This window comes from Pseudomonas sp. NPDC088444 (assembly GCF_044900175.1).
GTDB lineage: Bacteria > Pseudomonadota > Gammaproteobacteria > Pseudomonadales > Pseudomonadaceae > Aquipseudomonas.
Window position 1 is genome coordinate 102,312 of the sequence record NZ_JBJDNK010000001.1, and the last position, 55,087, is coordinate 157,398.

The window sequence follows — 55,087 nt, forward strand, 5'->3', positions numbered from 1 at the left end:
CGAGGACTGCGCGTTTCTCAAGGACTGGCCAGGCGTGCCGGTGGGCAACGAGGAAGGTGAAATCATCTCCGGCGCCCTGGGCGACAAGCGCGCCATCCTGCTCTCTCACCACGGCCAACTTTCCACCGGCAGCACGGTGGAAGAAGCCTGCGTGATCTCGGTGCTGATCGAGCGGGCAGCGAAACTGCAATTGCTGGCGATGTCCGCCGGGCAGATCAAGCCCATACCTGCCCACCTGGGCAACGAGGCCCATGACTGGGTGTCCCGCCCCAAACGCCACAGCGCCGCCTTCAACTATTACGTGCGCCGCACCCTCAACCAGCACGTCGACTGCCTCGTCTGATCCATCACCCCTTCAGGAGCATTGCCATGTCCACCGCCATTCACGGCATCATCGGTTACACCGTCACCCCCTTCGACGCAGACGGCAAAGGCCTGAATCTCGCCGCACTGGGGACTTCCATCGACCGCTTGATCGATGGCGGCGTCCACGCCATCGCCCCACTGGGCAGTACCGGTGAAGGCGCTTATCTGAGCGATGCCGAATGGCAGGAAGTCGCCGAATTCAGCACCGCATACGTCAACAAACGGGTGCCGGTAATCGTCAGCGTGTCCGACCTGACCACCGCCAAGGCCGTGCAGCGGGCGCGCTTTGCCGAAGCCCGTGGCGCCGACGCAGTGATGGTGCTGCCCGCCTCGTACTGGAAACTGAGCGAGAAGGAAATCCTGCAACACTACACAGCGATCGGCGATGCCATCGCCACCCCCATCATGCTCTACAACAACCCGGCCACCAGCGGCACTGACATGTCGGTGGATCTGATCCTGAAAATTTTCCACGCTGTCGAGAACGTCACGATGGTCAAGGAAAGCACCGGCGACATTCAACGCATGCACAAGCTGCATCTGTTGGGAGAAGGTCAGGTGCCGTTCTACAACGGCTGCAACCCGTTGGCCCTCGAAGCGTTCGTGGCCGGGGCAAAAGGCTGGTGCACGGCTGCGCCGAACCTGATTCCGGCGCTGAACCTGGACTTGTACCACGCCATTCTGGAGGGCGATCTGCCCGGCGCTCGCGAGTCGTTCTATCGGCAGTTGCCAGTGCTGGACTTCATCCTCAAGGGTGGCTTGCCCGCGACCATCAAGGCCGGGCTGGAACTGACCGGACTCAACGTCGGCGAACCGCGCCTGCCGGTGTCCGCCCTTGACAATCAGACGCGAGAGCATCTGGTCAAACTGCTCGCTGCGGTGCTCTGATCGTTTGACGCCAATGCGTGTGCGCTTCATCCACGCCAGCCCGGACACCGCCGAACGCCGCCGCGTACGGCGGTGTCCGGGCTAATTGAGTCTGGAACGCAGAAGCGAGCGCGCTGCAAGCTCACCCCTCAATTGGCCTCCTCGTCAATCACATGATTGGATACTGGCAATTGCTCAAGTCCCCACTACTATGGCAACGGTTGAAAAGACGATCTCGTTGCGACGGAGACATCCGCATGACCCAGGAAGTAGCCTCTAACACCGTTAAAATCTACGCCGCCCACGGCCGCTCGAAAGAGCTTGGCGAGTACCTCGCTACCGTCGTGGAGCGCCTGCCCGACCTGCCGGGCTGCCTGAGTAGCGGGCTGACCCACGATGCGCAAGATGCCGACCTGTGGATCATCGACGTGCACTGGTCATCCTGCCAGGCGATGTCCGAACACTTTGCCAAGCCCAGTAACGAAGGCCTCAATGGCTTGCTGAACAACTGCTTCGTTCGCAGGGTCGCGTTCGACAGCGATACCGAACGCTGCGATTTGCCAGGGGCCATTTGATCGTTCGAGCTGGTCATGTTTGAACCTTCACTTTAACCACGCGCTTTAATTGCCTGTTAACTAAACCAATCGTCTGAAAAACGACCGTTGGGAAGGCAATTGTGCGCGTAAAGTGGCGAACTCACTTTCAGGTATTACGCTTGGCGACGTGCAGGCAAGTGGGCGTTATTACCCTCATCGGTAATAGCACCTTGCCTCAATCTCCCAGAGGTCATGCCATTATGAGAGTGATAAGTCTGAGTCTGATCGCGTTGGCGGTGTCAGCGGGATACGTCCGATCAGTTGAAGCAGAAGCCTTCGTCAGTGATCAAGCCGATGCCAAGGGCTTTGTCGAAGACGCGAAACTGGATGTGTTGTTACGCAACTATTACTTCAATCGCGACGGTAAAAGCGGTGCCAGCGATCGAAGGGACTGGTCTCAGGCCGCGATGGCCAACTTCAGCTCCGGCTTCACGCCGGGCACTGTCGGTTTCGGCGTCGATGCCTTCGGTTGGTACGGCCTGAAACTCGACGGCGGCGCCGGTCACTCCGGCACAGGCAATATTCCGGTGGACAGCAGCGGCAACCCGGAAGATGAATTTGCCACCGCAGGCGGCGCGATCAAGGCGCGCATATCCAAAACCGAACTCAAGTGGGGCACGATGCAACCCACCGCTCCCGTGTTCGCAGCGGGTGGCACGCGGCTGTTTCCGCAAACGGCCACCGGTTTCAGCCTGCAAAGCAGCGAAATCACCGGACTGGACCTTGAAGGGGGCCACTTCACTGCCGGTAATGGTCCGCAACACACCAGCGCCAGTGGCGAACTGTTTGCCAGTTATGCCGGGGTCACGACCAACAGTGTCGATTTCGTCGGCGGCAAATATGCGATCAACGACAGTTTGTCAGTGCAGTTGTACGGTTCGGAGTTCGAAGACGTCTGGCGGCAATATTACGCCAATGCCAACTATGTTCTGGCCATGCCCAGCGATCAGTCGATGACGTTCGATTTCAATATCTATCGCACCAACGACGAAGGTCAGGCCAAAGCGGGCGAAATCAATAACACGACCTGGTCGCTCGCTGCCGCCTATAACTTCATGGCCGGTCATACCTTTACCCTCGCCTATCAGAAAGTGCACGGCGACGAGCCTTTCGACTATGTGTCGTTTGGCGATAACGGGCCTGGAACGACAGGCGATTCGATCTTCCTCGCCAACTCGATTCAATATTCGGACTTCAACGGCCCCGGCGAAAAATCCTGGCAGGCACGCTATGACCTGGCGATGAGCGCTTACGGCATTCCGGGGCTGAGCTTCATGGCGCGCTATGTCAACGGCCGCGACATCGACGGCACCAAGATGGCCGCCGACAGCCCCTATCGGGCCTATGGTTATGGCGAAGACGGCAAACACCATGAAACCAACCTGGAAGCCAAGTACGTGATTCAGGACGGGCCGGCCAAGAATCTGTCGTTTCGTATCCGTCAGGCCTGGCATCGCGGCAACGCTGATCAGGCAGAAGGGGATCAGGACGAATTCCGTCTGATCGTGGACTACCCGATTTCCATTCTCTAGGGAGGCAGACGGCGCAATTGGACTCTTGATCTTTCCGCGGATTGGCGGTGTGACGGACGGCACGTCAGGCATAGCGTGTCGTCTGTCACTTCCGAGGTTTCATCATGAAAGCCATCTCATTGCTCGCTGTCGCCCTCCCCTGTCTGACGCTGGCGCTGCCGTTCACCTCCAACGTCCAGGCCCATGACGAGGCCCATGAAAAAGTCACCGTGCTGGAAAATCACCCGATGCTCAACGCGCCAGGCAAGAAAGCCATGGTGCTGACCGTCGATTACCTGCCTGGCCAGGTCTCGGTCCCTCACAGCCACAGCGGCAGCGCCATCGCCTACGTGCTGGAAGGCCAAGTCATTTCGCGGGTCAACGACGGCAAAGCCATCACCTACAAAGCCGGGGAAACCTGGTACGAACCGGCAGGCTCCAGGCACTACGAATCGCGCAACGCCAGCGCCACGAAACCCGCGAAACTGCTGGTGTTCATCCTGCTCGACGACAACGGCGAAATCCTCACGCCACTGCCCAAATAGCCTGACAATGGCGCTGCATCGCCGCTTGGGACAGCCCGCCGCCGGTCCGACGCGAACACCCGAGACCTCAACATTTATCGAAAACTGTCGATAAGCCATCAGTAGTGCCCGAATAACGGGCCGAATCGATGAATCAAAGGCACAGGTATGTACGACATTTATCTGCTGGTGGAACATGGCCGCGAACAGGGCGAGGTGTCCGTTCTGGGCTGGTTCGACGACGAACGCGCGGCGAAGGACACCGCCGAAGCCATGGAATGGAAAGCCTGGCGCGAGGCCTCGAAACGCCAGCAGCAATGGTCCAGCCAACCGTTATTGCCGCCGGACCAGACGCCCCATCGCCGGTTCTGGGTCAAGGGCATTTCAAAGTTCAGCCATCCCCCTGCACCGCGGTCTTGGGCGTTGCATTGAGCTGAATGATGACGCCGCAGCCAGACCGGCAGTCCGAGGATATCCGGAGTAGCACGCTCGCCATCACAGTGAGCGGACTCGTCAACCCTGCAACGCCTTCGCCGCCGCCAGCAGCCCGTTGAACTTCGCATACCGTGCTCGCAACGCAGGTTGCACCGACACCATAGGCCGGTAACGGGCTTTGATCGGCAAGCCTTGCGCCAACGGGTCAGTGCCCTGCCCGATGGCCAGAAACCCGAGTTTCGCTGCGCCGATACACGCGCTCAACTCACTGCCCTGCAACGTGAACACCTCGCGATCCAGGACATTGGCCAACAACTGCGCCCAGTATTCGCTGCGTGCGCCGCCGCCCACCAGGGCACAGGCATTGACCGAGGCGCCCGCAGACAGCACAGCCGTCATGGCGTCTCGCAGCCCGAACCCCACCCCTTCGAGCACGGCATAGCCGAGCATCGCAGGCGTGCAATCGTGCCCCAGGTTCATGAAGCCGCCTCGCAACAGCGGATCGTTATGCGGCGTTCGCTCGCCCGCGAGGTAAGGCAAAAACAGCGGCTGCGTCAGCGCAACGGGCTGATCGAGCGGCACATTGGCGCGCACCTGATCGAGCAATGCCTGCTCGTCGGGCTGCCCCAGCAGGCGCGTCACCCAGCGCAGGCAACTGGCGCCCGCGAGCATCGCGCCCATGGTGTACCAGCGCGCAGGTAGCGCGTGGCAGAAACTGTGCACCGCGCTGGCCGGGTTGCCCGCCGCGTGATCGGTGATCGCCACGAAGGCCGCACTGGTGCCCAGCGTGACGAAGGCATCCCCGACATTGACCGCGCCGATACCCACCGCCGACACCGGATTATCACCGCCGCCCGCTGCCACCGGCAGCGCTTCGCGCAATCCGAGTACCTGCGCGGCCTCCGCCGTCAGCCGCCCCGCGAGCTGATTGGCCTCCAGCAACCCCGGCATCTGCGCCCGCGTCAGGCCGCACGCCTGCAGCATGGGCTCGTACCAATCGCGCTTTGTTACGTCCAGCCACAACGTGCCAGCCGCATCGGACACATCACTGAGACGCTCGCCGGTCAGCAACAGACGCAGGTAATCCTTGGGTGACAGCACACAGGCGATACGGGTGAAAACAGCAGGCTCGTGCTGCTTGAGCCACAGCAGTTTGGGCGCCGTGAGGCCTGCCATCGCCAGGCTGCCGGTGACCTGCGCGTAGGCCGGGAACTCCCGGTTCAGGTGTTCTGCCTCAGCCAGCGCCCGGGAGTCATCCCAGAGGATCGCGGGATACAACACCTGTCCTTCATCATCGAGCAGCACTGCTCCATGCATCTGTCCTGACAACCCGATGCACTCAATACGCCCCCACGCCTCGTACGCGTGACTGCGCAGTTGCGCCAACGCGCTCACGCAGGCCTGCCACCAATGCGCCGGATCCTGCTCGGACCAGCCGCTTTGCCTGCGGGAAACCGTCACTCGCACCCCGGCCTGTGCCAGCACCTTCCCCTGAGAGTCGAGCACAATGGCCTTGAGTTCCGAGGTGCCCAGATCAATGCCCAGTGAAAGCGCTTGCGCCATATTGATTCCTTTGAGCGGGACGCCTCACGGGCATCCACATGAGTTTCGAATACGCAGCGTCGCCGCCAGCCGCTCTGACTGCCGCTCCTCGTCTGGATGATCGATGCGTCGTAACAACAATTGCACGGCTCGCTCACCCAGTGCCTTCACCGGCTGGGCGATCACGCTCAGGCGCGGCAGGAAGAAATCCGCCCAGTCGAAGTCGTCGAAGCCCACCAACGCCATTTGCTGCGGGACAGCAATGTTCGCCTCTCGCAACGCGTGCATCGCGCCAATGGTCATCAGGTTGTTCGCCGCCATGATCGCGGTCGGCGGCGCTGGCAAAGCCAGCAACGCAGCCGCCGCAACCCGCGCCGACTCGCTGTTGGATTCACCGTTGACCAGCAGACTGTCTTCGAAGGTCAGGCCGGCCTCCGCCAGCGCATGGCGATACCCTTCGATACGTTCCTCCGTCGTGCTCAGGCCACGATGCCCGGCGATCATGCCAATGCGCCGATGACCGTGGCCGATCAGGTGCGTCACCAGCTTGCGGGTCGAATCTCGATTCTCCACGCCCACTTGATCGAAACCCTGCGCCGCCAGCCGGTCCACCAACACGGCAGGAATGGCGTTGGCCTGCAAGTACGCCAACGCTGCATGCTCGGGATCGCTGCTCGGCGCCAGCAGTATTCCGTCGACCCGTCGATGGTGTAGCGCCTCCACCACCCGCAGTTCCTGAACGGGATCATCATGGGTGTCAACGAACAGCATCATGATCCCGTGACGCGCGCATTCGGTTTCGATGGCATGTACGGTTTCGCTGAAGTAGTGGTTGGACAGCGCCGAGATCGCCACCCCGATGGTGTTGGTGCGCGAACGGGCCAGCGAGCGCGCGAGGGTGTTTGGGATATAACCCAACTCACGCACCGCCTGCTGTACCGCGCCCACCGTTTCCGGGCTGACCTTGCGTGTGCCGTTGAGCACATGGGACACCGTCGACGTCGACACCCGCGCCCGCCGCGCCACGTCCTCCATCTTGACCACCGCGTTCGCTCCTGCGCCCGACGACTCAGCGTTTGCTCGACCAGCCGGTGTAGGACCCGATGTTGTCCCGGGTGATCAACTTGGGCGTGAGCTGGGTCACCGCCTCAGCGGGTTTCTTGTCATTGAGCAGGTCGTTGCCGATCACCACCGCTTGCTGCGCCATGGCCCATGGGTCCTGACTGGCGGAGGCCTGGATCAGTGAATCGGATTTGAGTGCATGTTCGATGTCCGGCGCGCCATCGACCGAAGTGATGATGATCCCGCTGCGCTTGAGCTGTTTGGCCGCCAGATCGCTGCCAATGGCTTGCGGGTCGTTGATTGCGAACAGGCCGTCGATTTTCGGAAAGCGCGTCAGGTAACCCTGCATCGCATTAAGGCCACCGTCGCGGGAGCCTTTGGCGTCCTGATCGTCGGAGAGAATCTTGATATCCGGTGCGGCAGCGAACGCAGCTTTACACCCGGCCACTCGATCGGTCACCGCAGTGACTTGAGGGCCGTTTTCAATGATCACGTTGCCCTTGCCCGAGAGCTTGTCGACGATGAACTGGCAGGCGAGTTTGCCCGCCTCCACGTTGTCGGTCTGTACCGTGGCGTCCACGGCAGCGGCGCTGACGTCGACGGCGACCACTTTGACTCCGGCGGCCTGGGCCTTCTTGATCGCCGAGGCAATGGCTTTCGGGTCAACGGCGTTGATCAGGATCAGATCCACCCCCGCCGCAATGAAATTGTCGATCTGCGAGAACTGCTTGCTCAAATCGTAATCAGCCGACACAGAGGTGACCCTGGCGTTGGGATTGATCTCCAGCGCTTTGGCCCTGGCGCCTTCGGCAAGGGTCACAAAGTAGGGATTGCCCAGCGAACCGAGGCTGATGCCGACGGATTTCAGTTCGCGGGCCTCGACGCCTTGGGACAGCAACGCCGCCAGGCACAGGGAGACAACGGCAGGGAATTTGCGTTTGAAGTTCATGGCTTCTCTCTTGTGGTTATTAACGCGTGCAACGGGTATCGAAACGTTCGCTCAGACGATCACGTCCGCGCGCCGGACTGGCGATAACGGTCCAGCGCCACCGCACCGATGATCACGATGCCTTTGATGATGTACTGCCAGATGTCCGAGACACCGAGCAGCACCAGGCCGTTGGTCAGTACGGCAATGATCAGCGCACCGATCAACGTGCCGCCAATGGTGCCGACGCCGCCAGTGAAACTGGTGCCGCCAAGAATCACCGCCGCGATGGCATCCAGCTCATAGGATTGCCCCAATTGCAGACCATTGGCCGCAAACAGACGCGACGCACTCATCACCGCGCCCAACCCGGCCAGCGCGCCGGAAACGGCGTAGACGAACAGCAAGACCTTCCACACCTTGATCCCGGACAGCCGCGCAGCTTCCGGGTTGCCGCCCACCGAGTAAATCTGCACGCCCATGACCGTGCGCCGCAGGATGAACCAGGAAATCAACACCACCGCCACCGCGATGATCACCAGCCACGGCACGCCCAACAGCGAATCATTGCCGATGAACGCGAACGGCAGATCCGGGTTGAACACGGTTTTGTCGTCTGCCAACAGGCGTGCGAGGCCGCGCATCGCGGTCAGCGCACCGAGGGTGACGATGAACGGCGGCAAGCGCATGAACGCGATTAATCCACCATTGACGAGGCCCAACAGGAATCCGAAGCCAATCCCCGCGAAGATCCCCAGCATGCCCCATTGCGGCGACATCGATGCCTGCAACGCGACCACCGCCGACGCTGCGAGAATCGCCCCGACCGACAGATCGATGCCCGCCGTGAGAATCACGAACGTCATGCCCGCCGCCAGCACCACATTGACCGACGCCTGCTGGGTGATGATCGACAGGTTTTGCCAGGTCATGAAACTGTCGGTCATCAGCGCGAAGCCCGCCAGCAGCAACACCAGCACCGGCAACATGCCAAGGGTGCGCATCCGTTCGCGCAGGCGCTCGCGTCGGCTGATGGCGGCGACAGCGGTTGCGTTTTGCAAGGGCAGACTCATGGCTTGGGTTCCTTTTGTTGTTATTGAATGGCGTGGAATGAATGGACCACATCTGCACTCCACCGCCGTGGCGCCGCTGAAACGCTGTACCGGAGCGAATTCATTCGCGATGAGGGCATTTCAGACGACAGCTGTGTGTCGTCTGTCCTGACTACATCGCGAATGAATTCGCTCCCACGGGTCATACGGCGTTTGAAACGCTCCCGCCAGTCGCCAGATCAATGATCCGCTCCTGGGAAATCTCATGCCCCGAGGCGCCGCCGAGCTCGGCGACCAATTGCCCTTCGCGCATCACCAATACCCGGTCGCAGGTGCCAATGATTTCCGGCAACTCGCTTGAAATCACCACAATTCCCACCCCGGCCTTCGCCAGCTCATTGATGATCCGGTAGATCTCGGACTTGGCGCCGATGTCCACGCCGCGGGTCGGCTCGTCGAGGATCAGCACATGGGGCTTGACCTCCAGCAGCCGCGCCAGCAGCACCTTCTGCTGATTGCCGCCCGACAGCGCGCCGACGTTGACCTTGCCCGACGCCACTCGGATCGACAGCGCCGCGATAGCGTCTGCCGCGCGCTGTGCAGCGCGACCACGATCCAGCACCCCACCTGCATGGGCATCCGCTACACAGGCGCAGACGTTGATGTTGTCGCGTACGCTCATGTCCAGAAAAAGCCCCTGAGCCTTGCGATCTTCGGTGAGGTACACCACTCCGGCGCGAATGGCGTCAGTGGGATTGCGCAGCTCGGCCACCGGTTTTCCGGCCACTTCCAGCGTGCCTGAAGTGCGAGGGTCCGCCGCGAAAATCAACCGTGCCAGCTCGGTGCGTCCTGCCCCGACCAGGCCGGCAATGCCCAGCACTTCACCGGCATGCAGATCGAAACTGCACGGTTTCACCCGCTTGCCGTCGGCCATGTCGCGCACGCGCATCACCACGTCACCGGGGTTGTACGGCGCATGTTCTTTCTTGTAAAACCCGGACAGATCGCGTCCCACCATCATTTTCACCAGCGCATCAGCCGACAGCCCGTCACGCTGTAACATGCCGACGTACTCGCCATCACGCAGCACCGAGACCCGATCCGACAGCTCATAAATCTCGGCCATGCGATGGCTGATGTAAATGATCGCCAGGCCCTGATCGCGCAATTGCTTGATCAATGCGAACAGCCGATCGGTTTCGCGGGACGAGAGCGGCGTGGTCGGCTCGTCCATCACCAGAATCTTCGCCTCGGCATGCAGCGCCCGAGCGATTTCAACCAGTTGACGCTCGGCAATCGAGAGCGCACTGATCTTGGTCGAAGGCTTGAAATCAGCGCCCAGCCGCACGAGCACCTCCACGCACCCGGCCTCCATCGCCTTGCGATCGATGCTCCAGCCGCGCCGCAACTCGCGCCCCAGGTAGATGTTTTCCGCGACACTGAGGTTCGGGCACAGGCTCAATTCCTGATAGATCACCGAAATGCCCTGTGCCTTGGCGCTCAACGGATCAAGCGCCGACAACGCCTTACCAGCCACCCGGATCTCGCCTCCTGCATCCGCCTGGTAAGCCCCGGAAAGAATCTTCATCAAGGTGGACTTGCCTGCACCGTTCTCGCCCATCAACGCGTGGACCTCTGCGGCATACACCTGAAGCGCGACGTTTTTCAGCACGCGCAGGCCATTGAAGGTCTTGGAAATGGCGCTCATTTCCAGCACGGGCACGGGGGTTTCGGCGAGGACGGCGCTCATGGTCGAGCACCCTTGGCGGGAAAGAATGGTGCGTCAAGCGCACAGAACATACGGGGCAGCACAGCGGATGGGCTGTTCATGAGTGTCTCCGGGCTTTCTTGTTTTTATGCCTGAGCCACCTCGCTTGCGGGCAGCCCTCGGGAAGTACGTTGAAACACAATAGATGAGCTGAAACGATTCACGCAAGCGCTTGCGTTGCCACAAAAGAAAAAGGCGACCGGGTGGGGTCGCCTTTGACGCATCACGAAACGCTCTGGATCGCGGGGTTCCGATCCACGATCAGCGCGCTACCCACATCGGTAAAAAAATCAGGGTTTGGCCACTTTCCACATGTCCTTGAAGCCATCACCCGTGGTGTCACCGGCTTTGGTGTCCTTAGTCCAGGTGTACAGCGGCATGCCGTTGTATGCCCACTGTTTGCTGCCGTCGTCGCGGGTCACGACGCTGTATTTGCCTTCGCCCTTGTCGCTGGCCCCTGCGGCCAGTGGCGGCCAGGCCTTGGCGCAATCGCCGTTGCAGGCGGACTTGCCCGCGCTGTCTTTGCTGAAGGTGTACAGAGTCATGCCCATGTGGTCGGTGAGCACTTCGCCCTTGTCGGTCTTGCCGGTCATCGCCGGGCTGGCGGCGAACGCCAGGCTTGAGGCGCAGGTCAGGGCAACGGCGGCGGTGAGGATGATTTTTTTCAGCATGGTGAACTCCTTGGTTTTTTTGTCATTGAGGGAGCAACGCCAGAAACCTCCCAGGCTCCCGCTGCCGATTGACGCGGCAGTCGTAGGTAAACGCTTGGGGACTGGGTTTATTCCACCGGTTTGAAAGTTTTTTTGTACAAGCATCTCTCGGCCTAGCCCGTTGCCCTTGCCTTTCACTTTTCATACCCAAATAGCCCAGACACCACCGAACGCGACTTGCGTGCAGGCTGAGCGCAAGTCGCGTTCGGTGGTGTCTGGGCTCTTGCGCGAGAAGATCAAGATCAAAAGCGGAGGTGTCGGCACGACGCTCGCGACGGCGGTGTGTCTGGCATCCGTCACGCATCAACCTTCATTCGCGCACATCTGTACGCGTTATTCCACCCGTCTGTACCACGCGTAACCGTTTGGCAACGAAAGAAATAATTCGACTGAATTTTCCCGCCAGATCCGACTCAAGGGAATGTGAGCGACTGATAGGGAGGTTTGCGAGAGTGGCACAGTACAAGCATTTCAGAATCGATTATCTGCTGCACGGTAAGTACAAGAGCTTCTACATCAGCGCTGAAACCATGGACAACGCCTCGGCCTGGCATTGGGCGTCCGTGGATGCAGGGTTTGGGCAGATCCCGAAGTACCGATCCGATAAAGTGCCGAAAGTCAGCAAGCCCAAGGCCGAGCAATTGGGATTGACGGATGTGGAGTGGGCGGAATCCTGACCCTTCCGTTCCGAGGCGACCCCGTTGATGTGCCGCGCGCGCATGAGCGGGGCCGGTCGATATCCGGTCAATCGAAACACTGTTCGCTGAGCAACACCCAATCCGCAACATGCTGAATACGCCAACAGCCGGCGCAGCGAATGTACCGTCGAGAAAACCCACCCCGCGCCAAATCCCCTGCTTCCGGTGCCAATGCGCCTGTTGACGCGCCACCCAAGGCGAATGCCGTCTGGCACATCCCCTGCAATCCCCGCTCCACGCTCAGGCCGATCCTGACCGCTTCAATCTTCCACGTCGGCATCACCTCGCTCGACCGACGCTCATCGAGACACCGCAATGACCCTGTCCAGCTTCCTCCGTCACGGCCTGATTTCACTGGCCCTGCTCACTCCGTTCGCCCATGCGGCCAGCCCTGTCACCCTGGTCATCGGGGATCAGAACTACTACAACGTCCGCGCCTCCGTCGAAGCCTCCGGCGTGCTGAAAGACGCGCCCTACAACGTCGACTGGAAGCACTTCCAATCCGCAGCCCCTGTGGCCGAAGGCCTGGAGGCTGGAGCGCTGGATCTGGGTTTTCTGGGGGACTCCGGGTTTATCTTCCTCGCTGCCAAGGGCGCGCCAGTCAAACTGATCGGCGTGTCTCGCCAGAACCCGGACACCATCGCCCTGCTGGTGCCCAAGGACTCGCCCGCCAAAACCATCCAGGACCTCAAAGGCAAGAAGGTCGCTTACTGGCCTGGCGCCTGGAGCCAGCAACTGACCCTTCGCGCGCTGGAGAAAGCCGGTCTGCCCAAGGATTACGTCGAGTTCGTCAAACTGATGCCCATCGATGCCGCAGCTGCTCTGCCACAAGGCAGCATCGACGCCTTCCCGGTGTGGGAACCCTACATCTCGCAGCAACAGGTGTTCTCGGGCGCCCGACCGATCATCACCGCACGCGGCCTGATGCCAGGTCTGTCGAGCATCGCGGCGAACGCCCACTCGATCGAGCCCAAACGTGCCGCCATCGCCGACTTCCTGGGGCGCCTGCAAAAAGCCCGTGCCTGGGTGCAGGCGAACAAGGAAACCTATGCAGACCTGTGGGCCAAAAAAGCCAATCTTGATCAGGCCGTTTCACGTCACTGGATCGGACAGGCTGACATGAGCATCGGACCGGTGGACGCCGAGGCCGCGAAAGACTACCAAAGCACAGCCGATTTTCTGGTGCAGACCGGCGCGCTGCCGAAAGCGTTCGAGACCCAAAGCGTGATCGACACCTCCTTCAACAGCGCCTTCCACTGAACCATTTTCTGACAATTGGCGATGCCGATCAGCACAATTGAAAGAACTGATCATTAATCGACCATTGTGAGTAAGCCCTTTCATTTAAGGGCTTACAGCAGGTTATCCACAGAGATATTCACGATTTTCGTGGACAACTTTCAGCACGACTCCACATTGACTTTCCCAGTTTTCCCTCACACAGATCACTCGGCGCTTGCAGGTTCGGCCAAACCGGTCTACTCAATAACCGTCGCCAATCAACAGTGAGACCTCCTCACTGCCCTCGTCGACCGGATGGACCCTTAAGATGAGCGTCACCAACCTGCCCGTGGCGTTGCGCCGCGCCAAAGTACGCCACTCCACACGCCCGCCGGACACTTCATCGCTCGCCTGAGCGCGCTGGAAAACCGCGCCAGCCTCCTCCTTTTCCGCCTTTTTTACGGTCCACCTGCCATAACAACCCTGCGCCTGCTCGCCAGACTCTCCGTTGTCAGGCACGGCCCCGCGCGCCTTCATGGGGCAAGCGAGAGATCGATGAAATTCGCACCCTTAGAAAGCGCCCGTGATTTTCTGGCACACCACCCCGACATCGAACTGTTCGAGCTGTTCATCCTCGACGCCAACTCCTACCGACGCTTACAAGCCAACAGCTACGCGCCGCTGGCCCCTACCTGGGGCGTGGATAACCGTACCCAGCCTGCGTATCCCCGGCGGCCCGGCCAACAGTCGACACATCGAACACCGCGTCTGTGGCGCCGACGCCAACCCTTATCTCGCGGCGGCCGCCATGTTGGCGGGAATCGAGCCGTCGAAAAATAAATCGAAATGGCGCGACGGATTCTCCGACGTGCTGCGTTTAACCCCTCAACTGCACTCACTTCGTGTGCAGGTTTGAAGGAGTTGTCATGAGCGCAGCACGATCTCTGGCGAAATTACGCTATGCCTTGCTCATTCCGGTCGCCCTCGCCACCTTGGCCAGCACGCCGACCTACGCCCGGGAAGAAATCATCATCCGTCAGGCGCCACCGCCTGTGCGCATGGAGCCGGTACCGGTGGCGCGCCCCGGTTATGCCTGGGACCAGGGCCACTGGCGCTGGCAGCGTGGGCAATACGTGTGGGTGCCGGGACACTGGCAGCCAGTACGCCACAACGCTCGCTGGCAACCCGGTCACTGGGAAGCCCGCGGACCTAATTGGTACTGGATAGAAGGTCGCTGGGTGCGCTGAACCTATGGCGGGGCTGTGGTCTGTAGTTACAGGACATTTCCGACCTCCCCCGCCAGTTCTTGACTGAGCAGGGCAGCCCCCGCCATCGACCGAGACGCCATATTGAAAGAACCTGATCCGGACATTGAGCTGTTGGCCCGCATCGGCAACAACGAACCGGAAGCCGTGAAAGAAATGGTGTCACGCAAGCTCCCGCGCCTTCTGGCGCTGGCCAGTCGCTTGCTGGGTGACGCCGAAGAGGCCCGCGACGTGGCACAGGAAAGCTTTCTCAGGATATGGAAAACCGCCGGCAACTGGCGCAGCGGACAAGCGCGTTTCGACACCTGGCTGCACCGCGTCACGTTGAACCTGTGCTACGACCGCATGCGTCGTCGCAAGGAAACACCGCTGGACGATGACGCGCGCCTGATCGAGATCGCCGACCCCGCGCCTGCTCCGCATGAACAGTGCCAGGCCGACGGGCAGAACGCACAAATGGCCGCCGCTCTGGCGGCGCTGCCGGACAGGCAGCGAGAGGCCATCGTCCTGCAGTACTACCAGGAATTGTCCAACACCGAGGCTGCAGCCCTCATGGAGATCAGTGTCGAAGCGCTGGAAAGCCTGTTGTCCAGAGCGCGACGCAATTTGCGTCGCCATTTAGCCGAGTCAGCGCTTGCCGTCACCGAAGACAAGCGCCCCCCAAGGAGAGGAACGCGATGACGCCTGAACGCTTCGTACACCTGGCACAGGCCTACGGCGCAGACCTGAACCGCTGGCCGGACGCCGATCGTGAGGGCGCCCGACAGTTGCTCGCCTGTGATGACCCCGCAGCCAGATCCGCCCTTCAAGACGCCGCCTGGCTTGACCAACAACTCGACCGTCACGTTGCGCCCGCGCCGGACTCGGTGCTGATAAAACGGACGGTGGCATCGGCATTCACAACGCCGCGTCTTTCGTTCTGGGCACGTTACGCTGACTGGTGGTCACGCCTGGGATTCGTCGGCGTCGGCCTGGCTGGTATCGCCACCGGCATGCTGGTCGCCTCGCTCAGCCTGCCGATATCCAGCTCACCGGACGTGTTGCCGAGCATCTTCGACCACGCAGATGCTGATCTGATACTCAGCCTGGATGCTGATGAGGCGGAACAATGATTCAATCCCCAAAACGCCTCAGAACCCTGCTGATCGCCTCGCTGTTGGGCAACGTTTTCCTGATCGGCGCAGTGGCCGGTGGGGTTTACCAATGGTCCAGTCATCCTCGCGCGCAAGGCGCCATGGTTCAGCACGGCTTGCGTCAGGCCTTGGCTCAATTGCCCGAAGCCCGACGCCATCAATTGCGCCACATGCTGCGCGAGACCCGCGCCGGCAATCAGCCATTGATCATGGCCAGTCGGGAGGCCCATCAGGATGTCGTGCGTCGTCTCAAGGCCCCTGCGCTGGATCGTAACGCACTGGATGAAGATCTGGACCGGGCGCGCGCCGCCGACATCACGCTTCGGACACGGGTCGACGCCACACTGGCTGACTTCGCGGCCAGCCTGCCCGCCGACGAACGCCAAACCCTCGCCGACGCCATGACCGCCCGACGTCAGGGAAAAAGGGCAAGCCCCGTCAACGATTGAAATCCGGCGACGGATTTTTCCGATTGTCGCGTTTAACCCTTGAACGCTCCGTCAACCAGACGAGGGCCAGACGTCTCGAGGATTCCTCATGTCGCACAAAACCAAAGCTGTATTTCTGGCCATGGCCGTGACGCTTTCACTGTCCGGTTGCGTTGTCGAAACTGTGCACCCACGCCGCCCTCCACCACCGGTTGAAGTGGTCCCGGTCATGCCCGCTCCCGGCGCACAATGGGTGGGCGGACATTATCGCTGGGCTGGCAACGCCTGGCTGTGGGTGCCGGGACACTGGCGCCGTTACTGAGTACGCTGCGCCGTGCTGACAGCGCCGTGCTAGCATCCCGAACCTGTCGACACCTACCAGGCAAGGGGCCAACGCAATGCTGAAACAGCACACATTCGCCGCGTTTCTATTCGACATGGATGGCACGCTGACCAATTCCATCGCCGCCGCCGAGCGGGTCTGGAGCCAGTGGGCGCAAAGCAAGGGGCTGGATGTCGAGGCGCTGTTGGCCAACATTCACGGCGTGCGCTGCATCGACACCCTTCGTCGCCTGGACCTGCCGGGTGTCGATCCAGAGCGCGAGGCAGCGTTGCTGGCACAGGCTGAAACGGATGACGTCGAAGGGGTGGTGTCCATAGAAGGTGCAGCGGCGTTTCTCGCCGCCTTGCCCACCGATCGCTGGGCAGTGGTGACGTCTGCCCCACGGTTGTTGGCAGAGCGTCGAATTCAGGCCGCTGGATTGCCGCTGCCCGCAGTCATGGTCGCCGCCGAAGACGTCGAGCAGGGAAAACCGGCGCCGGACTGTTTCCAGCTCGCCGCCCGCAAGCTCGGTGTAAAGCCTGAAGATTGCCTGGTGTTCGAAGACGCCCCCGCAGGCATCGCAGCGGCCGAGGCCGCTGGCGCGCACGTCATGGTGATCACCGCGACACACAGGCGCGCGCTTGAAACCGCTCACGCATCGCTGCTCAGCTACGACCAATATGGCGTAACCGCCAACGCGCACGGCTGGCTGACATTGCACCCCCGCTAAATCTGTCTCCACGCAGAACATCGACGCAAGCCCGGCGGCGTTTCGCCGGGCGATGAATCAATCGATCAGTTGAGCCGCACGCAGGGCGCCGAGCGCTTCGAGCCAGCGGGGTTGCTGGCGGTATTCCGTCGTTGCCAGGCCCCGCCCACGCATTCTGGCGATACGGGCATGAGGCGTGACTTTCATACGCTGCGCAGCACTCAACGCCAACTCGGCCGCTGCGCGGTCATTGCACACCAGCCCCATGTCGCAACCCGCCGTCAGTGCGGCTTCGATTCGGCTCGCGGCATCGCCCACCACATGCGCCCCGGCCATCGAAAGATCATCACTGAAAATCACGCCATCAAAGCCCAGCTCTCCGCGCAGAATGTCCTGCAACCAGCGACGGGAAAAACCGGCAGGCTGGTTGTCGACTTGCGGGTAGATGACGTGAGCGGGCATGACCGCCGCCAATTGCTTGCTCAAACGCGCAAACGGCACCAGATCATTGGCGCGAATCACCTCCAGACTGCGCTCGTCGTTGGGAATCGCCACATGAGAGTCTGCCTCGGCCCAGCCATGACCGGGAAAGTGCTTGCCAGTGGCCGCCATTCCGGCCTCATTCATACCTTTGATGAACGCACCTGCCAGGCGCGCCGCACGCTGCGGATCGGCTTCGAACGAGCGGCTGCCCACCACCGCACTGCGTTGGTAATCCAGGTCAAGCACAGGCGCAAAACTGAGGTCCAGCCCTACCGCCAACACTTCAGTTGCCATCAGCCAGCCGCATTGCTCGGCAAGGTGCTCGGCATTGGGGTTGTCGGCGATGGCACGCATGGCGGGCAAGCGCACAAAACCCTGACGCAAGCGCTGCACCCGCCCGCCCTCCTGATCGACCGCCAGCAACAGATCAGGGCGAATCGCGCGGATAGACGCACTCAATTCACGCACCTGCCGAGGGCTTTCGATGTTGCGGGCGAAAATGATCAGGCCGCCCACTTCGGGGTGACGCAGAAACTGACGGTCTTCGGACGTCAGCCAGGTACCGGCGATGTCCACCATCAGGGAGCCTTGCAGGCCAGAACTCATAAGGAAGATCCTTCAACAACCATTGCTCAGAGCGGCATGGTGCGGGATCGAGGGGTGCGATGCAAATGCGCTGCCCCCCTGAAGGGCAAATCAGACTTTGGCGGCCGCTGCGGGCGCAGTGCTCTTGTTGCGCGGCTTGAGCTGTGCGCTGATCATGGCAGCATCCGTCACACCGGTTTCGGCGCGCATGCCTGCCGCCAGAAACGGCACCATCAGGCGCATGACCTGCTCGATGGACGTGTTCACGCCGAAATCGGTCTCGGCAATCGCGCGCAGTGCCTTGATACCGGACATACTGAATGCGGCCGCACCCAGCATGAAGTGCACGCGCCAGAACAGTTCGATGGGCGGAATACGCGGCGCCGCTTCGTTGACCAGCAACATGTAGCGACGGAAGACCTTGCCGTACATGTCTTCCAGATAACGACGCAAGTGACCCTGGCTCTGGCTGAACGCCAAGCCCAGGAGGCGCATGAAAATGGACAGATCATTGCCGCTGCGAGGCTGTACGACCAAGGCCTGTTCGACAAGCATTTCCAGCAATTCTTCCAGCGTGGGTTTGTGCTCGGGCCTGGCCTGACGGCGTTCAAGCTCCTTGTCGAGACTGGCACAGAACGGGCCGAGGAAACGGGAGAAGACAGCCTGAATCAACGCCTTCTTCGAACCGAAGTGGTAGTTGACCGCAGCCAGATTGACCGACGCCTTGCTGGTGATCAGCCGCAACGATGTTTCCGCAAAACCCTTTTCCGCGAAAAGCTGCTCCGCAGCATCGAGAATTCGTTCAACTGTTTCGGACTGAGCCATGGTTATTCGCCTGACAAACACTTGTTTGAAACATACGTTTCAGCCGACCGCCTGTCAACCCTGGCTGTTCGCTTTCTGTCTGATCAGTCACGGCATTTAACCATAGAAATCACGGCTTATAGCCATTCCCATGATTTGCCGCGAGGGCATTCATTCCCGGTTGCGCGGGATGGACTTGAAAAGGAGGATTGCCAAGTCACGATCACTGTATATAATTCCAGTCACTGTATAAAAAGACAGAGCGATTCACATGATCAAACTGACGTCACGCCAAGCCGAAATCCTGGACTTCATCAAACGCTGCCTGGAAGACAACGGCTACCCGCCTACCCGCGCGGAAATCGCTCAGGAACTCGGATTCAAATCCCCCAACGCCGCCGAAGAGCACCTCAAGGCGCTCGCTCGCAAGGGCGCCATCGAAATGACCCCGGGCGCCTCCCGTGGCATTCGCATTCCCGGCTTCGAAGCCAAGACCGAGGAAAGCGGCCTGCCGATCATTGGCCGGGTCGCCGCGGGTGCACCGATTCTCGCGCAGCAGCACGTCGAGGAATCTCTGGCGATCAACCCGGCCTTCTTTCATCCAAGTGCCGACTACCTGTTGCGCGTCCACGGCATGAGCATGAAGGACGTCGGCATTCTCGACGGCGACCTGCTGGCCGTCCACACCACCCGCGAAGCCCGCAACGGCCAGATTGTCGTCGCACGGATTGGCGACGAAGTCACCGTCAAACGCTTCAAGCGCGAAGGCAGCAAGGTCTGGCTGATCGCCGAGAATCCTGAATTCGCGCCTATCGAAGTCAATCTGAAAGAGCAGGATCTGGTCATTGAAGGGTTGAGCGTCGGCGTGATTCGCCGCTAAGGAGAACGTTTATGCAGTTCCCACAGACACCGCAACAACACGCACAACTGCCGCTGTTCGATGCATTCATGATGCCCCGCGCACAGCTACTGGACACCCCTCTTCGCCAGATCCCGGTGCTTGACGACATCGTCGAAGCGCCTTGGAGCAATGAGCCTGAGGTCTTCAGTGAATTGTCATTGCGCGGTGCGGCGGGGAACTGCCTGAACCTGCTGGCACCCATCCTGCGCGACCTGAGCGAAGGTCGAAGCGATCGCTGGCTGACCCTGATTGCCCCACCCACCAGCGTGACTCAAGCATGGCTGAGGGACGCAGGCCTGAACCGGGAACGCATTATCCTGATGCACCCGCGGGGCACCCAAACCGCACTGGAATTGACACGCGAAGCCCTGCGACTGGGCCGCAGCCACACCGTGGTCAGCTGGGTCAATCCGATTTCAGGCAGTGCGAAGCAGCAACTCATCAATGCGGCGCGAGCGGGTGACGCGCAAAGCTTGAACATTCGCCTGGGCTGATTCAGCCAGGCGACACACAGGGCAAAGACGACAGAAAGCGGGGCTTCTGCGTGATAGAGAAGCCGCCAGACAGGTAATACGAGACTGATCCATAAAGGATCAATGCAGGACGCGAGGCCCCTCTTCTTCTTTGGTCAGTTCGCCTTCAGCCAGACGACCGGCCATTTGCACACCCACACTGAGCATCGCCTTGGCGACTTCAACGTGTTGGCCTTGCAGAAATGCCTTGGCATCCTCGGAGAAATTCAAGGTCACCAGAGACCCTTCATCCTCGGCACGGCGCAACTCGATGCGGCCGTCAGGCAGTTCGACAATTTCCAGAAAAGAGGTTGGCATCAGGACAGTTCTCCACGAAAGGCGCGCAGTATAACAGCCTGATGACACATGCCCTAGACCTCGCTCGAAATGCCCTGACGCCCGGTGATGCGATATCCGGAACGCCTCAGCACTCACTCAGCCCTTCACGAAAGCGGATCGCCAGGCCCTTGAGCTGCTGTCGCCAGCTTTCCATTTCTTCGCGGGTCAGTGCCGGCTCGGCTTCGTCCTCGACACCCACCGCGATGATCAGCGGCTGCGTCACGTCACCTTTTGGCTTCTTCGGTGCGCGAGGCGGCTGAAAAAGCGCGTTGTAGGACGCCAGCAATTGCGCAAGCCAGGTTTCACGCTGCCCGGCCAATTCGACCAGTTCAGCCATTTCTGGAATGGCAATCGCCTCCAGCACCTTGGGCGTCAGCAGGTCTTCAGCCCGAGGCGTCGTCGCTTGAGGCAGACGGTAGAAACCGGCAATTTCGTGGCACAACCCCAACAGCGCGCCATACAAATGGAACACAGCGGACTCGCGCTCCGCTTGCACAAGGCCTTGCGCGTTCATGGCGGTGCTGGTGGACGCCTTGGCCATGGCTTCAAGGGCAAGACCTGCGAAAAACAGCTTCTGGTTGGTGCGGGTATAGAGTTCGTGAGCCATGACTTGTGGCCTCCCCATCAATGAATGTGAACGAGCACGCCAGGCAAAAAAAATCCCTCGATGCACAGGACAGCCACCGAGGGATTCTTTTAACGCAAAGCGCCTTCGCTTGCCAGCCGCTTTCTGTGCGGCATCAGGCGATCAACGCTTGTCTTCGACCTTCCAGGTGCCGCCATCGTAGAACGCACGCCAGCCGGTAGGCTTGCCATCCACCTCGGTCTGTACATATTGCTCTTTGGACTTGCGGCTGTAGCGGATCACCGCTGGACGGCCATCCGGGTCCTTCTGTGGCGCTTCGCACAGGAAGTGGTACTTCGGATCGATCTCGGACTTGTGCGGCACGATTTCCAGCACCAACGGAGCGCGGGTTTCGCGGTTTTTCGGGAACTGACTGGCGGCCAGGAACAACCCCGAGGCACCGTCACGCAGGATGTAGGTGTCGTCGACCTTCTCGCACTTGAGCTCCGGCATCTTGACCGGGTCCATCTTCGGCGGCGCCGCCTCGCCATTTTTGAGCAGCTTGCGGGTGTTCTTGCAATTGGTGCAGCCGAAGAATTTGCCGAAACGGCCGGTCTTGAGCTGCATTTCGCCGCCACACTTGTCGCACTCGACGCTCGGGCCTTCGTAGCCCTTGATGCGATAGCTGCCCTCTTCGATTTCGTAGCCTGCGCAATCAGGATTATTACCGCAGATGTGCAGCTTGCGCTTCTCGTCCAGCAGATAAGCGTCCATCGCCGTGCTGCAGATTGGGCAGCGATGCTTGCCACGCAACACGCGGGACTCCGATTCGCCCTCGTCATCTTCAGCAATTTCATCGCCTGGCGTCAGGTTGACCGTAGCCTTGCAACGCTCTTTCGGTGGCAGGCTGTAGCCCGAGCAGCCGAGGAACACACCAGTGGACGCCGTCCGAATCTGCATTGGGCGACCACAGACCTTGCACGGAATGTCGGTCATCACCGGCTCGTTGGCACGCATGCCGCCGCCCGCCACCTCGGCCACTTCCAGCTTCTTCTTGAAGTCGCCGTAGAATTCGTCGAGTACGTTTTTCCAGTCACGCTCGCCCTGGGCCACATCGTCGAGGTTCTCTTCCATCCCGGCAGTGAAGCCGTAGTCCATCAGGTTGGAGAAGCTTTCGGACAGGCGCTCGGTGACGATGTCGCCCATTTTTTCCGAGTAGAAGCGGCGGTTGTGCAGCGCCACGTAGCCACGGTCCTGAATGGTCGAGATGATCGCCGCATAGGTCGATGGACGGCCGATTCCGCGCTTTTCCATCTCTTTCACCAGGCTCGCTTCCGAGTAACGCGCAGGCGGCTTGGTGAAGTGCTGGCTCGGATCGAGCTTGATCAGTTTCAGCGTCTCGCCCTGGGCCATTTCCGGCAACACAGCGTCATCGCCTGGCTTGCTCATTTGTGGCAGCACACGGGTGTAGCCATCGAACTTCAGAATACGGCCCTTGGCGCGCAGCTCGAACTCGCTCGCCGCAACGCTGACAGTGGTCGACAGGTATTGCGCAGGTGGCATCTGGCAGGCCACGAACTGGCGCCAGATCAAGTCGTACAGACGCTCGGCGTCACGCTCCATCCCCGACAGCTTGCTCGGGTGGGTGTTGACGTCGGAGGGACGAATCGCTTCGTGGGCCTCTTGTGCGCCTTCCTTGCTGCTGTAGACGTTCGGCGAGTCCGGCAGGTATTTTTTGCCGAACTCGTTCTCGATGTAGGCGCGGGCCATGGCCACCGCGTCGGCCGACAGGTTGGTCGAGTCGGTACGCATGTAAGTGATGTAGCCCGCCTCATAAAGACGCTGAGCCATCATCATGGTTTTCTTCACGCCGAAGCCCAGACGATTGCTCGCCGCCTGCTGCAACGTAGAGGTGATGAACGGTGCCGACGGCTTGCTGCTGGTCGGTTTGTCCTCACGCTTGGCGACGCTGTAGGACGACGCCTTGAGCTTCTCCAGCGCTGCCATGGCCTGGGCTTCGTTCAGTGGCTTGAACGCTTCGCCGTTCTCGCGGGCGACCTCGAAGCGCACATTGGCGCCCTTGGAGGTGCCCAGATCGGCGTGAACTTCCCAATATTCCTCGGGGATGAACGCACGAATCTCGCGCTCACGCTCGACCACCAGCTTCACGGCAACCGACTGCACACGACCCGCAGACAGACCACGGGCGATCTTCTGCCACAGCAGCGGCGAAACCATGTAGCCCACGACGCGGTCCAGGAAGCGGCGGGCCTGCTGGGCGTTGACCCGGGCGATGTCCAGCTCTCCCGGCTTGGAGAAGGCTTCCTGGATAGCTTTCTTGGTGATTTCGTTGAACACCACACGTTTGTAGCGCTCGTCGTCACCGCCAATGGCTTCCCGCAGGTGCCAGGCAATGGCCTCCCCTTCGCGGTCCAAGTCCGTTGCGAGATAGATGGTGTCAGCGTCTTTGGCGAGACGGCGCAGCTCGTCGATCACCTTCTCCTTGCCGGGAAGGATTTCGTACTTGGCTTTCCAGCCGTGCTCGGGGTCGACGCCCATGCGCGCCACCAGTTGGCGTTTGGCTTTTTCCTTGGCCGACAATGCAGGCGCTTCGGAAGCCGTCTTGCCCTTCTTGGCGGCGGGCTCTTTGGCAGCGCCAGCCGAACCGCTGGTAGGCAGGTCTCGGATATGGCCGATACTCGACTTCACCACGTACTGGCTGCCCAGGTACTTGTTGATGGTCTTGGCCTTAGCCGGGGATTCCACAATGACCAGCGATTTGCCCATGGATCGGAAAATTCCTAATGCAAGAAAAAAAGACGTTGGAGCCGTCGAGGCCCCGCTATATATAGTGGCTACAAGGTGAGGTCAAGCAGAGGCTACTGCAAGGTCTCGCCTCACGACCGTGAAAAAAGGTCAGGTTCGGCCTGCACCAAAGCAAAGCGCGGCACTTGCTCGCCGTCAACCTCGACCGACTCCAGAAACATGCTCAGCGGGCGCACCCACAGCCCGAATTCGCCATACAGGGCCTGATAGAACACCACTGCCTCTTCAGTCTCGGAATGCTTCGCGACACCGAAAACACGGTACTCGGGGCCTTTGTAGTGACGATAGAGACCTGGCTGTAACTGCATGCTGCGGACCTCACGGATTACGCTTAAAAAAACTTTCAAAAAACGTTTCCCGACAAAAACGAAAGCCGGGGCACGTGGCCCCGGCTTGAACACTCACACCGATCAAACGCGTTCGAAGACGGTGGAAATGCCCTGACCCAAGCCAATGCACATGGTGGCTACACCCAGGGTGCCGCCCTTCTGCTTCATGACGTTGAGCAGCGTGCCGGAAATGCGCGCCCCCGAGCAACCGAACGGGTGACCCAACGCAATCGCGCCGCCGTGCAGGTTAACCTTCTGGTCCATCTTGTCGAGCACTTTCAAATCTTTCAGCACTGGCAGCGCCTGCGCCGCGAAGGCTTCATTGAGCTCGAAGTAGTCGATGTCGTTAATGCTCAAACCCGCGCGCTTGAGCGCTTTCTGGGTCGCCGGAACCGGACCGTACCCCATGATCGCAGGGTCGACACCCGCCACCGCCATGGAGCGAATCACCGCCATCGGCTGAATGCCCAGATCCATCGCCCGCTGGCCCGACATCACGATCATGCAGGAAGCGCCGTCGGTGATCTGCGACGATGTACCCGCCGTCACGGTGCCACCTTTGGGGTTGAACGCCGGCTTCAACGTCGCCAGGCTTTCCAGCGAAGTCTCGGGACGAATGGTTTCGTCGTAGTCGAACATCTTCAGGAAGCCGTTCTCGTCATACCCTTGCATAGGGATGATTTCGTCCTTGAAGTTGCCTTCCACGGTGGCCTGGTGCGCCAGACGGTGCGAGCGAACGCCGAATGCATCCTGTGCTTCACGGGTGATGCCGTGCATCTTGCCGAGCATTTCGGCGGTCAGGCCCATCATGCCCGAAGCCTTGGCCGCATACAGCGACAGGTGCGGGTTCGGATCGACGCCATGCATCATGCCTACGTGGCCCATGTGCTCGACGCCGCCAATGACGAAAACGTCACCGTTGTTGCTCATGATCGCCTGAGCCGCAGTGTGCAACGCGCTCATGGACGAACCGCACAGACGGCTGACGGTCTGGGCCGCCGAGGTGTGCGGGATCTGGGTCATCAACGACGCCATGCGCGCGATGTTCCAGCCTTGCTCCAGCGTCTGGTTGACGCAGCCCCAGATCACGTCCTCGACTTCAGCCGGGTCGACCTTGGAGTTGCGCTCCAGCAGTTTGCTGATCAGATGCGCCGACATGTCTTCGGCACGGGTGTTACGGTGCATGCCACCCTTGGAGCGGCCCATCGGTGTGCGACCGAAGTCGACAATCACGACGTCTCTCGGATTCAAGCTCATATTCTCACCTGTTCGTTGGGCACTTAACCGAAGAAGCGCTGGCCGTTCTTGGCCATTTCACGCAGCTTCGCAGTGGGGTGGTACAAAGCGCCCAAATCAGCGTATTGGTCAGCCAGGGCAACGAATTCAGCCACACCGATCGAGTCGATGTAGCGCAGCGCACCGCCGCGGAACGGAGGGAAACCGATGCCGTAGATCAGGCCCATGTCGGCCTCGGCCGCCGTCTCGACGATGCCGTCTTCCAGGCAGCGCACGGTTTCCAGGCACAGCGGGATCATCATCCAGTTGATGATGTCGTCATCGCTGACTTCACGCTGCTCGTAGATGACCGGCTTGAGCACTTCCAGCACGGAAGCGTCGACGACTTTCTTCGGCTTGCCCTTCTTGTCGGTCTCGTAAACGTAGAAGCCTTTGCCGTTCTTCTGGCCCAGGCGGTTGGCGTCATACAGCGCGTCAACGGCGGAGCGACGGTCGTCTTTCATGCGGTCCGGGAAGCCCTCGGCCATGACGTCACGACCGTGGTGGCCGGTGTCGATGCCGACCACGTCCATCAGGTATGCCGGGCCCATTGGCCAGCCGAACTTCTCCATGACCTTGTCGATGCGCACGAAGTCCACACCCGCGCTGACCAGCTTGGCGAAGCCGCCGAAGTACGGGAACAGGATGCGGTTGACCAAAAAGCCCGGGCAGTCATTGACCACGATCGGGTTCTTGCCCATTTTCTTGGCGTAGGCCACGGTGGTCGCGACCGCGACTTCGCTGGACTTCTCACCACGGATCACTTCGACCAGCGGCATCATGTGCACCGGGTTGAAGAAGTGCATGCCGACGAAGTTCTCAGGCCGCTTGAGTGCCTTGGCCAGCAGGCTGATGGAGATGGTCGAGGTGTTCGAGGCCAGAATGGTGTCTTCCCCCACCTGCCCTTCCACTTCGGCCAATACGGCCTGTTTGACTTTCGGGTTCTCGACCACCGCTTCGACCACCAGATCCGCGTGAGCAAAGTCACCGTAGGACAGAGTCGGACGGATCGCGCTCAGCGCTTCGGCCATCTTCGCCGGGGTCAGGCGACCTTTTTCGACGCGTTTGCCCAGCAGTTTCGACGCTTCGCTCAGACCCAGTTGGATGGCCTCTTCACGAATGTCCTTCATCAGGATCGGCGTGCCTTTTACCGCCGACTGATAGGCGATACCGCCACCCATGATGCCGGCGCCCAACACGGCAGCCTGCTTCACGTCCTTGGCGACTTCGTCATACTTCTTGGCTTTCTTTTTCAGTTCCTGATCGTTCAGGAACAGGCCGATCAGACTTTCGGCAGCCGAAGTCTTGGCCATTTTCACGAAGCCCGCTGCTTCGACTTCCAGCGCCTTGTCGCGACCGAAGTTGGCGGCTTTCTGGATGGTCTTGATCGCTTCGACCGGCGCCGGGTAGTTCGGGCCTGCCTGACCGGCGACGAAACCTTTGGCGGTTTCGAAAGCCATCATCTGCTCGATGGCGTTGAGTTTCAGCTTGTCCAGCTTCGGCTGACGCTTGGCCTTGAAGTCGAACTCGCCGGAAATGGCGCGTTTGATCAGGTCCAGTGCAGCGTCCTGCAGTTTCTCCGGCACGACCACCGCATCGACAGCGCCCACTTTCAGGGCGTCTTCGGCGCGATTGTCTTTACCCGACGCGATCCATTCGACAGCGTTGTCGACGCCAATCAGACGCGGCAGGCGCACGGTGCCGCCGAAACCCGGGTAGATGCCCAGCTTGACTTCCGGCAGGCCGATCTTGGCTTCGGTGGACATGACGCGGAAATCCGCTGCCAGACACATCTCCAGACCGCCACCCAGCGCGATGCCGTTGATGGCCACCAGAGTCGGCACGTTCAGGTCTTCGAAGTCACTGAAGATCTTGTTCGCTTCAAGGTTACCGGCGATCAGCTCGGCGTCCGGCAGCTTGAAGTTATCGACGAATTCGGTGATGTCGGCGCCGACGATGAACACGTCTTTGCCGCTGGTGACGATGACGCCCTTGATCGAGGCGTCGGCCTTGATGGCGTCGACCGCCTGGCGCAGGTCGTTGAGGGTGAGGCGGTTGAACTTGTTGACGGACTCACCCTTGAGGTCGAATTTCAATTCGACGATGCCACTTTCAAGAGCCTTAACCGTGATGGCTTTACCTTCGTAAATCATCAACTGATCTCCACGATATGGAAGCTGAACAATACGCGTCAGACGCTGAAATCCGGCGCAAATCACGACGTTTTCGTGGTTGCGAACACCAAACGCCAGTTACCCCGTCGACGCGATTCGAGCGTCTGTCAGAGCATTCCTACGGCAAACACTCAATTCATACGCCCGTTTGATTTGGGTGCGCCTACCTTCTGCCATATTCCAGCAATTGTCAATTCGCCCGACAGCGGACAAAACCGGCAAATCACAGGTAAAAGACACATTTGATAAACGACCATTCAGCAAAATGATCACGTTCAATGAATGAAGGGATGACTAAACACGTAAAGCGACGACCGGTGCGCAAATACCGAAAAAAATCGGGATCCACAGCAGACAAATGCACCAATAAGGTCTACATTCACCGCACTGCGCATCAAGACGGGTCGTTTTCGGTTTTTGGAGTGAAACGAATTTGAGCGTTCTTTTGCGGTGTTGCACCGCAAAACGTCACGAATGAAGCGCTAACAGAATTACGGCCTGCCTGGCCAACCCCCAGCCCGATGTTGTTATCGGGCTTTTTAATGCCTGCGATTTGATGTGAGCGCCTTGTTCCGATTTAGGCCAGGGCTTTCAGCACCACGGCAACGCGTTGCAACACTTCTTCATTGCCCCGCTCGGCCCAGTACAGCGCCAGCATCTGCTGGCTGGCTTCGATTTTATAGACGTCCGCAGGCAACGTCTGAAAATGGCCCAGCAACCGAGCATCCTCACAGGGTTCACGCCATTGATTGACCCAGGTTCCTGGCGTCGTTTGCCAATAAGTCCACTTATCAGGGTCGCGCCGGCTGCGGGGCCGATGATATTGGGCGCAAGGGCTGGGAGGCTCGACGGGTAGCCAGTGCGGCCACTCTTGGGGCATCAGTTGCATGGCCAGCCCCATGCGCCGTGCGGCCAGACGAATCGCCATCCGGCCGCTCTGGGATCGAGATGGGCGCAGCCATACCAGAGGACTCAGTACCACCGCAATGATTGACAGCACTATCCACACCGTCATATGTCTATGCCCCTGTCGCGGGGAGCGACGAGCGAAACATGACGGCGTGCCATGAGGCGCGTGAAAAGAGCCATAATCAAAATCATCGCAGACCTCAGAAGGAACATCCCATGTCCTATGAACATATTCTGGTTGCCGTGGACCTCACTGAAGAGTGCGATCCGGTCATCAAGAAGGCCATGAATCTGGCCCTGGGCACCAACGCCAAACTGTCGCTGGTGCATATCGTCGAGCCCATGGCCATGGCCTTTGGCGGCGACGTGCCGATGGACCTGTCGCAATTGCAACAACAGCAATTCGACCAAGCCAAGGAAAAGCTGGAGGCCCTGAAACTCAAATACCCGGAAGTGAAAACCGGTGACAGCCACCTGACCTACGGCCAGCCGCGCCAGGAAATCCATCAACTGGCCAAGGAGCACAAGGTCGATCTGATCGTCGTGGGCAGCCATGGCCGTCACGGCCTGTCGCTGCTGCTGGGCTCCACCGCCAATGACGTGCTGCATGGCGCACCGTGTGACGTATTGGCGGTACGACTGGTTAAGCGCGCCGAGTAAGTAGCCGCCCGATCCATCGCAAGCCGTGCACTTGGTGTGGGAGCCGGCTTGCGGGCGAAAGCGGTGCTTCAGCTACCGGCCACGTAACTGATTCACCGCTTTCGCCACCAAGGCGGCTCCCACAGAAATCGAGCCAGATCCAGGGATTGTGTTCGACGCCGAACCTTGCAGGAGCCGACTTGCTGGCGCATGCAAGGATTACGGCCGACCTGATCCGTTACTCGTCGAGTTCAGCCCAACGCTCGACCAGCGCATCCAGCTCTTTGTTCAACTGCTCAAGAGAAGCCAGCACCTGAGTGGTTTCAGCCGCAGGGCGCTGATAGAAGCCCGGATTGGCAATGTCGGCCTGAACCGCTGCGATCTGTTGCTCTTTGGCATCGATCTCACCCGGCAACGCTTCCAGCTCTCGTTGCAGCTTATAACTGAGTTTCTTTTTCGCCGCCGGAGCAGCTTCCTGAACCGGCGCAGGCGCAGCGGCCACCGGCTCGACAATCGCTGAATTCAGGTCAGCCTTGCCGGATTTGCTTTCCGTCACCCCCAGCAAACGCGGCGAGCCGCCCTGACGCAGCCAGTCCTGATAACCGCCGACGTATTCACGCACCTTACCCTCGCCTTCGAACACCAGCGTGCTGGTGACCACGTTGTCGAGAAACGCCCGGTCGTGGCTGACCATCAGCACGGTGCCTTTGAAGTTCGACAACACTTCTTCGAGCAGTTCGAGGGTTTCGACGTCCAGATCGTTGGTCGGCTCGTCGAGTACCAGCAGGTTGGCGGGCTTGCTAAACAGCTTGGCCAGCAGCAAACGGGCGCGCTCACCGCCGGACAGCGCCTTGACCGGAGTACGGGCACGCTGAGGGCTGAACAGGAAATCGCCCAGATAGCTCAATACATGGCGGTTCTGACCGTCGATCTCGATGAAGTCCCGACCTTCGGAAATGTTGTCGATGACGGTCTTTTCCAGGTCCAGTTGATGGCGCAACTGGTCGAAATAGGCCACTTCCAGGTTGGTACCGACCTCAACGGTGCCCGAGGTCGGCTGGAGGTTGTCCAGCATCAGTTTGAGCAGCGTGGTCTTGCCCGTGCCGTTGGCCCCCAGCAGACCGATGCGGTCCTCACGCTGCAGGACCATGGAAAAATCCTTGATCAACGTCGGGCCACCCGGGTGCGCGAAGCTGACGTTTTCCAGCACCATCACCTGCTTGCCGGACTTTTCGGCGGTGTCCAGCTGAATGTTCGCCTTGCCAGTGCGTTCACGACGCTGGCTGCGCTCGACACGCAGCGCCTTGAGGGCACGTACCCGGCCTTCGTTGCGGGTCCGGCGAGCCTTGATGCCCTGGCGGATCCACACTTCTTCCTGCGCCAGACGCTTGTCGAACAGCGCGTTGGCCGTTTCTTCGGCGGCCAGCGCGGCTTCCTTGTGCACCAGGAAACTGGCGTAATCGCCGTTCCAGTCGATCAAGCCGCCGCGGTCCAGCTCAAGAATGCGCGTGGCCAGGTTTTGCAGGAAAGAGCGGTCGTGGGTAATGAACAGCACCGCCCCCTGGAAATCTTTCAATGCTTCTTCGAGCCAGGCGATGGCGCCGATGTCCAGGTGGTTGGTCGGTTCGTCGAGCAGCAGCAGGTCAGGCTCGGCGACCAATGCCTGGGCCAGCAGCACGCGACGACGCCAACCACCGGAGAGGTCGGCCAGGGTCTTGTCGGCGGGCAACTGCAGACGGCTCAGGGTGCTTTCGACCAGTTGCTGCAGGCGCCAGCCGTCACGGGCTTCGAGGTCCGACTGCACGTGCATCAGTTTGTCGAGGTCTTCGGCGGTAACGATGTTCTGGCTCAGGTGGTGGTACTCGGCGAGCAAGGCGCCCACGCCATCCAGACCTTCGGCCACGACATCGAATACGGTACGGCCATCGGCTACGGGCAACTCCTGTGGCAGTTCACCGATTTTCAGGCCCGGCGCACGCCAGACGCTGCCGTCATCGGGCAACTGCACACCCTTGACCAGTTTCAGCATGCTGGACTTGCCGGTGCCGTTACGACCGATGATGCACACCCGCTCACCACGGGCGATCTGCCAGGACACCTTGTCCAACAACGGCATGGCGCCGAACGCAAGGGACACATCGCTTAATTTGAGCAGGGTCATGAGCTTCTCCAAAAACCGGGCGCGCATTCTACCTGAGATGTGTGAGGTATGGCTTTGGATTATTACTCTGATGCCAACCACAACGGTTTGTATCCATCTATGACAACCAACAAGCGAGCCCTTTCACCCCGCGCAGGCAACACGCTAAGCTAGCGGCACTTTTCACCGTTCATCTGCACGGAAGTCTCATGCGCAGTCGTTTGTTCAGCCTTTTGTCCTGCCTGCTTCTGTCGGCCACCGCTGCCCAGTCCGTCCAAGCGGTCGATGTCACCACCCAACGTCAATATTACGATCAAGCCAAACGTGCGCTGGCCAAAGGCGATACCGGCCCCTATCGGATGTACGCCTCGGCCCTGGCCGATTATCCACTGGAACCTTATCTGGCCTACGACGAGTTGACCGCTCGTCTGAACACTGCCAGCAACGACGAAGTTCAGAAATTTCTGGCCGCGCACGGCGACCTGCCGCAGGCCAATTTCATGAAATTGCGTTGGTTGCGCCTGCTGGCTTCCCGTGGCGATTGGCAGCCATTCGTCCAGTATTACGACCCGAAACTCAATTTCACCGAGCTGGATTGCCTCTATGGCACCTACCAGCTCAGCCACAATATGCGCTCTGAAGGTTACGCCAACGCCGAAAAGCTCTGGATGACCGGCAAGACCCTGCCGACCGCCTGCGACACCCTGTTCACCCAATGGGCGGTTGAGGGTCAGCTCACCGAGCAGAAACGCTGGCAGCGCGCCAAACTGGCCGCTCAGGCGCGCAACTACGCGCTGGCCAATCAACTGGTCAACAGCATGACCACCCTCGCCCCTCAGGGTCGCTTGCTGATCGCGGTCGCGCAGAAGCCGGAAATGGTCAACAACCAGGGCCAGTTCATGCCCGCTGACGAGGCAATGTCCGATGTGGTGGGACTGGGCCTGCGACGCCTGGCCAAACAGGACCCGCAACGGGCGATGGAGCTGCTGGACAGCTACGCCCCCGTGCTGCATTTCTCCCATGAAGAACAGGTGCAGATCGCCAAGGAAATCGGCCTGACCCTGGCGCGCAGCTACGACGACCGCGCCCTTGAAGTCATGACCAAATACGACCCTGACTTGAAGGACAACACCGTCACCGAATGGCGCCTGCGCCTGTTGCTGCGCCTTGGCCGATGGGGCGATGCCTACGAGCTGACCCGCCGACTGCCGCAGGACTTGGTCACCACCAACCGCTGGCGTTATTGGCAGGCCCGTGCGCTGGAGCTGTCGCAACCGAACAACCCACAGGTGCCAGCGCTGTACCGCGCGGTCTCCAAGGAGCGTGATTTCTACGGTTTCCTCGCCGCTGATCGCACGCAGACCCCTTACATGCTCAACAACAAACCACTGATGCTGAGCCAGGCGACGATCAACAAAGTGCGCAACACCCCAGGCGTGCGCCGGGCGCTGGAGTTTTACCAGCGCGGCGAAGTGGTGAACGGTCGTCGCGAGTGGTACCACGTCACCCGCCACTTCACCCGCGATGAAATGGTGGCTCAGGCGAAACTGGCCTACGACATGGGCTGGTACTTCCCGGCCATTCGTACCATCAGCCAGGCGCAGTACTGGGACGATCTGGACATTCGATTCCCGATGGCTCACCGCGACACGCTGGTGCGCGAAGCACAGATTCGCGGTCTGCATTCGAGCTGGGTGTTTGCCATCACCCGTCAGGAAAGCGCGTTCATGGACGACGCCCGCTCCAGCGTCGGTGCCAGCGGCCTGATGCAATTGATGCCAGCCACTGCCAAAGAGACCGCCCGCAAGTTCAGCATTCCGCTGGCCTCCCCCGCCCAGGTGCTTAACCCGGACACCAACATCCAGTTGGGTGCGGCGTACCTGAGCCAGATCCACGGCCAGTTCAACGGCAACCGCGTGCTGGCGTCAGCGGCCTACAACGCCGGGCCAGGCCGGGTCCGCCAGTGGCTCAAGGGCGCGAACCACTTGGCGTTCGACGTCTGGGTCGAAAGCATCCCGTTCGACGAAACCCGCCAGTATGTGCAGAACGTGCTGTCTTACGCAGTGATCTACGGCCAGAAGCTCAACGCACCACAGCCGCTGGTGGATTGGCATGAACGGTTTTTCGATGATCTGTAAGGACGGATTCAACTGACCAGCATCGGGAGCTGTCGCATGCGTTCGACGGCAAAGTCGACGAAGCTGCGCACCCGTGCCGAGGCGCGCCGCCCTTCCCGATAAATGAGGTGCACGGGCAGCGGCTCCGGCTCGAAGGCTTCCAGCACGGGGAGCAGGTGCCCCGCTTCAAGGTGCTCGTGCACCTGATAGCTCAGGCACGACGCCAACCCTGCCCCTCCGAGCGCCGCATCAAGGGCCGCGACCTGCGTGGTACAACGTAGCGTCGGCTTCAGCGCCACGCTGCGCAGCGACCCGTTGCGCTGAAATCGCCACTCCAGAACCCGGTTGTCAGCACTACAGAACACCAGCGAATGCCCGTTCAACTCACTCAGCGTGACGGGCGCAGGATGATGTTCGAGGTAGGCCGGGCTGGCGCAAATCATCTGCCGTACGTGACCCACCTTGCGCGCGACCATGTACGCGTCGGGCAAGGCACCGATCAACACCGCGACATCGACACCCTCTTCGTGCAGGTTGGGAAAACGATCCTGATACGCCACCGTCATTTCGATTCCCGGCCAGGCGTCCAGAAAGTCCAGCGCTATCGGCATCAACAAGCGTTCGCCGAACAACAGCGGCGTGACCACGGTCAGCAGTCCGCGAGGTTCACTGTGCAGCCCGTTGGCCGAGGCGTCCGCTTCGTCCACCGCCCGCAACAACCGCGTGCTATCACTGGCGAACTGCCGACCCGCGTCGGTCAGCATTACACCTCGGGTACTGCGCTCCAACAGCCGGGTACCGAGGCGTTTTTCCAACGCCGCCAGAGACCGACTCACCGTGGCCTCGGATACGTCCAGCGCCCTTGAAGCCGCAGCCAGTCCCTGTTCGCGGGCTACGGCCTCAAAGATGGTCATCTGCCGATGGCGCTCCATCAGCGACGCTCCCGCCCCACGGCCTGAATGGCCGGATCTTGCTGCATGCGCTGGACGCAGTAATCGACGAACGTCCGCACTTTGGCCGAGACCTTGCGCTCAGCCTGATAACAGACGTGAATCGGCAGCGGCGGCTCTTCGAAATCTTCCAGGATCAGTTCCAGCTCCCTGCTCGCCACTTGGCTGGCGACCTGATAAGACAACACGCGAGTGATGCCCCAACCCATTCTGGCCGAGGTGATCGCGGCCTGATTAGCGGACACGGTCAGGCGGGTCTGTAAATCAACGTTCAACGGCTTGCCGTCCTCCATGAATGCCCAGCGACGCACCAGCACACTGGCAGACGAGACGATCAGACGGTGCTCTTTCAGATCCGAGGGGTGTTTCGGACGCCCGTGTATGGCGAGGTAACCGGGGGATGCGCACAGCACACGGCGCACCTCACCGACTTTCACGCCATGCTGGCTACTGTCCATCAAATGGCCGATACGCACCGCAACATCGATGCCTTCCTCGACCATTTGCGTGACCCGGTCCAGCAACAAGGCGTTCACGCTGACACCGGGATGCTCCTGCAGATAACCCACCACCAACGGCATGACGAACAGCTCGCCGAACAGCAACGAAGCAGTGACCGTCAGTTGCCCGACGGGCGCGGCGATGCTGCCGCCTGCGGAGTCTTCGGCCTCTTCGAGTTCACTGAGGATGCGACGGCAATCGGTGAGGTAGCGCTGCCCGGCTTCGCTCAGGTGCACGCTGCGCGTGGTGCGTGACAGCAACAGGGTACCGATGCGCTTTTCCAGCGCTGCGACTGCCCGCGTGACACTGGGGGCGGACATGTTCAAGCGCCGGGCAGCCGTGGCGAAGCTGCGCTCCTCGCATACGGCAATGAAGACCTGCATTTCCTGAAATCTGTCCATGGGGGCTCGGCGAAAAACGGAGGCGAATGGACGCGATAGTAGCAAGGTGAGGCGCAATTTAAACCGCTAACGTCGGCGAGACGGAGTGCGCCAGAAGCTGTAATGAAATCGTCGCTTCTGGCTGAAGGCCGTAGGAGGGAGGCTTGTTCGCGATCTGCCGGGAACTGGCAGTAAACCCAACCACCGCGTTGTATCTGATACAACAGAGGTACTGGTTTCGCTGCCGCTGCGCGCCAGATCGCGGGCAAACCTCGCTCCTACGGCCTCCAGCCAGAATCAAGAGCAGCTCGATGCGCCATCAGGCGACCCGCGCCATCCCCCAGATTCCGAACCCCAGCGCCATCAGGCCCCACCCCAGCAGCGGGTGAAACACTACCCGCCATACCAACGCCCGAGGATCAAAGCCCACACCGTGGACGAAACCCGCCGCCACGCCCCACATGATCAGCATCAGCAGGTTGTGGGAATAGTGACCGTTGGCGTCAAGCATCGACGCCGGGTTGATCAGCAGCACCAGACTCAGTGGCACCGCCATCAGTAGGGACAAGGCCCGACTGATGGCATGCCTGAAAGGTGCGTTCAGCGCCTTAGCGATCACGACCGTTCTCCGCGGCACTGGCGTCCGAGGACTCCAGCCACAGGGCGTTGATGATGCCAAAACTGCAAGCCAGCAATACGCCAAGGATCCAGGCGAAATACCACATGATGTCGTCCTCTCTTCAATACAGGCCGTGGGGGTTCTGGTCGATGTGTGCGGTGGTGACCTTGCCCCACATCCTGGCGTAGCACCACAACGTGTAGCAGAGGATCAACGGCACGAAAATGCTCGCCGCCACCATCATAATGATCAGGGTCTTGTGGCTGGACACCGCGTCCCACACAGTCAGGCTCGACGCGGGATCAAGGCTCGACGGCATCACGAACGGGAACATCGCAAAGCCCGCCGTGCACAGCGCACCGACGATCGCCAGGCTGCTGCCCAGAAACGCGGTTCTGCCCTGCCCCGCACTGGCCCCCAGCAGCGCCAGCAAACCACCAAAAATGCCCAGCAGTGGCGCAATCACGGTCAGCGGATGAGCGTGATAGTTGGCCATCCAGCCTGGGTTGGTGGCTTCAACGGTCTTGGCCAGCGGGTTCAGCGCGGCACCTGCATCGAACGTCGAGGTGATCGCCAACCCTTGAATGCCACCCAGCAACAGCCACGCACCGGCTGCGACGAACGACAGCAGGAACACCAGCGACAGCCACTGCGCTGCACGCCGCGAGCGACGGGCAATCGCCCCTTCGGTGCGCATCATCAACCAACTGCCGCCGTGCAGGCCGAGCATGCTCAGGCTGACCACGCCAGCCAGCAGACCAAACGGGCTGAGTAACTGGAAGAAGTTGCCGTGGTAGCTGGAGCGCAGGGTGTCATCGAACTGGAACGGCACGCCCAACAGCAGGTTGCCGAAGGCCACACCGAACACCAGCGAAGGCACCAGACCGCCGACGAACAGGCCCCAGTCCCAGCTTTGTCGCCAGCGGGTGTTTTCCAGTTTGCTGCGGTAGTCGAAGCCCACCGGCCGCACGAACAGCGCGAACAGCACCAGCAACAGCGCCCAGTACAACCCGGAAAACGCCGCCGAGTAGACCAGCGGCCAGGCAGCGAACAACGCGCCACCGGCGGTGATCAACCACACCTGATTGCCGTCCCAGTGCGGCGCGATGGTGTTGATCACCACCCGCCGCTCGTTGTCGTCACGGCCCACGAAGGGCATCAGCATCGCGGCGCCCAGGTCGAAGCCGTCGGTCAGGGCGAAGCCGATCAGCAGCACGCCGACCAGCACCCACCAAATGAGTTTGAGTGTCTCGTAATCGAACATCGTGTGTTCCTCAGGCCAGGGTCGGTTGTTGGGCAGCGGCCAGGTCGCTTTCACGTCGTTCGAAGTGATAGCGGCCAGTGTGCAGGCTGCTTGGGCCAAGGCGTGCGAACTTGATCATCAGGTACATTTCAATGATCAGCAGCAAGGTATAGAACCCCACCAGCGCCAGAATCGAGCCCATGACATCGCCACTGGACAGGGTCGAGGCCGACAGGTGCACCGGCAACACTTCACCGATGGACCATGGCTGACGACCGTGCTCGGCGACCCACCAGCCGGTCTGCGTGGCGATCCATGGCAGCGGCAGGCTGAACAACGCCCACTTCAACAACCAGCGTTTGCTGGATTCGTTCTTGCGCGCGGAGGCGTAGAAGGCGCAGGCGAACAACAGCAGCATCAGCACGCCGCTGAGCACCATCAGGCGGAAGGTCCAGAAAATCGACGCCACGTGAGGTATCGAATCCAGCGCGGCCTGTTTGATCTGCTGCTCGTTGGCGTCCACCACTTTGTCGGTGTACTTCTTCAGCAACAGGCCATAGCCCAAATCTTTCTTCACATCATTAAAGGCGTTGAGGGTCTGCTCGCTCTTGTCGCCCGCGCGCAGCTTGCCCAGCAGGTCATAGGCCACCATGCCGTTGCGGATGCGGCCCTGGTGCTCGCTGACCAGATCCTTGATCCCGGTGACCTGCTTGTCCACCGAGCGCGTGGCGATGATGCCCATCACGTAAGGGATCTTCACCGCGTAATCGGTGCGCTGGGTTTCCTGGTTGGGCAGTCCGAACAGCGTGAATGCCGCCGGGGCCGGTTCGGTTTCCCACTCTGCTTCGATGGCCGCCAGCTTGGTCTTCTGCACGTCACCGATTTCGTAACCGGATTCGTCACCCAACACGATCACCGACAGAATCGAGGCCATGCCGAATGCCGAAGCGATGGCGAATGAACGACGGGCAAAGCCGATGTCACGGCCTTTGAGCAAATACCAGCTGGAAATCGCCAGCACGAAGATCGCGCCAGTCACATAACCCGATGCAACGGTGTGCACGAACTTGACCTGCGCCACCGGGTTGAACAGCAGATCGCTGAAGCTGGTCAGCTCCATGCGCATGGTAGTGAAGTTGAACTCGGCGCCGACCGGGTTCTGCATCCAGCCGTTGGCGATCAGAATCCACAGTGCCGACATGTTCGAACCAATCGCCACCAGCCACGTCACGGCCAAGTGCTGCACGCGGCTCAGGCGGTCCCAACCGAAGAAGAACAGGCCGATGAAGGTCGATTCGAGGAAGAACGCCATCAGGCCCTCAATGGCCAACGGCGCACCGAAGATGTCGCCCACGTAGTGGCTGTAATAGGCCCAGTTGGTGCCGAACTGGAACTCCATGGTCAGCCCGGTGGTGACCCCCAGGGCGAAGTTGATGCCGAACAGCTTGCCCCAGAACTTGGTCATGTCCTTGTAGACCTGTTTGCCGGTCATGACGTAGACCGACTCCATGATCGCCAGCAGGAAGGTCATGCCCAGCGTCAGCGGGACGAACAGAAAGTGGTACAGCGCGGTCATCGCGAACTGCAGCCGAGAAAGGTCAACGACTGATTCCGAAATCATTGTGGGTTCTTCTCATCAGATACGGGAGGGGCGCCCAATACATGCAGGCCGGCTTGCACCCCGTCATCCTTGACGTCCACCGGCGCGTCGAACCAGACGCTGCGGATGCCCATCAACAGGACGAGCTTGATCAGCAGGATCAGGCCAATTTCTTTCGCCAGCGGGTGTTTGAGGAAATCGAAAGGACCGGGCATGTTGAAGACTCGTCGGGGTGCGTAGCAATTTTCCTACAGCACCTTCCGAGACCGTTGATCCAGATCAAGAAAGCCCGATGAGCCGATGTGACACAACGCCACAGTACGGGGCTAACTGAAGCGGCCCGCGCATTGACATGATAAACGGCAGGTAACCGCCTCAAGTGGCGGATTTTCCAGCCGATAGCATGGGTGTATGAGGCACGCCGGTTTTGTTCGTCCGATTCCATGGGGAGACGGATAGCCACCGCCACTGCAGCCCATGAGGTCGCTGTCCATGACACCCCCCAAGCCCGGATACAAGGCTCGCAGCGTGCTGTACGGCGCAGTGCTGTCGTGTCTGATTGTTTTCCATGCCAACGCCGGGCCCATCCGGATCGTCACCGAGGAACTGCCGCCCTACAACATGACGCTCGACGGCCAGATGACCGGCATGAGCACCGAGGTGGTGCAGGCCGTTCTGAAGGCAGTCAACGTGCAGGCCAGCATTCAATCGATGCCTTGGGCACGGGCCTATGACCTGGCCTTGCACGACCCGGACGTGCTCATCTATTCCATCACCCGCACCGCCGAGCGTGAACACCTGTTCAAATGGGTGGGCACCATCGCCGCCTCGCGCTGGTACCTCTATTCGTCATCCGGGCACCCGATCAGCCTCATGGACCTGGAAGACGCCCGCGATTGGCAGACCGCCACTGTCAACGAGGATGTCGGCGAGCAGTACCTGATCAGCAAACGCTTTGTCGTCGGCCAACAATTGCAGTCCAGCAACCGCTACGAACTCAACTACCAGAAATTGCGTACCGGGCATGTCGACCTGTGGATCTCCGACGAATTGAACGCCGACTACCTGGCGCGGCAGGCTGGAGATGACCCGAACCACACGCTGGTGCAATCCTTGCGTATCCCCGAACTGGAAGAGGCCGGCGGCTTCAACATGGCTTTCAGCACCGGGACATCCGATGCTACTGTGCAGCTGTTTCAACAAGGGCTGAAGACCATCCGTGAAAACGGTACCTACGATGCCATTGCGCGGAAATGGAATTGAGCATGCTCGCAGAGTCCGAATCGAAGATTCCCGAAAACGCCGTCGCCCCGCCGCGCACCGGTTCGTTGGCGCGTCGACTGGTGTTGGCGACACTGGCGTTCTGTGTCCTGTTCACCCTGGCCACGGTGTCGGTGCGCACCTGGTTCGCCTGGAACACCAATCTGTCGAACATGAACGCCGAGCTGAGCCTGATCGATCAGGTGTTTCAAGGCACGCTGTCCAAGGCCGTGTGGGAAATGGACAACGAAGCCTTGCAGGCCCAGATCGACAGCGTGGCACTGGCCGCACCGGTCGGGCGTGTGGAGCTGACCATTCTGCGCCCAGGCCGTGCACCAGAAGTGCTGACGCGTCAGCACCCCGGCCACAACAGCTCCGCCCTCGCCCCTTCGCTGCACCGCCAACTGACCGTCACGCCCTACCCCGGCGCTAACGAGGTGGTGGGCCAGTTGACCATCGAAGGTGATGAAAGCCTGCTCTGGAAGCGCCTCTGGAAAGAAGTCGGGATCATCATGCTGACCCAGATCATTCAATCGCTGGCCCTGGCCGGGTTGATCATGGGCATGTTCAACCGCTCGGTGACCCTGCACGTGCGGCGCATCGCCCGGCATCTGGAGCAACTGACACCCCAGAACCTGAAACAACACCTGGTGCTGCAACGGGACGGCAAGGCCAGTGACGAACTGGACCTGCTCGAAGCGGGCGTCAATGATTTGCAGGACAAACTGGCCAACCACATCGAACGTCAGACCCGCGACGAACTGGCCCTCGCCGCCAGCCGCGACCAGTTGGCCGAGTTGGTGGAACAACGCACTGCACAGTTGAAGGCCGCCAACATCCGTCTTGAAGCCCTGACCCGCTTCGACCCGCTCACGGGCCTGGCCAATCGTCGCCACTTCGATGAACTCAAGGAGCTGGAATTCAACCGTGCGTTGCGCCACGAACAGCCCTTTTCGGTGCTGATGTGCGACATCGACTTTTTCAAGGCCTACAACGACACCTATGGGCATGCCACGGGCGATCAGTGCCTGCGTGACGTGGCGCTGACCATGAGCGCGCTGTTTTCCCGATCTGGAGAACTGGTGGCGCGGCTGGGTGGCGAGGAGTTCGCGGTGCTGCTGCCGGGGCAGAACAAGCAGCAGGCGCTGGCCTCCGCCGAACGCCTGCAAGAACTGCTGGCCAATCAGAAGCTGCCCCACAGCGCCTCACCGGTCTCGCCGTTCATTACCTTGAGCATCGGCATTGCCGAGCTGGAGCCTGCCAACATGGAGCGTTTCGACCAGTTGCTGCAAACCGCCGACACGGCGCTGTACCGGGCCAAGCGCGAGGGCCGCAACCGGTGCGTGATCTGAACAGGGAGAAGATGCAGATGAGCCGTCCCCAAGCGTCGACCAAACTGAGCTTGAATGGCCTGTACCTGAGCATGGCCCTGTTGCTGTGCTTCAACGCTCAGGCTGACACGCTTCAAGTGGTCACTGAGGACTCGTCCTACAGTTCGCTGGAAAACGGCAAGGTGGTGGGCGTCGCCAGTGAACTCGTCGAGAAGACGCTCGCCAGGGCGGGCATCACCGATTACCACATGAGCCTGTACCCGTGGGCGCGGGCCTACGACATGGCGCGGCTGGAACCCAACGTGCTGATCTACCCGATCATCCGCAGCAACGAACGCGAACCGCTGTTCAAATGGGTCGGTGAACTGGATCAGGTGACGCCGCTGTTCTACAAACTGCGCACCCGCCGCGACGTCGTGGTCAACACATTGCAGGACGCCAAGAACTACACCGTGGGCGTGATCCGTGACGATTCCCGCCAGGAGTACCTGGAAGGCAAGGGTTTCAGCAAGATGGTGGTGTCGTCGAACAACCTCGACAACCTGCGCAAACTGCTCAGCGGCCAGGTCATGCTGGTGCCCATGCCGGAGCGTGAGGCGCGGGAACAGTGCGACGACCTGCACATCGATTTCGACGAACTGGAAAGTGTCTATACCCTCGACGAGCTCTCCAAGGGCCTTTACGTGGCGCTGAGCGCCAAGACCCCGGACGATACCGTCAAGCGCATTACCACGGCCTTCGCGCAATTGAAGGATGACGGGACCGTGGCGAAGGTGTTGGCGCAATAATCGCGTGGGCGTTAGTCACCTCGGATGGGGCAGGATAGACGCCTTCGCCACCAAGGCGGCTCCCACATTGACCGCGCCGGATTCGGACCTTTTGTTCGACGCCGCATCTGTGGGAGCCGCCTTGGTGGCGAAGGCGGACGCGAGCAGCCCCTAAACCATCGGCAGCGCCTTGAAGATCTCCAGTTGCTCGGCCCGTCCGGCAAACGCCGCCAGCACCGGATACGCATCGGCCGTGGCCTGATCCGGCACCACCAATTGAATGAACGACCACCCCACCGCAATGCTGATGCCGTCCTGGCCGATGTCAGCCCCGGCGCTCAGCGGGCGCTCGGTCAGTTCACGCTCAAGCTCGGTGCAGGCAGTTTTCAATTGCTCGCTGACCCTTGCGACCCACGGCGCATGCTGGATCTCGGCCGGGCGCAGGTTGCGTTCGTAGTAAATCTGCACCGCTTTTTCATAGGCCACCAGCGCAAGCCCCGTCAGGCGCAACGTGCGGGTGCGCTCGGCCAGCGTCTCTGGCATCAGCCCGTTGCCCGGCCCCTTTAGAAACTCCACGTAATCGAGGATCAGGCTCGACTCCATCAGCACCTGCCCGTCATCGGTCACGAAGGTCGGCGCCTTGATCACCGGATTGATTTCCCTGAACCGCTCCATGCCGCGAAACACCGACACTGACTCGTGCTCGAACGCGATCTCCATGCGTTTCAGACTGACCGCGACGCGCCGTACATAGGGCGAATCCAGCATACCGACGAGTTTCATCCAACACGCTCCTGTAGGCGAATGACATCAAGATAATGGCGTTTTTCCTGCTCCGACTGCTCGCAGGCTAGCAAAAGCGCTCCGGGGCGCAACGTATCCTCCTGAAAAACAATTCATTCGGTCACATCACGTCTACGCTGTATTCACAAAGTCTTCACAATCGTTTTGAAAGACTCCGCGCCATCCCGTTTTTCACCACAGCCCGTCTGCCATGTGAGTCGCAAGGATAAGCCGACTGACCGGCCAGATTCGGGTCCATTCGAGTCGTGCGTTATATGGAAATGCGTCCAAAGCTGCGCCCCGTCACCTCCACCCGCCTGGTCATGCTGTTTTCCCTCTGTCTGGTGGTGTTCTACAACTTGGCCACCTGGCACGCCCTTGTCGGCCTGACGCAATTGCAAGGCGTCAAGCTCGTCGCGTTCTACGCCTCATTCGCGCTGTTCCTCTGGGCCGCGATCACGCTGCTGCTGACGCCCTTCTCGTTTCGCCCGACCCTCAAGCCGGTATTGAGCCTGGTCGCGCTGTGTTCGGCAGCAGCGGCGTATTTCATGAACACCTACGGCATCACCATCGACACGGTGATGATGCAGAACGTGCTGGAAACCAACCCCGGTGAAGTGAAAGACCTGATCAGCGGCAAGCTGTTTCTGTATCTGGGCCTGCTGGGCGCCCTGCCCATCGCGCTGATCTGGCTGATCCCGGTGACTTACCGCCGCGTGCTGCCGGGCCTGGTCAACAAGGTGTTGGTATGCATCGGTTGCGTGCTGGTGATCGCCGCCTCGGTCGGGCCGTTCTACTCGACCTACGCGCCTATCTTTCGCGATGAAGACAAGCTGACCCACTTCATCAACCCGACCAACTACATCTACGCCATCGGCAAGCTGACCAAGCAAACCGTGGCAATCAAGGAAACGGTCAAGATCCAGACCGTCGGCACCGATTCGGTGCTCAGCCCCGAAGCCCAGGCACGACCGAAGAAGAGCCTGATGATCTTCGTCGTCGGTGAGACCGCCCGCGCCGACCACTTCTCGCTCAATGGTTACGCCCGCGAAACCAACCCTGAATTGAAGAAGCAGGACATTCTCAACTTCACCCAAGTGGCGTCCTGCGGCACGTCCACGGCGGTGTCGGTGCCGTGCATGTTCTCCAAATTCCCGCGCACCGATTACAACGACAAGAAAGGCAAGACCTACGAGGGCCTGCTGGACATGCTGCAACGCGCGGGCCTGAAGGTCGTGTGGCTGGACAACAACAGCGACTGCAAGGGCACCTGCCTGCGTGTACCCCACAGCGACATTCCGAAGAACCAGCCAAGCCCGTTCTGCGACGGCCAGAACTGCCTCGACGAGTCGCTGCTGTTCGGCTTGCAGGATTACATCGACACGCTGCAAGACAACGCCATCATCGTGCTGCACTCCGACGGCAGCCACGGCCCGGAATACTACGACCGCTACCCCAAATCCATGGAGCGCTTCACCCCGGTCTGCCATACCAACCAACTGGGCAGTTGCACCTCCGATGAGTTGAAGAACGTCTACGACAACACGATTCTGTATACCGATCACTTCCTGGCGCAGACCATCGAACTGCTCAAGCGCAATCAGGACAAGGTCGACACCTCAATGATCTACGTCTCGGACCATGGCGAGTCGCTGGGCGAAAACGGCATCTACCTGCATGCCGCGCCATACGCCATCGCCCCGAGCGCGCAGACCCACGTGCCGATGGTCATGTGGTTTGGCAACGCAACGCTGGAAGACGCCAGCATCGACCGCAGTTGCCTGGCCGCCAAGCAGAACCAGCCAGACCTGAGCCATGACTACCTGTTCCATTCGGTGCTAGGCTTGCTCGGCGTCAACACCGTCGAATACCAGTCGGCTCTGGACATCTTCCACAGCTGCAAACACGCCAAAGGATGACCTGACATGCCCCTCCAGAACCCGGACAGCCACTCTGCGACTCCGGTGTTCTGGCGGGACGCGCAGTTGCCGTTCATCGAAGCCCGCTCCATCGCCGATGGCCGCAAGGTCTGTTATTCACGGCATTCCCACGAGGTGTTTTCCATCGGTGCGATCACCGCCGGGCAAAGCACTTATCTGCACGAGAAAACCCGCCAGACCATCCGCACCGGCACCGTGGTGTTGATGAACCCTGGCGACGTGCACGCCTGCAACCCCATCGATGATCAGCCGTGGTCATACATCATGTTTTACGTGGACGCGCAGTGGCTGGGCCGGGTGCAACACGCCTGTGGTGTGGACGGTTTTCAGGCGATTCCGGCGATTTCCAGCACCGACCCTGAGCTGTTCGACGGGCTGCTGAGTCTGCATCAAACGTTGATCGACCCCGCGCGCGAGGCATTGGAAAAGCATGAAAAAGCCGTCGCCTTCTTTACCCTTATGCAACAGCGGCTGGGCGGTTCAGATGCTCCGCTGAAGAAAGCCAGCCTGCGGGTCGAGCGAGCGGCGCAGTACATCCACCAGCATTTCTTGCAGGCGATCCGTCTGGAAGACATCTGCCAGGCCGCGAACTTGTCGGAGGCCTACCTGATTCGGGCCTTCGAGCAGCATTACCACATGACGCCCCACGCCTACCTGATCAACCGGCGCATCCAGCATGCTCAGGCGCAATTGCGCGAAGGTGAAGCCATTGCCGACATTGCTCAGCAGAGCGGCTTTGCCGATCAGGCGCATTTTCAGCGGGTGTTCAAGAAGCATTTGGCCGCGACGCCCGGCCAATACCGCGCCTGATCAGGCCGGTCACTTCATACATAAATCAGCGACACCGCGCACCCGGCCAGCAACGCGGCCATGCTGCGATTGAAAGTGCGGATGCGCGACGGACTGCGCAACCACGCCCCCATGAACGCGCCTGCGTAGGCCCAGCAGCCCACCGACAGGTAGCAGACCACGAAGTAAATCAGCGCAAACAGACCGATCAACCGGGCCTCGCCATCCGCGACAAACGCCCCCATGCCCGCCACCGCCGCCAGCCATGCCTTGGGGTTGAGCCACTGCATCGCTGCGCCGTACCAGAACGACGGCGCCCGTACGGGCTTGTCGACGTTGAGATGGCCATCGTCCATCGCCAGTTTCCAGGCCAGGTAAATCAGAAACGCCATGCCTGCCCAGCGAATCAGGTCGGTCAGCACCGGGTATCGATGCAGCACTTCATGCAGGCCGAAACCGGTGAAGATCAGCAGCACGACAAACCCCACCGTCGCCCCCATGACATGCCGCAGGCTCGCCCCCAACCCGAACTGCGCCCCGGCACTGAGCGCCACCACGTTGACCGGCCCCGGCGAAATCGACGCCGCCAGCGCGAATGCCGCCATGGAAATCATCAAATTCATTACCGCCGTGCTCCGTTCAATGAATGAACGCAGACGTTACGCGGTGGGCGTTGGGTGGGTATTGAAGAAAACTGACCAACGCGCGGATTAGCGTCTGGCCGAGTGCCGCCTGCTCAATCACGCACCTGAGAAAGCGGCCGGGCCACCTGCTCCAATGACTTACGCTCCGCCGCCACGCCCCAGATCGCTTGCACGGCCGCCGCCAACAACATCAACGCCGCACCGATCAGGTAACCGATAAACACCGGCCCGCGCTGGTGGCTGTCGATCAACTCGCCGAACAGCATCGGCCCGACAATCCCGCCCAGCGCCGTGCCGAAGGCGTAGAACACCGCAATCGCCAGCGCTCGAATCTCCAACGGAAAGGTTTCGGCAACGGTCAGGTACGCTGAGCTGGCGGCCGCAGAGGCAAAGAAAAAGATGACCATCCAGGCGATGGCCTGTTGCGTGACGTTCAACAAACCCTGTTCAAACAGATACCCGCTGATGCACAGCAATACTGCGGAAGTGGCGTAAGTCAGGCTGATCATCACCCGCCGCCCCACCACATCGAACAGCCTGCCCAGCAACAGCGGCCCACAGAAATTCCCCAGCGCCAATGGCAGCACGTACCAGCCGATGGACGCCGATGGCACCTGATAAAACTCGGTGAGCACCAGGGCATAGGTAAAGAAAATCGCGTTGTAGAAAAACGCCTGAGCGGTCAGCAGCGTCAACCCCACCACCGCCCGCTGACGATACCGGTTAAACAGCGTGTCGAAGATTTCCCGCAGCGGCGTGTGATCCCGTGCGTGCAAACGCAGGGTTTTGCCGTCAACGGGCGGCAATGTATGCCCCTGCTGACGAAAGCGCGCTTCGATGCCCTCCACGATGCGCGTCGCCTCATCGGCTTGCCCATGAATCAACAGCCAGCGAGGGCTTTCCGGCAGCCACAGGCGCATCAGCAAAATCAGCAGTCCCAACACCGCGCCAATGCCGAAACACAATCGCCAGCCCAGGTCGCCACCGATCCAGTCCGGATCGAGCAACACAATCGAACCGCCCGCCCCCAGTGCGGCGCCGATCCAGAACGTGCCATTGATGGTCAGGTCGACCCAGCCACGAAAGCGCGCCGGGGTGAATTCCTGGATCGTCGAATTGATCGCCGTGTACTCGCCGCCAATGCCCATGCCAGTCAGAAAACGAAACAGCATGAAACTCCACAGGCTGAACGAGAACGCCGTCGCGGCCGTCGCGCTGATGTACAGCGCCAAGGTGATGAAGAACAGTTTGCGGCGCCCCAGACGGTCCGTCAGCCAGCCAAAAAACAGGGCCCCCAGCACGGCCCCGGCAATGTAGGCGCCTCCGGCCAGCCCGATGTCGGCGTTGCTCAGGCGCAGCACCGGGCTTTCCTTGAGCGCCCCGGACACGGAACCGGCCAGCGTCACTTCCAGCCCGTCGAGCAGCCAGGTGATGCCCAGCGCCAGGACCAGCAGCGTGTGAAACCGCCCCCATGGCAGGCGGTCCAGACGCGCCGGGAGATCGGTTTCGAACGGCCTTCCCTTTGCGTCATCTGTCTTGGCTTGAACGCTGGCGATGGTCATGCAATGGCCCCACAGACCGTTGGTGATCTGTGGGTTCAGAGTCCGTCGGCGTCATGGGAGTTCAGCTCAGTGCTGCGACCACCCCGCGCACGATCGTTTCGACGTCCGCCTCGTCGATGACCAGTGGCGGCAGCAGGCGAATCGTCTGACCCCGGGTCACGTTGATCAGCACCCCATGGGCCTGCGCGGCGTTCAGGCAGAGGTCGCGAATCGGCCGGTTCAGCTCGATGCCAATCATCAGACCCAACCCCCGCACCTGCACCACGTCCGGGTGCCCGGCCAACGCTTCCCGCAGGCGCGCCAACAGACGCTCGCCCTGCCAGGCCGCGTTGGTCAGCAAGCCCTGTTGCTCGACGATGTCCAGCACCGTACAGCCGACCCGACACGCCAGCGGGTTGCCGCCAAACGTGCTGCCGTGGCTGCCGGGGGTGAACAGCCGCGCCACCGCCGCCGAGGCCAGGCAGGCGCCAATCGGAATGCCGTTGCCCAGCGCCTTGGCCAGTGTCATCACGTCCGGCACGATGCCTTCGTGTTGGAACGCGAACCACTGCCCGGTGCGGCCAATGCCGGTCTGAATCTCGTCGAGCATCATCAGCCAGCCATTCTGACTGCAATGCGCCCGGACCGCCCTGAGATACCCCACAGGCGGCAGCGTCACGCCGCCCTCCCCTTGAACCGGTTCGAGCATTACCGCCACGATGCGCTCGCCATAGGTGTGAGTGGCCTGCTTGATGGCCACGATGTCGCCGAACGGCACCTTGATGAAATCCCCCGACAGCGGCTGGTAACCCAGGCGCGCCGCCCCGTTGTCGCTGGCCGACAACGTGCCAAGGGTGCGGCCATGAAACGCGTTGTCCATGACCAGTATCAGCGGCTGTTCAATGCCTTTGGCCCACCCGTACAGACGCGCCAGCTTGAGCGCGGTTTCATTGGCCTCGGCGCCGGAGTTGTTGAAAAACACTTGTTCCAGCCCCGACAGACGCGTCAGCTTCGCCGCCAGCCGCTGTTGCCAGTCGATGCGGTAGTGATTGGAGGTGTGCAGCAGCAAACCGGCTTGCTCGGTGATGGCCGACACGATCCATGGATGGCTGTGGCCGACGTTGGTCACCGCCACCCCCGCAACGGCGTCCAGGTACTGGCGACCGGTGTCGTCCCACAGGCGCGCGCCCTCCCCTCTGACGAAGCTCAGGGGCAGCGGCTTGTAGGTGTTCATCAGGCAGGCGGCGGTCATGTCTCTGGCTCCATCACGGTGTGTGGTGCCAGTATCGTTAACCCTTTTTCCTGTATAAAGATCGTCTTTCTTGAGTCACTTTACAGCAGGGATTGATAATGGACGTCTTCCAGGCCATGACCGTTTTCGTGAAGGTGGTGGAAAGCGGCAGCATGACGGCGGCAGCACGTCAGTGTGAAATGTCGACGACCATGGTCGGTAACCACCTCAAGGCATTGGAGCAGCGTCTGGGCGTGAGCCTGTTGCAGCGTACGACCCGTCGCCAGAACCTGACCGAATTTGGCGTGCAGTATTACCGTCGTTGCGTGGAAGTGCTGGGCCTGGTCAGTGACTCCGAGCGCATGGCCGAACACCTGCAAACCCAGCCCAGCGGCACGCTGCGCCTGACCGCGCCGCCTGCGTTCGGCGCCGAACGCCTGTCACCGATGCTCAGCGAGTTCACCCAGCGCTACCCGGAGCTGAAGGTCGAAGTGGTGCTCAGCAACCAGTTGCACGACCTGATCGAACACGGTTTCGACGCAGCGATCCGCCTTGGCATTGCGGAGCCTTCGGCGTTGATCGCTCGGCCCTTGCAGGATTACACCCTGACCATCTGCGCCTCGCGGGATTATCTGGACCGTCGCGGTACGCCGCAAAATCCTGACGATTTGCGCAATCACCATTGCCTGGCCTTCGCCTACCCGGCAGGGGATGACTGGCGCGCCGCCGACAAACTGTGGAAGCTCACCGGCCGCGAAGGCGTGATCGAAGTGCCGGTGTCTGGTCCGATGATCGTCAACAGTTCGCCCGCGCTGCGTCAGGCGGCCCTGACGGGCATGGGGGTGGCGATGTTGCCGGATGTATTGATCAGCGAAGACCTGAAAGCCGGGACACTGATCCCGCTGCTTCAGGCTTGGAAACCACCCAGTCGGCCCATGTGGCTGATGTACCCGCAAGACCGCTATCGACTGCCCAAGGTGAGGCATTTTGTCGACAGCGCTCTGGCCGTCTGGGGGAAATAACGGTGTCTGATGATGGCCTACCGCCTGTCGGCCAGACGGCACCTCTGCCAACGGCCTTCGGACCAATGTGTATCCACAACAGAAAAGGGACTCACATCATGATCAAGCAACGACTGACTGCCATGACCCTCGCGGCCCTGATGGCAGCCGCCACAGGCTCTGCATTCGCAGGCTCCACCGGCCCCACCGATCCGGTAGACACCAACACCAACGGACCTCGCTCCAGCAGCGCCGGCCCGAACGCCGACGGCTCCCCCAAAGCCCCCAACAGTTCGACGCCCGGCACCAAAGGCATGGGGAGTTCGGACGGCAATGGTTCGTCCGGTCAGGGCGGGATGAGCAATGGCAACGGCAGCAGCAGTGGTTCGAACGGCTCCAGCGGGTCCAGCGGCTCCAAATAAATGCGAAGCCGGTTGAGCCGGCTGGCTGACGAAAGCCTGTCCGGCGATAGTGATCACGCGCATCACTCCCCCGGCAGAAGAATCAGCTTCCCAACGGTGCACCGGGATTCCATGTCCCGGTGCGCTTGCGCTGCCTCCTCCAGCCGGTAACGCTGGCCGATCGTCACCCTCCACCGGCCTGAAGCAAAGCCCTCGAACACTTGCGCCGAGCGCGCCAGCAGTGCCTCCCGCGTGCGCACGTGATGCATGACCGAGGGGTACGTCAGCTTGATGCTACGGGGCAGGGAAAACACATCCAGCGGCGCAATCGGGTCCATGAACGGCCCGTACAGCGCCAGCGTTCCGAAGTAGTCGAGCAAGTCGATGGACTCCTGAAAACCCTCCGCGCCCGTGCCGTCGTACACCACATTCACCCGCTGCCCTTCGGTCAGCCGGAAAATCTGCCCGGCGATGTTTCCGGCGCGGCCGATCACCACGTAATCCGCCCCGGCGGCCAGCACGGACTCGACTTTGTCTGCCTGAGACACCCGCATCATAGGTGTTCTGCCCGGTCGATCAAGTGCATGGGCCTCCTGCCGTGGGGGGATCGCGCGGGATCAGACCGCCGTGAGGGTGACGTCGATGTTGCCCCGTGTGGCTTTCGAATAGGGGCAGTTCTGGTGCGCGGCGTCGATCAGTTGCTGCGCGATAGTCGCGTCCAGACCCGGCAACGAGACCGCCAGCCGCGCCTGTAAAAAGAAACCGTGTTCGCCATGGCCGAGGTCAACCTGAGCGTCCACCGAGGTGTCGGCGGGGAAACCGATCTTGCGGGTATTACAGGCGTGACGCAGCGCGCCGATGAAACACGCCGACCAGCCCACGGCGAACAGTTGTTCCGGGTTGGTGCCGTTGCCGGGCGCCCCGGGCGGCGACAGTTTGAGGTCGAGTCGGCCGTCCTGGCTCAGCCCTTGGCCTTCACGCCCTCCGGTGGTCCGGGTGTGGGCGGTGTACAGAATTTTTTCAACGTTGATCATGAAATGTCCTGGTGAACGATGGCACTGAGAAACGCGAATCAGAGGGCTCTCGCCCGCCGGCGGTGATGGCTGGAAAGCGATTCGGTCGAAGCATCGCCCGACACCCCGTGCAGATAGTCGACAAGGGTGCAACGGGCGATCTCGATCAGCCAGGCGCGGATGGAGTGCGCCGGGTCGTAGCTCGCACAGCGCTGATAAATAGCCATCAGCGCCGCTTGAACCAGCCCGTCGAGGTGCTCGTGCCGGGCGCGTCCGGCCTGGATCTGCCCCTCGTAAAACGCATTGAGCAATGGCGCCACCGCCGCGAACAACGGCTGCGACGCGCCCTTGCCGTGGATCACGACGCCAGTGATCAGCGTACCCAGTTGTCTGTTGCTGAGCCGGTCAATCTCGCGCAGACAGCCACTGCGATCAGAGTCGGTCATGTTCAAAACCCTTTCAAATCGTCGATTCACCTGAATGAAGAGGCGCCGTTGCCGGGCTGCCACGGGTTTCAGGGCCGAGACGAGAGGATGCGCGTGGTGGCATCCCAAGGCCAGTTAGGGGGTGTTAGCGCTTGTTAGTTGCACGGCGCACCTGACGCACCACATCGAGGCGATCGCAAACAGGCATGTGCAGATTCAGTGCGCAATTATGGATTCTGCCCACCACTCGTGCAGCACGGCTTGCCTGCGGCGGCGTTCTGATCATCGCCACCGCCACCAGGGCGGACTGCTACAGAGGGAGCAGTGATCTCGGCTTTTGATTCTCGTCTTACGGCCAGAAAGGGGTTGGCACAATTCATGCTTTTGTACTTTTATTCAAGTAACTTGAATATAAATACGGTCCATTCAAGGGGATTCCCGATGACTCGCTTCACACTCAAAGCCTTGTCCTTATCGCTGGTCACGTTGTGCAGCATGTCGATGGCTCACGCCGATGACCTTCTGCAGCGCATCAAGCAGAAGCATGAAATCGTGGTGGCCACAGAAGCGCGCTTCGCGCCCTTTGAATCGGTGGAGAACGGCAAGATCGTCGGCTACGGCGCCGACCTCATGCATTACGTGCTGGACGCTGACCTGCCTGGCGTGAAGGTGCGTCAACTGGACCTGCCCTTCCAGGGCATCCTGCCGGGGCTGGACAGCAGCAAGTTCGATTTCGTAGTGACTTCGGTCACGGTCAACAAGGCGCGCTTCGATCAGTTCGCGTTTACCGTGCCGATCGCCGAATCCACCGTGGCCCTGCTCAAGCGTGCCGACGACAGCAACATCAAGACCCTGGCCGACCTCAACGGTCGGGTCATCGGTTCCCAAGCCGGTTCCGGGCAACTGGCGGTGCTGCAAGCGCTGGACACCAAGCTCAAGGCCGAGGGCCAGCCGGGCCTCAAGCGCATCAAGGAATACGTGAGCTTCGATGAGGCCTATGCGGATCTGGCCAACGGCCGTCTCGATGGCGTGGCGCAGTCGCTGTCCAACCTTGGCCCGCTGATGAAAGCGCGTCCGGGCCTGTTCGCCACCCTGCCGGAAATGGTCGGCCCGACCACCTACTTCGGCTGGGTGGGTCGCAAGGGCGAAGACAGCGCCTCGCTGGTCAAACTGTTCAGCGACGGCATCGCCCGCGCGAGTCAGGACGGCACGCTGAAGAAGCTGCAAGACAAATGGTTCGGTTTCAACATGACCCTGCCGACCGACGCCATGCCAGTCCCGAGCATCTGAGCCTGCGATGATGAACGATTTCAGCAGCCGTCTGGCGTTGTACTGGCCTGCCTTGCTCGACGGCGCACTGACCACCCTGTGGTTGTGCGCCATCGGGATGCTGCTGGGCTTCGTGCTGGGGGTCCTGCTTCATCTGTTGGCCCATGGGCGTAGCCGCGCGGGCGTGGCCTTCACGCGGGTGTACGTCAGTTTCTTTCGCGGCACGCCCATGCTCGCCCAGTTGCTGTTGCTGTTCTACCTACCCTCGGCGCTCGGCCTCGACGTGCCGCCGATGGTGGCGGCCGTCGCGGCACTGGCCTTGAACACTGCCGCCTATCAGTCGCAGATTCTCAGCAGCGGCTTCGCGGCGATTCCCAAAGGCCAGATGGAGGCGGCCTCGGTGTTCGCCCTGGGCAAGTTCAACACCCTGGTTCACGTCCAGTTGCCTCAAGTCTTGCGACTGACATCTCCGGCGCTGATTTCCGAGCTGATCGACGTGATCAAGGTGTCGGCCGTGGTCTCGGTCATTTCCATCACCGATTTGATGCGGGTCGGCCAGCAACTGGTCTCGCAGACCTATCGCCCGCTGGAGGTGTACCTGGTGATGGGCCTGTTTTACCTGGCGCTGACCAGCCTGTTGAGCCTGATCGGCAGCCTGCTGGAACGCCGTTGGCGGGAGCGCACCTGATGCATGAGTTATTGAGTTATCTACCCGATTTCGCCAACGCGTTGCTGGTCACGTTAGGCATCAGCCTGGCGGCGGCCTTTGCCGGGTTGATTCTGGGTTTCACCCTCAACGCCTTGCGCCTGGCGGTGCCGGGTTTCTCGGCAGTGTACGGCGTCTATGTCTGGCTGATTCGCGGCACGCCGTTTCTGGCGCAACTGGCGGTCGTGTACTTCGGGTTGCCGGTCATCGGCCTGAGCCTTGAGGCTGTCGAGGCAAGCATTCTGTCACTGGCGTTGTACAGCGGCGCCTATTTCGCCGAACTGTTTCGCTCGGCCTGGGCGAGCGTGCCCAGCGGGCAAGTGGAAGCGGCGCGGGTCCACGGCATTTCCCGCCGCCAGGTGTTCTGGCACGTGCAGGCGCCACAGGCGATGGCCTTTGCCCTGCCGCTGTTGGGCAATCAGGTGATCCTGACGATCAAGGAGAGCGCCGTGACCTCGATCATCACCGTCCCTGAACTGACCATGACTGCCGGGCGCATCGTCTCCACCACTTTTTCCTACGTCATGCCTTACGCCCTGCTGGTGCTGAGCTACTGGCTGCTGACCACTACGGTCGCCGCCGTGGCCCGCACGCTGGGGCAGCGCATGACCCGTCACCTGCGAGGCTGACTTGATGAGTAACCTACCCCTTCTCGAACTGCGCGACGTCGGCAAATCCTATGGCACGAACCGTGTGCTCAGCGGTTTTGATCTGCGCGTGCATCCGGGGGAAATCGTCTCGCTGATCGGCCCCTCCGGGTCGGGCAAGACCACCGCTCTGCGTTGCATGAATTTTCTGGAGCGCTACGACGAGGGCGAGGTCTGGATCGACGGCCAGTTGTTGGGCTACAGCAGTGCCGGGCGCCGCGAGCAGGATCGCGACAGCGAAGCCAAGGTCGACGAGGTGCGCAAACCGGTGTCGATGGTGTTTCAGCAGTTCAACCTGTGGCCGCACATGA

General features: G+C 60.8%; 60 protein-coding genes and 1 pseudogene (2 of these 61 only partly in view). 30 read left to right on the forward strand and 31 right to left on the reverse strand.

The window, feature by feature from the left end; genetic code table 11:
• The 6 genes from ACI2KB_RS00730 to ACI2KB_RS00755 all read left to right on the forward strand — a co-directional run.
• Positions 1–343, forward strand: partial view of an aldolase gene (locus ACI2KB_RS00730; protein ID WP_404630421.1) — the end only. It extends 440 nt beyond the left edge of the window; 343 of the gene's 783 nt are visible here — the last part of the coding sequence; the start codon falls outside the window, past its left edge; it ends in the stop codon at positions 341–343.
• A gap of 26 nt (positions 344–369) precedes the next feature.
• Positions 370–1,254, forward strand: a complete 885-nt coding sequence (locus tag ACI2KB_RS00735; protein ID WP_404630423.1) for a dihydrodipicolinate synthase family protein — start codon at positions 370–372, stop codon at positions 1,252–1,254.
• A gap of 236 nt (positions 1,255–1,490) precedes the next feature.
• Complete coding sequence (locus ACI2KB_RS00740; RefSeq protein WP_404630425.1) at positions 1,491–1,808, forward strand: antibiotic biosynthesis monooxygenase; 318 nt, start codon at positions 1,491–1,493, stop codon at positions 1,806–1,808.
• 221 nt (positions 1,809–2,029) lie between these two features.
• Positions 2,030–3,361, forward strand: coding sequence for an OprD family porin (locus tag ACI2KB_RS00745; protein ID WP_404630427.1), 1,332 nt, complete (start codon positions 2,030–2,032; stop codon positions 3,359–3,361).
• 104 nt (positions 3,362–3,465) lie between these two features.
• Positions 3,466–3,885 carry a cupin domain-containing protein gene (locus ACI2KB_RS00750; protein ID WP_404630429.1) on the forward strand — a complete coding sequence of 140 codons (420 nt, stop codon included), beginning with the start codon at positions 3,466–3,468 and terminating at the stop codon, positions 3,883–3,885.
• Positions 3,886–4,032: 147 nt separating this feature from the next.
• The gene (locus ACI2KB_RS00755) at positions 4,033–4,296 is read left to right on the forward strand and encodes a hypothetical protein (protein WP_404630431.1); all 264 of its coding nucleotides are present in this window, start codon (positions 4,033–4,035) and stop codon (positions 4,294–4,296) included.
• Positions 4,297–4,377: 81 nt separating this feature from the next.
• On the opposite strand, the gene xylB is transcribed toward ACI2KB_RS00755, so the two are convergent.
• The 6 genes from xylB to ACI2KB_RS00785 form a co-directional block, all read right to left on the reverse strand.
• Positions 4,378–5,862 (reverse strand): xylulokinase, encoded by a 1,485-nt coding sequence (xylB, locus tag ACI2KB_RS00760; protein WP_404630433.1) that lies wholly within the window; start codon positions 5,860–5,862, stop codon positions 4,378–4,380.
• A 24-nt stretch (positions 5,863–5,886) separates the two neighbouring features.
• Positions 5,887–6,885, reverse strand: coding sequence for a LacI family DNA-binding transcriptional regulator (locus ACI2KB_RS00765; RefSeq protein WP_404630435.1), 999 nt, complete (start codon positions 6,883–6,885; stop codon positions 5,887–5,889).
• A gap of 25 nt (positions 6,886–6,910) precedes the next feature.
• Positions 6,911–7,852: an ABC transporter substrate-binding protein gene (locus ACI2KB_RS00770; RefSeq protein ID WP_404630437.1), complete on the reverse strand. Its 942-nt coding sequence runs from the start codon at positions 7,850–7,852 to the stop codon at positions 6,911–6,913.
• 59 nt (positions 7,853–7,911) lie between these two features.
• Positions 7,912–8,904 (reverse strand): ribose ABC transporter permease, encoded by a 993-nt coding sequence (locus tag ACI2KB_RS00775; protein ID WP_404630439.1) that lies wholly within the window; start codon positions 8,902–8,904, stop codon positions 7,912–7,914.
• A 181-nt stretch (positions 8,905–9,085) separates the two neighbouring features.
• The gene (locus tag ACI2KB_RS00780; protein ID WP_404630441.1) at positions 9,086–10,633 is read right to left on the reverse strand and encodes a sugar ABC transporter ATP-binding protein; all 1,548 of its coding nucleotides are present in this window, start codon (positions 10,631–10,633) and stop codon (positions 9,086–9,088) included.
• A 308-nt stretch (positions 10,634–10,941) separates the two neighbouring features.
• A complete protein-coding gene (locus ACI2KB_RS00785; protein WP_404630443.1) occupies positions 10,942–11,322 on the reverse strand; it encodes a hypothetical protein in 381 nt (126 codons plus the stop codon).
• A 491-nt stretch (positions 11,323–11,813) separates the two neighbouring features.
• Here ACI2KB_RS00785 and ACI2KB_RS00790 point away from each other — a divergent pair, with 491 nt between their 5' ends.
• Positions 11,814–12,038, forward strand: a complete 225-nt coding sequence (locus tag ACI2KB_RS00790) for a DUF6555 family protein (RefSeq protein WP_093467628.1) — start codon at positions 11,814–11,816, stop codon at positions 12,036–12,038.
• A 336-nt stretch (positions 12,039–12,374) separates the two neighbouring features.
• The gene (locus tag ACI2KB_RS00795) at positions 12,375–13,319 is read left to right on the forward strand and encodes an ABC transporter substrate-binding protein (RefSeq protein ID WP_404630445.1); all 945 of its coding nucleotides are present in this window, start codon (positions 12,375–12,377) and stop codon (positions 13,317–13,319) included.
• A 222-nt stretch (positions 13,320–13,541) separates the two neighbouring features.
• Here the strand turns inward: ACI2KB_RS00795 and ACI2KB_RS00800 are convergent, their stop codons facing one another.
• Positions 13,542–13,799: a hypothetical protein gene (locus ACI2KB_RS00800; RefSeq protein ID WP_404630447.1), complete on the reverse strand. Its 258-nt coding sequence runs from the start codon at positions 13,797–13,799 to the stop codon at positions 13,542–13,544.
• Between the two features lie 105 nt (positions 13,800–13,904).
• Between ACI2KB_RS00800 and ACI2KB_RS00805 the strand changes: the two are divergent.
• From ACI2KB_RS00805 to ACI2KB_RS00835, 7 genes and pseudogenes are all read left to right on the forward strand, one after another.
• Positions 13,905–14,103, forward strand: a pseudogene (locus ACI2KB_RS00805) (glutamine synthetase); the annotation flags it as partial.
• A gap of 103 nt (positions 14,104–14,206) precedes the next feature.
• Positions 14,207–14,527, forward strand: coding sequence for a YXWGXW repeat-containing protein (locus ACI2KB_RS00810; protein ID WP_404630449.1), 321 nt, complete (start codon positions 14,207–14,209; stop codon positions 14,525–14,527).
• Between the two features lie 102 nt (positions 14,528–14,629).
• Positions 14,630–15,226 (forward strand): RNA polymerase sigma factor, encoded by a 597-nt coding sequence (locus ACI2KB_RS00815; protein WP_404630451.1) that lies wholly within the window; start codon positions 14,630–14,632, stop codon positions 15,224–15,226.
• Positions 15,223–15,657: a hypothetical protein gene (locus tag ACI2KB_RS00820; protein WP_404630453.1), complete on the forward strand. Its 435-nt coding sequence runs from the start codon at positions 15,223–15,225 to the stop codon at positions 15,655–15,657. Before ACI2KB_RS00815 ends, ACI2KB_RS00820 begins: the two co-directional genes overlap by 4 nt.
• Entirely contained in the window at positions 15,654–16,127 is a 474-nt protein-coding gene (locus tag ACI2KB_RS00825) for a periplasmic heavy metal sensor (RefSeq protein ID WP_404630455.1), read from the forward strand. Before ACI2KB_RS00820 ends, ACI2KB_RS00825 begins: the two co-directional genes overlap by 4 nt.
• An 88-nt stretch (positions 16,128–16,215) precedes the next feature.
• Entirely contained in the window at positions 16,216–16,428 is a 213-nt protein-coding gene (locus tag ACI2KB_RS00830; protein ID WP_404630457.1) for a hypothetical protein, read from the forward strand.
• 76 nt (positions 16,429–16,504) lie between these two features.
• The gene (locus ACI2KB_RS00835; RefSeq protein ID WP_404630459.1) at positions 16,505–17,158 is read left to right on the forward strand and encodes an HAD-IA family hydrolase; all 654 of its coding nucleotides are present in this window, start codon (positions 16,505–16,507) and stop codon (positions 17,156–17,158) included.
• A 57-nt stretch (positions 17,159–17,215) separates the two neighbouring features.
• Here ACI2KB_RS00835 and nagZ read toward each other — a convergent pair whose 3' ends face one another.
• A complete protein-coding gene (gene nagZ / locus ACI2KB_RS00840; RefSeq protein WP_404631690.1) occupies positions 17,216–18,214 on the reverse strand; it encodes a beta-N-acetylhexosaminidase in 999 nt (332 codons plus the stop codon).
• A 102-nt stretch (positions 18,215–18,316) separates the two neighbouring features.
• Positions 18,317–19,030: a TetR family transcriptional regulator gene (locus ACI2KB_RS00845; RefSeq protein WP_404630461.1), complete on the reverse strand. Its 714-nt coding sequence runs from the start codon at positions 19,028–19,030 to the stop codon at positions 18,317–18,319.
• A gap of 250 nt (positions 19,031–19,280) precedes the next feature.
• Between ACI2KB_RS00845 and lexA the strand changes: the two genes are divergently transcribed.
• Together lexA and sulA are read left to right on the forward strand one after the other, a co-directional pair.
• Positions 19,281–19,889, forward strand: coding sequence for a transcriptional repressor LexA (lexA, locus tag ACI2KB_RS00850; RefSeq protein ID WP_404630463.1), 609 nt, complete (start codon positions 19,281–19,283; stop codon positions 19,887–19,889).
• Between the two features lie 11 nt (positions 19,890–19,900).
• A complete protein-coding gene (sulA, locus tag ACI2KB_RS00855) occupies positions 19,901–20,404 on the forward strand; it encodes an SOS-induced cell division inhibitor SulA (protein ID WP_404630465.1) in 504 nt (167 codons plus the stop codon).
• Positions 20,405–20,503: 99 nt separating this feature from the next.
• Here the strand turns inward: sulA and ACI2KB_RS00860 are convergent, their stop codons facing one another.
• The 7 genes from ACI2KB_RS00860 to ACI2KB_RS00890 form a co-directional block, all read right to left on the reverse strand.
• Positions 20,504–20,740, reverse strand: coding sequence for a hypothetical protein (locus ACI2KB_RS00860; RefSeq protein ID WP_093467610.1), 237 nt, complete (start codon positions 20,738–20,740; stop codon positions 20,504–20,506).
• A gap of 106 nt (positions 20,741–20,846) precedes the next feature.
• Positions 20,847–21,368, reverse strand: coding sequence for a DUF6586 family protein (locus ACI2KB_RS00865; protein WP_404630467.1), 522 nt, complete (start codon positions 21,366–21,368; stop codon positions 20,847–20,849).
• Between the two features lie 141 nt (positions 21,369–21,509).
• Positions 21,510–24,113 (reverse strand): type I DNA topoisomerase, encoded by a 2,604-nt coding sequence (gene topA / locus ACI2KB_RS00870; RefSeq protein WP_404630469.1) that lies wholly within the window; start codon positions 24,111–24,113, stop codon positions 21,510–21,512.
• A gap of 110 nt (positions 24,114–24,223) precedes the next feature.
• Positions 24,224–24,460, reverse strand: a complete 237-nt coding sequence (locus tag ACI2KB_RS00875; protein ID WP_404630471.1) for a DUF1653 domain-containing protein — start codon at positions 24,458–24,460, stop codon at positions 24,224–24,226.
• 102 nt (positions 24,461–24,562) lie between these two features.
• A complete protein-coding gene (gene fadA, locus ACI2KB_RS00880; protein WP_404630473.1) occupies positions 24,563–25,738 on the reverse strand; it encodes an acetyl-CoA C-acyltransferase FadA in 1,176 nt (391 codons plus the stop codon).
• Positions 25,739–25,761: 23 nt separating this feature from the next.
• Complete coding sequence (gene fadB / locus ACI2KB_RS00885; protein WP_404630475.1) at positions 25,762–27,909, reverse strand: fatty acid oxidation complex subunit alpha FadB; 2,148 nt, start codon at positions 27,907–27,909, stop codon at positions 25,762–25,764.
• 598 nt (positions 27,910–28,507) lie between these two features.
• Entirely contained in the window at positions 28,508–28,945 is a 438-nt protein-coding gene (locus tag ACI2KB_RS00890; RefSeq protein ID WP_404630477.1) for a hypothetical protein, read from the reverse strand.
• Between the two features lie 110 nt (positions 28,946–29,055).
• On the opposite strand from ACI2KB_RS00890, the gene ACI2KB_RS00895 reads away from it, so the two are divergent.
• Entirely contained in the window at positions 29,056–29,499 is a 444-nt protein-coding gene (locus tag ACI2KB_RS00895; RefSeq protein WP_404630479.1) for a universal stress protein, read from the forward strand.
• Between the two features lie 217 nt (positions 29,500–29,716).
• On the opposite strand, the gene ACI2KB_RS00900 is transcribed toward ACI2KB_RS00895, so the two are convergent.
• Positions 29,717–31,639, reverse strand: coding sequence for an ATP-binding cassette domain-containing protein (locus ACI2KB_RS00900; RefSeq protein ID WP_404630481.1), 1,923 nt, complete (start codon positions 31,637–31,639; stop codon positions 29,717–29,719).
• Positions 31,640–31,827: 188 nt separating this feature from the next.
• Between ACI2KB_RS00900 and ACI2KB_RS00905 the strand changes: the two genes are divergently transcribed.
• Positions 31,828–33,756, forward strand: coding sequence for a transglycosylase SLT domain-containing protein (locus ACI2KB_RS00905; protein WP_404630483.1), 1,929 nt, complete (start codon positions 31,828–31,830; stop codon positions 33,754–33,756).
• An 8-nt stretch (positions 33,757–33,764) separates the two neighbouring features.
• Here the strand turns inward: ACI2KB_RS00905 and ACI2KB_RS00910 are convergent, their stop codons facing one another.
• From ACI2KB_RS00910 to cydP, 7 genes are all read right to left on the reverse strand, one after another.
• The gene (locus ACI2KB_RS00910; protein ID WP_404630485.1) at positions 33,765–34,667 is read right to left on the reverse strand and encodes a LysR family transcriptional regulator; all 903 of its coding nucleotides are present in this window, start codon (positions 34,665–34,667) and stop codon (positions 33,765–33,767) included.
• Positions 34,667–35,587: a LysR family transcriptional regulator gene (locus tag ACI2KB_RS00915; RefSeq protein ID WP_404630487.1), complete on the reverse strand. Its 921-nt coding sequence runs from the start codon at positions 35,585–35,587 to the stop codon at positions 34,667–34,669. The genes ACI2KB_RS00910 and ACI2KB_RS00915 overlap by 1 nt, the downstream gene beginning before the upstream one ends.
• 298 nt (positions 35,588–35,885) lie before the next feature.
• Positions 35,886–36,122: a cyd operon YbgE family protein gene (locus ACI2KB_RS00920; protein ID WP_404631692.1), complete on the reverse strand. Its 237-nt coding sequence runs from the start codon at positions 36,120–36,122 to the stop codon at positions 35,886–35,888.
• A 52-nt stretch (positions 36,123–36,174) separates the two neighbouring features.
• Complete coding sequence (gene cydX, locus ACI2KB_RS00925) at positions 36,175–36,291, reverse strand: cytochrome bd-I oxidase subunit CydX (RefSeq protein WP_404630491.1); 117 nt, start codon at positions 36,289–36,291, stop codon at positions 36,175–36,177.
• Between the two features lie 15 nt (positions 36,292–36,306).
• Positions 36,307–37,449: a cytochrome d ubiquinol oxidase subunit II gene (gene cydB / locus ACI2KB_RS00930; protein WP_404630493.1), complete on the reverse strand. Its 1,143-nt coding sequence runs from the start codon at positions 37,447–37,449 to the stop codon at positions 36,307–36,309.
• Between the two features lie 10 nt (positions 37,450–37,459).
• Positions 37,460–39,049: a cytochrome ubiquinol oxidase subunit I gene (locus ACI2KB_RS00935; RefSeq protein WP_404630495.1), complete on the reverse strand. Its 1,590-nt coding sequence runs from the start codon at positions 39,047–39,049 to the stop codon at positions 37,460–37,462.
• On the reverse strand, positions 39,046–39,243 hold the full coding sequence (cydP, locus tag ACI2KB_RS00940) for a cytochrome oxidase putative small subunit CydP (protein ID WP_404630497.1): 198 nt from the start codon (positions 39,241–39,243) through the stop codon (positions 39,046–39,048). Before cydP ends, ACI2KB_RS00935 begins: the two co-directional genes overlap by 4 nt.
• Before the next feature lie 277 nt (positions 39,244–39,520).
• Here cydP and ACI2KB_RS00945 point away from each other — a divergent pair, with 277 nt between their 5' ends.
• The 3 genes from ACI2KB_RS00945 to ACI2KB_RS00955 are packed head-to-tail and all read left to right on the forward strand — an operon-like array spanning position 39,521 to position 42,407.
• Positions 39,521–40,291: a substrate-binding periplasmic protein gene (locus ACI2KB_RS00945; protein WP_404630499.1), complete on the forward strand. Its 771-nt coding sequence runs from the start codon at positions 39,521–39,523 to the stop codon at positions 40,289–40,291.
• A gap of 2 nt (positions 40,292–40,293) precedes the next feature.
• Positions 40,294–41,640, forward strand: coding sequence for a diguanylate cyclase domain-containing protein (locus ACI2KB_RS00950; protein ID WP_404630501.1), 1,347 nt, complete (start codon positions 40,294–40,296; stop codon positions 41,638–41,640).
• A gap of 17 nt (positions 41,641–41,657) precedes the next feature.
• Positions 41,658–42,407: a substrate-binding periplasmic protein gene (locus ACI2KB_RS00955; protein ID WP_404630503.1), complete on the forward strand. Its 750-nt coding sequence runs from the start codon at positions 41,658–41,660 to the stop codon at positions 42,405–42,407.
• A gap of 150 nt (positions 42,408–42,557) precedes the next feature.
• On the opposite strand, the gene ACI2KB_RS00960 is transcribed toward ACI2KB_RS00955, so the two are convergent.
• Positions 42,558–43,169: a glutathione S-transferase N-terminal domain-containing protein gene (locus ACI2KB_RS00960; protein WP_404630505.1), complete on the reverse strand. Its 612-nt coding sequence runs from the start codon at positions 43,167–43,169 to the stop codon at positions 42,558–42,560.
• 275 nt (positions 43,170–43,444) lie between these two features.
• Between ACI2KB_RS00960 and ACI2KB_RS00965 the strand changes: the two genes are divergently transcribed.
• Both ACI2KB_RS00965 and ACI2KB_RS00970 read left to right on the forward strand, forming a co-directional pair.
• On the forward strand, positions 43,445–45,088 hold the full coding sequence (locus ACI2KB_RS00965; RefSeq protein ID WP_404630507.1) for a phosphoethanolamine transferase: 1,644 nt from the start codon (positions 43,445–43,447) through the stop codon (positions 45,086–45,088).
• A gap of 6 nt (positions 45,089–45,094) precedes the next feature.
• A complete protein-coding gene (locus ACI2KB_RS00970; RefSeq protein ID WP_404630509.1) occupies positions 45,095–45,919 on the forward strand; it encodes an AraC family transcriptional regulator in 825 nt (274 codons plus the stop codon).
• A gap of 14 nt (positions 45,920–45,933) precedes the next feature.
• Here ACI2KB_RS00970 and ACI2KB_RS00975 read toward each other — a convergent pair whose 3' ends face one another.
• The 3 genes from ACI2KB_RS00975 to ACI2KB_RS00985 all read right to left on the reverse strand — a co-directional run bounded on the left by ACI2KB_RS00975 (position 45,934) and on the right by ACI2KB_RS00985 (position 49,335).
• Positions 45,934–46,521: a LysE family translocator gene (locus ACI2KB_RS00975; RefSeq protein ID WP_404630511.1), complete on the reverse strand. Its 588-nt coding sequence runs from the start codon at positions 46,519–46,521 to the stop codon at positions 45,934–45,936.
• Positions 46,522–46,634: 113 nt separating this feature from the next.
• The gene (locus ACI2KB_RS00980; RefSeq protein WP_404630513.1) at positions 46,635–48,104 is read right to left on the reverse strand and encodes an MFS transporter; all 1,470 of its coding nucleotides are present in this window, start codon (positions 48,102–48,104) and stop codon (positions 46,635–46,637) included.
• A gap of 61 nt (positions 48,105–48,165) precedes the next feature.
• A complete protein-coding gene (locus tag ACI2KB_RS00985) occupies positions 48,166–49,335 on the reverse strand; it encodes an aspartate aminotransferase family protein (protein ID WP_404630515.1) in 1,170 nt (389 codons plus the stop codon).
• 98 nt (positions 49,336–49,433) lie between these two features.
• Between ACI2KB_RS00985 and ACI2KB_RS00990 the strand changes: the two genes are divergently transcribed.
• Positions 49,434–50,336, forward strand: a complete 903-nt coding sequence (locus ACI2KB_RS00990; RefSeq protein WP_404630517.1) for a LysR family transcriptional regulator — start codon at positions 49,434–49,436, stop codon at positions 50,334–50,336.
• 98 nt (positions 50,337–50,434) lie between these two features.
• Complete coding sequence (locus ACI2KB_RS00995; RefSeq protein ID WP_404630519.1) at positions 50,435–50,737, forward strand: hypothetical protein; 303 nt, start codon at positions 50,435–50,437, stop codon at positions 50,735–50,737.
• A gap of 62 nt (positions 50,738–50,799) precedes the next feature.
• Here ACI2KB_RS00995 and ACI2KB_RS01000 read toward each other — a convergent pair whose 3' ends face one another.
• The 3 genes from ACI2KB_RS01000 to ACI2KB_RS01010 are packed head-to-tail and all read right to left on the reverse strand — an operon-like array spanning position 50,800 to position 52,175.
• Positions 50,800–51,273: a zinc-binding dehydrogenase gene (locus ACI2KB_RS01000; RefSeq protein ID WP_404630521.1), complete on the reverse strand. Its 474-nt coding sequence runs from the start codon at positions 51,271–51,273 to the stop codon at positions 50,800–50,802.
• Between the two features lie 60 nt (positions 51,274–51,333).
• Positions 51,334–51,750 carry an organic hydroperoxide resistance protein gene (locus ACI2KB_RS01005; RefSeq protein ID WP_404630523.1) on the reverse strand — a complete coding sequence of 139 codons (417 nt, stop codon included), beginning with the start codon at positions 51,748–51,750 and terminating at the stop codon, positions 51,334–51,336.
• Between the two features lie 38 nt (positions 51,751–51,788).
• Positions 51,789–52,175, reverse strand: coding sequence for a sigma factor (locus tag ACI2KB_RS01010; RefSeq protein WP_404630525.1), 387 nt, complete (start codon positions 52,173–52,175; stop codon positions 51,789–51,791).
• 420 nt (positions 52,176–52,595) lie between these two features.
• On the opposite strand from ACI2KB_RS01010, the gene ACI2KB_RS01015 reads away from it, so the two are divergent.
• The 4 genes in view from ACI2KB_RS01015 to ACI2KB_RS01030 are tightly spaced (at most 7 nt apart) and all read left to right on the forward strand, a layout consistent with a single transcriptional unit that may run on beyond the window.
• A complete protein-coding gene (locus ACI2KB_RS01015) occupies positions 52,596–53,444 on the forward strand; it encodes a transporter substrate-binding domain-containing protein (protein ID WP_404630527.1) in 849 nt (282 codons plus the stop codon).
• A gap of 7 nt (positions 53,445–53,451) precedes the next feature.
• On the forward strand, positions 53,452–54,111 hold the full coding sequence (locus ACI2KB_RS01020) for an ABC transporter permease subunit (protein ID WP_404630529.1): 660 nt from the start codon (positions 53,452–53,454) through the stop codon (positions 54,109–54,111).
• Positions 54,111–54,758, forward strand: a complete 648-nt coding sequence (locus ACI2KB_RS01025; protein ID WP_404630531.1) for an amino acid ABC transporter permease — start codon at positions 54,111–54,113, stop codon at positions 54,756–54,758. The genes ACI2KB_RS01020 and ACI2KB_RS01025 overlap by 1 nt, the downstream gene beginning before the upstream one ends.
• Before the next feature lie 4 nt (positions 54,759–54,762).
• Positions 54,763–55,087, forward strand: partial view of an amino acid ABC transporter ATP-binding protein gene (locus ACI2KB_RS01030; protein WP_404630533.1) — the 5' end (the start) only. Its footprint extends 482 nt past the window's final position; only the first 325 of its 807 coding nucleotides appear in the window; its start codon is at positions 54,763–54,765; its stop codon lies beyond the right edge, outside the window.

Bases quoted from the DNA above. Each gene is read 5' to 3' on its own strand.
- ACI2KB_RS00780 (WP_404630441.1), bottom strand. From the start codon at position 10,633: ATGAGCGCCGTCCTCGCCGAAACCCCCGTGCCCGTGCTGGAAATGAGC.
- ACI2KB_RS00975 (WP_404630511.1), bottom strand. From the start codon at position 46,521: ATGAATTTGATGATTTCCATGGCGGCATTCGCGCTGGCGGCGTCGATT.
- ACI2KB_RS00750 (WP_404630429.1), top strand. From the start codon at position 3,466: ATGAAAGCCATCTCATTGCTCGCTGTCGCCCTCCCCTGTCTGACGCTG.
- ACI2KB_RS00770 (WP_404630437.1), bottom strand. From the start codon at position 7,852: ATGAACTTCAAACGCAAATTCCCTGCCGTTGTCTCCCTGTGCCTGGCG.
- lexA (WP_404630463.1), top strand. From the start codon at position 19,281: ATGATCAAACTGACGTCACGCCAAGCCGAAATCCTGGACTTCATCAAA.
- ACI2KB_RS00905 (WP_404630483.1), top strand. From the start codon at position 31,828: ATGCGCAGTCGTTTGTTCAGCCTTTTGTCCTGCCTGCTTCTGTCGGCC.
- fadA (WP_404630473.1), bottom strand. From the start codon at position 25,738: ATGAGCTTGAATCCGAGAGACGTCGTGATTGTCGACTTCGGTCGCACA.
- ACI2KB_RS00795 (WP_404630445.1), top strand. From the start codon at position 12,375: ATGACCCTGTCCAGCTTCCTCCGTCACGGCCTGATTTCACTGGCCCTG.
- ACI2KB_RS00995 (WP_404630519.1), top strand. From the start codon at position 50,435: ATGATCAAGCAACGACTGACTGCCATGACCCTCGCGGCCCTGATGGCA.
- ACI2KB_RS00955 (WP_404630503.1), top strand. From the start codon at position 41,658: ATGAGCCGTCCCCAAGCGTCGACCAAACTGAGCTTGAATGGCCTGTAC.
- ACI2KB_RS00835 (WP_404630459.1), top strand. From the start codon at position 16,505: ATGCTGAAACAGCACACATTCGCCGCGTTTCTATTCGACATGGATGGC.
- ACI2KB_RS00935 (WP_404630495.1), bottom strand. From the start codon at position 39,049: ATGATTTCGGAATCAGTCGTTGACCTTTCTCGGCTGCAGTTCGCGATG.
- ACI2KB_RS00740 (WP_404630425.1), top strand. From the start codon at position 1,491: ATGACCCAGGAAGTAGCCTCTAACACCGTTAAAATCTACGCCGCCCAC.
- ACI2KB_RS00895 (WP_404630479.1), top strand. From the start codon at position 29,056: ATGTCCTATGAACATATTCTGGTTGCCGTGGACCTCACTGAAGAGTGC.
- fadB (WP_404630475.1), bottom strand. From the start codon at position 27,909: ATGATTTACGAAGGTAAAGCCATCACGGTTAAGGCTCTTGAAAGTGGC.
- ACI2KB_RS01005 (WP_404630523.1), bottom strand. From the start codon at position 51,750: ATGATCAACGTTGAAAAAATTCTGTACACCGCCCACACCCGGACCACC.
- xylB (WP_404630433.1), bottom strand. From the start codon at position 5,862: ATGGCGCAAGCGCTTTCACTGGGCATTGATCTGGGCACCTCGGAACTC.
- ACI2KB_RS00865 (WP_404630467.1), bottom strand. From the start codon at position 21,368: ATGGCTCACGAACTCTATACCCGCACCAACCAGAAGCTGTTTTTCGCA.
- ACI2KB_RS00985 (WP_404630515.1), bottom strand. From the start codon at position 49,335: ATGACCGCCGCCTGCCTGATGAACACCTACAAGCCGCTGCCCCTGAGC.
- ACI2KB_RS01015 (WP_404630527.1), top strand. From the start codon at position 52,596: ATGACTCGCTTCACACTCAAAGCCTTGTCCTTATCGCTGGTCACGTTG.
- ACI2KB_RS00990 (WP_404630517.1), top strand. From the start codon at position 49,434: ATGGACGTCTTCCAGGCCATGACCGTTTTCGTGAAGGTGGTGGAAAGC.
- ACI2KB_RS00775 (WP_404630439.1), bottom strand. From the start codon at position 8,904: ATGAGTCTGCCCTTGCAAAACGCAACCGCTGTCGCCGCCATCAGCCGA.
- ACI2KB_RS00900 (WP_404630481.1), bottom strand. From the start codon at position 31,639: ATGACCCTGCTCAAATTAAGCGATGTGTCCCTTGCGTTCGGCGCCATG.
- ACI2KB_RS00825 (WP_404630455.1), top strand. From the start codon at position 15,654: ATGATTCAATCCCCAAAACGCCTCAGAACCCTGCTGATCGCCTCGCTG.
- ACI2KB_RS00965 (WP_404630507.1), top strand. From the start codon at position 43,445: ATGGAAATGCGTCCAAAGCTGCGCCCCGTCACCTCCACCCGCCTGGTC.
- cydP (WP_404630497.1), bottom strand. From the start codon at position 39,243: ATGCCCGGTCCTTTCGATTTCCTCAAACACCCGCTGGCGAAAGAAATT.
- ACI2KB_RS00890 (WP_404630477.1), bottom strand. From the start codon at position 28,945: ATGACGGTGTGGATAGTGCTGTCAATCATTGCGGTGGTACTGAGTCCT.
- ACI2KB_RS01010 (WP_404630525.1), bottom strand. From the start codon at position 52,175: ATGACCGACTCTGATCGCAGTGGCTGTCTGCGCGAGATTGACCGGCTC.
- ACI2KB_RS00755 (WP_404630431.1), top strand. From the start codon at position 4,033: ATGTACGACATTTATCTGCTGGTGGAACATGGCCGCGAACAGGGCGAG.
- ACI2KB_RS00910 (WP_404630485.1), bottom strand. From the start codon at position 34,667: ATGGAGCGCCATCGGCAGATGACCATCTTTGAGGCCGTAGCCCGCGAA.
- ACI2KB_RS00980 (WP_404630513.1), bottom strand. From the start codon at position 48,104: ATGACCATCGCCAGCGTTCAAGCCAAGACAGATGACGCAAAGGGAAGG.
- ACI2KB_RS00945 (WP_404630499.1), top strand. From the start codon at position 39,521: ATGACACCCCCCAAGCCCGGATACAAGGCTCGCAGCGTGCTGTACGGC.
- ACI2KB_RS01020 (WP_404630529.1), top strand. From the start codon at position 53,452: ATGATGAACGATTTCAGCAGCCGTCTGGCGTTGTACTGGCCTGCCTTG.
- ACI2KB_RS00810 (WP_404630449.1), top strand. From the start codon at position 14,207: ATGAGCGCAGCACGATCTCTGGCGAAATTACGCTATGCCTTGCTCATT.
- ACI2KB_RS00745 (WP_404630427.1), top strand. From the start codon at position 2,030: ATGAGAGTGATAAGTCTGAGTCTGATCGCGTTGGCGGTGTCAGCGGGA.
- ACI2KB_RS00735 (WP_404630423.1), top strand. From the start codon at position 370: ATGTCCACCGCCATTCACGGCATCATCGGTTACACCGTCACCCCCTTC.
- ACI2KB_RS00915 (WP_404630487.1), bottom strand. From the start codon at position 35,587: ATGGACAGATTTCAGGAAATGCAGGTCTTCATTGCCGTATGCGAGGAG.
- ACI2KB_RS00860 (WP_093467610.1), bottom strand. From the start codon at position 20,740: ATGCCAACCTCTTTTCTGGAAATTGTCGAACTGCCTGACGGCCGCATC.
- ACI2KB_RS01025 (WP_404630531.1), top strand. From the start codon at position 54,111: ATGCATGAGTTATTGAGTTATCTACCCGATTTCGCCAACGCGTTGCTG.
- ACI2KB_RS00950 (WP_404630501.1), top strand. From the start codon at position 40,294: ATGCTCGCAGAGTCCGAATCGAAGATTCCCGAAAACGCCGTCGCCCCG.
- ACI2KB_RS01000 (WP_404630521.1), bottom strand. From the start codon at position 51,273: ATGATGCGGGTGTCTCAGGCAGACAAAGTCGAGTCCGTGCTGGCCGCC.
- ACI2KB_RS00820 (WP_404630453.1), top strand. From the start codon at position 15,223: ATGACGCCTGAACGCTTCGTACACCTGGCACAGGCCTACGGCGCAGAC.
- cydB (WP_404630493.1), bottom strand. From the start codon at position 37,449: ATGTTCGATTACGAGACACTCAAACTCATTTGGTGGGTGCTGGTCGGC.
- topA (WP_404630469.1), bottom strand. From the start codon at position 24,113: ATGGGCAAATCGCTGGTCATTGTGGAATCCCCGGCTAAGGCCAAGACC.
- ACI2KB_RS00960 (WP_404630505.1), bottom strand. From the start codon at position 43,169: ATGAAACTCGTCGGTATGCTGGATTCGCCCTATGTACGGCGCGTCGCG.
- ACI2KB_RS00920 (WP_404631692.1), bottom strand. From the start codon at position 36,122: ATGGCGGTGCCACTGAGTCTGGTGCTGCTGATCAACCCGGCGTCGATG.
- sulA (WP_404630465.1), top strand. From the start codon at position 19,901: ATGCAGTTCCCACAGACACCGCAACAACACGCACAACTGCCGCTGTTC.
- ACI2KB_RS00970 (WP_404630509.1), top strand. From the start codon at position 45,095: ATGCCCCTCCAGAACCCGGACAGCCACTCTGCGACTCCGGTGTTCTGG.
- ACI2KB_RS00845 (WP_404630461.1), bottom strand. From the start codon at position 19,030: ATGGCTCAGTCCGAAACAGTTGAACGAATTCTCGATGCTGCGGAGCAG.
- ACI2KB_RS00785 (WP_404630443.1), bottom strand. From the start codon at position 11,322: ATGCTGAAAAAAATCATCCTCACCGCCGCCGTTGCCCTGACCTGCGCC.
- cydX (WP_404630491.1), bottom strand. From the start codon at position 36,291: ATGTGGTATTTCGCCTGGATCCTTGGCGTATTGCTGGCTTGCAGTTTT.
- ACI2KB_RS00830 (WP_404630457.1), top strand. From the start codon at position 16,216: ATGTCGCACAAAACCAAAGCTGTATTTCTGGCCATGGCCGTGACGCTT.
- ACI2KB_RS00875 (WP_404630471.1), bottom strand. From the start codon at position 24,460: ATGCAGTTACAGCCAGGTCTCTATCGTCACTACAAAGGCCCCGAGTAC.